We start from the raw sequence: 54,535 nt of genomic DNA, 5'->3' as shown, positions 1-54,535 counted from the left end.
ATGGTTACCGCGGCTCCGGACGGGCGCCGCACCGTGCTGAACGCAGATCCGGTCCATCGGCTACGGGCAGCCGCCGATAAACCTTCGATCGGCTCAATGCGCTGAATGTGCAGGAGCGACCGGCTGCATTCTGAATTCTGGCTGGTATTGAACGCCGTACTGCGTACCAGCCGCACGAGCCGCTTTCGGCGTGTTGCGATCCGTACACCGCAATCCGTACATCTGACCAGTGGTTCACCCGGGCGGGGCCGCACCCGTCGGGCTGTTGATGCGTTGATCGGTCTGTTAGCCCAACTGGGCGACGGAAATCGAAGCCGACGTTACTGTCCGCTGTTCAGTGAAGAGGTACTGCTATGTCGCGCGTTGCCAAGACCGCCCTGCTCACCGCCGTGGCCGGGGCCGCGGTACTCGGCGCTTCCGGTATGGCGTCCGCCACCACCGGCGCGGGCGCGTTCGGCGCCGCCGAGAACTCCCCGGGTGTCGGGTCCGGGAATGTCGTCCAGGTTCCGGTGCACATCCCCGTGAACGCCTGCGGCAACACCGTCACCGTGATCGGCGCGCTCAACCCGGTTTTCGGCAACCCGTGCGTCAACCGCTGACGGGAGTGCTCGCGACCGGCCGGTGAACCGGTCGGCCGGTACACCGGCCGGTGACCGCTTTCCGTAACGGCGCGGTGGTGTGATGCCCTTCGGGGCGTCAGGCCGCCGCGCCGTTGCGCGTTCATTCGAGTGACAGCACGCAACCAAACCCACCGGATCACGTTGACCAGTTCGCTCCGACTACGGGCATTCCGTATTGAGAAGGGTGAATCGTGTTCAAGAAGGTTCTTGCCACGGGTGCCGTGGCGGCGTCCATTGTGGGCATGTCGGCGGCAGCGGCCCCGCAGGCGCTGGCGCTCGGTGACGACGGCGGTGCCACCTCGCTGAGCGGTAACGGCTCCTCGTCGTCCTTCGGTAACCAGACGACGGCCGGCCACATGAGCACCCAGCTCGGTCTGGTCCAGGGCACGCTGAACAAGCCTTGCGTCGGTCTGCCGCTCAAGGCCAACATCGGTTCGCTCATCGGTCTCATCCCGATCACGGTCCAGGACATCAACGTGCTGGCGAACCCGCAGAACCAGCAGTGCACCGACAACTCCGGTCAGAACAAGGGCGACGAGCCCCTGTCGCACATCGTGGACAACATCCCGATCCTGTCGGCGAACGGCACCGACAACGGCTGATCCACCGGCCGCGAAGGCCCGGACCGCCTGTCCTCTCCTCCTGGGCGGTCCGGGCCTTTTCGCGTGCCAAAAAGGCCCGTTGGCGGGCCGCCGGTGGGCTGTCGACGGGCCGCCGACGGGCCGCCGACGGTCGCGCACCGGGTCGCATTCCGTACTGCTGAGGCGACGAGCGGAAATTCCTACAAACATTACTTCGGGCCGAGTCGTTGGGTCATTAGAGGGTGTTCCGAGGAAAATTCCGGCAGTGGGGTTTCGATTCCCCTGGGTGCTCGTTACCAGACACGGCAGCGTTGTTACGGGCGATCGGGATAGCGCTCGTGCGGCACGAAGGTCGTGACCGTTACGAACTCCGCTGCAGAAAGGGCTGAAAGTGAAGTACACGAAGGTCGCCGCGGTCGCCGCTGGAACGCTGATGGCGGCGGGTGCTGCCGCGCCGGCGTTCGCCGACGCGGGTGCCAGCGGTGCCGCCAACAACTCTCCGGGCGTGCTGTCCGGCAATGTCGCCCAGGTTCCGATTCACATTCCGGTGAACGTCTGCGGCAACACCATCGACATCATCGGCCTGCTGAACCCCGCCTTCGGCAACACCTGCGTCAACGACTGACGTTCGCGACGCACGCAGTTGCGAGTTCGACCCGGACGGCCTCGGGACGCATGCCATGCGCCCCGGGGCCGCCTTGTAGTTACGGGCGTACGGGCAGCAGCCCTTACGCGACGGCAAGCGAAGACAGGAAGACCAATGCGACAGGTCCTGGCAAAGGGTCTCCTCGCCGCCGCGGCCACCACGGGTGTGCTCGGGGTGACCGGAGGCACCGCGTTCGCGGACGCGGGAGCGAGCGGTGAGAGCGCGAACTCCCCGGGAGTGCTCTCCGGGAACAACGTCCAAGCACCGGTGGAGGTCCCCGCGAACATCTGCGGGAACAGCGCGGACGTCGTCGGGGCGCTCAACCCGTCCTTCGGCAACGGCTGTGCCAGCGACGGCGGAGGCGCCGGCCACCAGGCGTCGGGCGGGCACCAAGCGCCGGGCGGGCAGCAGGCGCAGGGCGGGCATCAGCAGCGCTCCGCCGAGGGCGGCGGGCAGCACGGCGGGCAGGACGACGCCGGGGAGGGCGCGGGCGCGGCCGGCTCGGCACAGAACTCGCCGGGCGTGGGCGCGGGCAACGACGCCAAGGCCCCCGTCGACGTCCCGGTGAACGCCTGCGGCAACTCCCTGGACATCGTCGGCCTGCTGAACCCCGTCTTCGGCAACCACTGCGCCGGGTCGTCCAGCGAGCAGAAGCACGCCGACGACTCCGTACCGCACCACGTGACGCCCGACGCGCCGCGGCCGGCCGGGCCGGGGGACGCGCGCGCCGGCGACGGGACGGGCACGCGCCCCGCCCACCACGAGGCGGCCGAGGACGCCCGGGCGAGCGAGCCGGTGTCCCTGGGGACGCAGCTGGCCCACACCGGTACCCAGCAGATCGGCGTCGCGGCCGGCACCGGCGCCGCGCTGGTGCTCGGCGGGGCGATCCTGTACCGCCGGGCGCGTCCGGCCAGGCGCTGACGCCGGCTGCCCGGTGAGCGGTGCGGCGCCGGGCAGTACGGCGGGGCGGACGCGGGCGGCACGGGGAGGCGAGTGGCGCGGCAGTGCGGGCGGCACAGGCGGCCGGGGAGAAATTCGGATTTCCTTATGGACGGATGTGCGGGCGTCCAGGAAGCGGGCGAACGGCAACGCCGAAAGGGGCGCCGGAATTCCCGTCGTTCGGGTGGAACGGGAAAAAGGAGCGGGCCCGCAGTTTCCGTGTGCGGACCGGGTCGTTACGCATGACGACAGCGGCGGAACGTACGGCACGCCACACTGCCTGCGCGACGCGCAGGGCGTCGTCGTCGCCCTCGCCGCTGCGGAAAGGAACGCTGAAGATGAAGCTCGCGAAGACCGCGGCGATCCTCGCCGGCTCCGTGGTGGCGCTGGCGGCCGGGACCCCCGCGTTCGCCGCCCCCGCCCCCTCGACATCCCCGAGCATGAGCCTGAACGGCGGGCTGAACGACGCGCTCGCCAACGCGGGCAAGGCCGAGGTCGACCCGCTGGTGGACAACGCGCACCGCACCACGCACGCGCTGGCCAGTGGCGATGCCGAGGGGCTGCTGGACGGCGTCACCGGCCTCGCGGGGCACCTTCCGCTGGCCGGACTGCCGCTCGGGAAGTGACGCCGCCGCACCGCCGGGCGGCCGATCCGGCGCAAGGATCAGCCGCCGTGCAGCGGGACGGCGTACGGCCCGTCCGGGCCCGCGACCGCGAGGACGGTTCCAGGTGAAGGGGATCGGAATCGCCCCCGCTGATCGGCCGCTCGATCAACATACCTTGCTCCGGCCCGTTATTCGGCGCACTGCCGAATTTACCGTCGAACGGCGGACGCCGGTCGCCGGCCCGCTTTCGCGGGATTGTGTGCGGGATTCCGCGGGTCGAATGCGCGCACGGCGGTCCGCGTATTCCACCGTACGGCTGTGCCGTCGCGGTGAATTCGATGCGCGGGCGAAGAACCATATGGGTGAAAGTGCAAAACCAAACCCGCTGAAAAGAGTTGGGCAGAGCGCTCCGGATGCGGGCATTCAGTAACAAGAAGGGTGAATCGTGATCAAGAAGTTCATGGCCTCGGCCGCAGTCGCAGCGTCCATCGTCGGTGCCTCGGCCGCCGCCGCTCCGCAGGCGATGGCTGTTGGTGACGACGAAGGTGCCACCGCCATCAACGGCAACGGTGCGTCGCAGTCGTTCGGCAACTCCACCACCCACGGCGACATGAGCCCGCAGATCGGACTGATCCAGGGCTCGCTCAACAAGCCCTGCATCGGCCTGCCGGCCAAGGCGAACATCGGATCGCTCATCGGCCTCATCCCGATCACGGTCCAGGACATCAACGTCCTCTCCTCGCCGCAGAACCAGCAGTGCACCGAGAACTCCACCCAGAACAAGGGTGACGAGGCGCTGTCGCACCTGCTCGACGACATCCCGATCCTGTCCGCGAACGGCGTCGGCAACGAGTAAGTGCCCCGAGGGCCCGGGCCGTTCACCCTCCGCGTGGACGGCCCGGGCTTCTTGCTGCCCGAGGCCCGGGCCGGGGCGCCGGAGAACGGGCGGAGGGGCCGGTGCGGGCACGGCTGTGGCCCCGGCCGCCGCGGGTGTGGGCGGCGGACCGGGGCGGGTGTGGCGTACGGCCGGAGCCGGAGCTACCGGAGGCCGTACGGGTCAGAGTTCGTACGGCTCAGAGTTCGTACGGCCGTTGGCGGGGTGGTCTGCGTGGCGGGTCGGGTACGCGCGGTGGCCGCAGCGGCGGGATGCGCGGGCCGGTCTGCGGCTCGGCGTCGTCGGGGCGTTCGCGGCGGGGCGGGTACGGGCCCCGCGCGTGCCACTCGGCCAGCAGCCGGTCGTAGATCGGCGTCGGCTCCTCCCGCACCCAGCGGCCGGGCCGTGGCACGCGCGGAGGCTGCCGGTCCGCGTGCTCGTCGTCGTCCTTCATGTCCACGTCCACGTACAACCGCCCGCCCCGGCCGCGGGTTATGCCGGGTGTGGGCCGAAGGAGTTATGCCCGTGGAGCCGGGCGGGGGAGCGGGCCGTCAGTAATCCACGTCCGGAGTCTGCGCGGACGGCGTCTGTGCGGCCGGTGCCTGTGCGGCCGGTGCCTGCGCGGACGGCGGGCGCTGCTGGAGGCCGGAGGTGCCGGGGGCCTGCCCCCAGGTGTGCTGCGGGCTGTTGAGAATGGTCTTGGCCAGGTCGCCGGCGGCGGTGACGGTCTGCTGGGCGGCGGTCACGACATCGGCCCGGTCGCGCGCGCCGAGGGCCTGCACCAGCGCTTCGATCTTCGCCTGGAGATCGCCGATGGCCCGGGCCCGCGGCCCGGCGGCGGCCGCCGCCCGGGTGCTGGTCGTCTCCGGGTTCCTGGCGGCATCCGCGCCGGTGGGGTCGGTGGGGGCGTACGGAGCGGCGGCGTACGGGGTGTCACCGGCGTACGGGTCGGCCTGGGCGTACGGGTCGGCCTGGGCGTACACGTCGGAGGACGCGTCCGTACCGGTCAGCCCGTACTGGTCCGTCGAGTAGCCCGGAGCCGGCCTCGCGTCGCGGCCCTGCAGTTTGGCGAGTTCGGCGGCGATGGCCTGGGCCTCGGTCTTGGTGTGCGCGGTGGAGCCGCTGTCGTCCTTCTTCAGCGCGTCGCCGACCACGTGGAGCACGTCGCTGAGGGCGCCCAGCAGGCCGCCGGACTCGTTGCTGCTCTGCGGGGTGTCGGCGCCGGGCGCCATGACGGCGGCGTCGGGCGGCGCGGCGTTCCGTTCGGCGACGGCCGCGGCGGCCGGGCCGGCCGTGCCGAGGACGAGGGCGCCGCAGGCGGCGGAGGTGACGACGAGTCCGGGCTTCCGGAGCATGCGCATGGTGGTCCTTTCGGGTGACCGGGAGGAGCGGCCGGTGGTCGGCGCGGCGGTGCCGTCGAGCGGTACCGCCGAGCGGTGCGTCGGGGGAACGCCGAGATACCGTCACGGTGCAAAGGCCCGTCACGACGCGCAATTCATCGGCAACGCGCCGTCAGTAGCCGCCGGTTGCGGTCGCATTGTCTGACCTGCTCTTTCGCCCTGAGCAGCGAGGATGGGGGTGCTGCGGCCGTTGTGGGCGGTGTGGACGCGTGTTCGGGTGGCCCGGGTGGGTGTGGTGGTGTGGCGTCCGCCCCCCGCCGGGGCGCACGGCCGGGTGGCACCGGGCCCGGAGTCATTACCTCCCGGCCCGCGGCGGCGTTGCACTGGGTGTGGCGGAACGTGTCACTGGCCGTGATGCGTGGGCCTTCGCGGGGCGGTGCCGTCCTTCACCCTCCGGCACCGTCCCGCCTCCCGTTTCGGAGGCGCGCTCGTACGGCTGAGGGAACGTATCTTCACACCGTCCCCGGTGCAGGCGTATTCCGTACCCGGTACGGGTGCGAGCCGCAACCCGGGGCCATGGGTCCGAGTTGAATCCCGGCGTGGAGCTCTTTCTCGACAGACAGCGCCCGGGAGTCGTGCCGCGCCCCGCGATGGAGCCGACCCCGATCTATGACCGGCTGCTGGCCGAATGGCGGGCGGGCACCGTCCGGCGGCCCGCCGCCCTGTGGCCGCACGACGAGACGGTGTGCGGCACCGGCCAGGGGCCCGGCGGTCCGGGCCCCGGCCCGGGAGGCCCCGGCCGCCCCGGTGGCCCGTCCGGCGGGCGGCTGCCCGCCGTGGTGCCGCCCTCGATGGTGCGCAGGGGCAGGGTGCCCGTCGCGCCGCGTCCGGTGTCCGCCTCGCACCCGCTGTGAGGGCGGCGCCGGGCGGCGCTCAGCGGGTGGCGCTCAGCGAGCGGCGTTCGTGCGGTCCGGCGGGCAGTCGCGCGGCCGCGGGATGGCCGGTCCGAAGGCGAGCGCCTGCCGCACGACCTCCTGGGCGGTGGGCGGCACGTCGGGCCAGAAGATCAAGTCGCTGACGTAACGGCATCGCAGGGCCTGCTCCAGCCAGTCCAGATGGGCGTAGAGCTCGGTCTCGCCGTCGTACGCGCCGTCCAGGATGCGCTGGACGAGGGCGACGGCCCGCCGCCGTACGGCCTCGTCCGCGGCGCCGTCGCGGGCGCCCCCACGCCCGCCGTCACCGCACTCCCCGTCGCGGCCGGCGTCGCCGCGCCCCTCGTCGCCGCCGCTGCCGCTCTGGTCGCTCTCCAAGCGTGGCTCCCTGTCGTCCCTGACCGGTCCCCCAGAGCCTGTCACTCTTCGGCGGCCACCAAAACCTCAGGGCCCCTGGACGGCCGACAGCGGTACGTGGCTCCGGATCCGGCTCGGCGGTTGCGCTCCCCCGACGGGCGGTGTGCGCGCCGGCGCACCGACGGGCCGGATCCGATGTGACGATCTCATCGGACCGGTCCAACGGCTGACTAACATGTGCCCAACCATGTGGCCAACGGGTCGGCCTGTACGGAGGAGCAACATGCGGTTCGGCCTGTTGGGCCCGCTGACGGTGCACGACGGCGCGGGCGGGGCCCGCCCCCTCAGCAGCGCGAAGGGACAGGCGCTGCTGGCCGCCCTGCTGTTGCGCGCGAACCGCGTCGTACCGGTCGACGTACTCAAGGAAGCGCTCTGGGGCGGGCACGCGCCCGCCTCGGCCAACGCCTCGCTCTACAACCACGTCACGCGGCTGCGCCGGACGCTCGGCGCGGACGGCGACGGCCGGATCGGCTCGGTGGCCCCCGGCTATCTGCTGCGGGTCGGGGCGGGGGAGCTGGACAGCACCGAATTCACCGCCGCCGTACGGCGTGCCCGGGAGGCCTACGCCCGTGCGGACTGGGCCGCGGTGCTCGGTGAGGCCGCCACGGCGTCCGCACTGTGGCGCGGCCGCCCACTGGACGGGCTGCCGGTCGAGGTGTCCGACGCGCTGGCCGCCCAGCCGTTCGTCCAGCAACTGGAGGAGGAACGGCTCCAGTTGCTGGAGTGGCGGTACGACGCCGAGCTGCGGCTCGGGCGGCCCGGTGGGCTGGCCCCCGAGCTGTACCGGCTCACCGCCGAGCACCCGTTGCGCGAGGGCTTCCACCGGCAACTGATGCTGGTACTGCGCAGGACGGGCCGGCAGGCGGAGGCGCTCGCGGCCTTCCAGGCGCTGCGCCGGCGGCTGGTGGACGACCTCGGCGTCGAGCCGGGCGCGGCGGTCCAGGAGGCGCTCCAGGAGGTGCTGCGGGAGGACCCGGAGCCGACCGGGAGGAACACGCCCGAGGGCACCGCCGAGAACACCGCCGAGGGCGTCCCCGAAGGCGTCACCCGAGGCGCTCCCGTAGGGGCCGCCACCCGGACCGAACCGCAGCCCGCCACCCCGACAGAACCGGCGCCCGCCACCCCTACGGACCCAGAGACCACCACCGCCACGGAACCCAGCCCCGCCCACCGTCCCGCCCAACTCCCGCCCCCGCCCGCCCCCTTCCTCGGGCGCGACGAGCAGGTCGCCGCGCTGTACGACGCGTTGGCGCCGCGTGGCGGCCGGGCCGCGACCGCCGTGCTCAGCGGCATGGCGGGCGTCGGGAAGAGCGCGCTGGCCGTGCACGTCGCCCATGGGCTGCGCGAGCAGTACCCGGACGGACAGCTCTTCCTCAATCTGCACGGCGCCAACCCCGGCGTCGCGCCCATGAGCGCGCTCCAGGCGCTGGAGGTGCTGCTGCGCGACCTCGGGGTGCCGAGCGGGCGGGTACCGGACGAGGTGGACGCCGCCTCGGCGCTGCTCCGCTCGACCCTCGCCGGGGCCCGTACCCTCCTCGTCCTCGACGACGCGGCCGGCGCGGCCCAGGTGCGGCCGCTGCTCCCGGCGGGCCCCGGCTGCGCGGTGCTGGTCACCAGCCGGTCGCCGCTGGCCGCGCTGGACGGCGCGGTGCACCTCCCGCTGGCCAGGCTCGCCGAGCGGGACAGCGTGGACCTGATCAGCCGGGTGTCGGGGCACGGCCGGGTGCCGGCGGGCAGCCCGGCGGCGCGTCGGCTTGCGGAGCTGTGCGGGCAGCTGCCGCTGGCGCTGCGGGTGGTCGCGGCCCGGCTCGCGGCCCGCCGCGCGCTGACCGTGGAGGCGCTGGTGGAGCTGCTGGACGGGCAGGACGGGCGCCTCGATCACCTGGAGTACGACGACCTGAGCGTGCGGCGCTCGCTGGCCGTCGCGTACGACGCGCTGGTGGCGTCGGAGCGGCCGGCCGACCGGGACGCGGCGCTGGCGCTGCGCCGGATGGGCGCGCTGGACCTGCCCGAGTACGAGACGGAGCTGGCGGCCCGGCTGATGGACGCGGGCACCCGGCGGGCCGGCGCCGCGCTGGACCGGCTGGTGGACGTGGCGCTGCTGGAGGAGGTGGCGTTCGGCCGGTACGCGCCGCACGACCTGGTGCGGGACTTCGCGCGGGAGCTGGCGGCGCGGCACGAGGGCGCGGCGGAGCGGGAGGCGGCGGCGCGGCGCGGCGTGGAGTGGTTCGCCGCCCGCGCCGCGCAGTCCGTACGGGTCTTCCTGCCGCCGTCGCCCTTCCAGGCGCTGCGGCTGGCGGGCGAGCCGAAGGAGGCGGCGGCGCCGTTCGCGGACACGGAGGAGGCGTTCGGCTGGGGCGACCGCGAACTGGCCGTCATGAGCGGTCTGGTGGCGCGGCACGTGCGTACCGCGTACGGCAGGGACGCGGCGGTGACGCTGGTACGGATGCTCGTGCCCTATCTGCAACGGCGCGGGCGCACACAGGAATTGGCCGATCTGAGCGACCTGGCGCGGGCCGGGGCGCGCGAGTCCGGGGACGCGGCCGCCGAGGTGGTCGCGATGAGCGACCTGGCCAGCGCGTACTACATGTCGGGGCGCTACGAGAAGGCGCTCGTGCTGATCGACGACGCGATCGCCAGGTGGCGGCTGCTGGGCGACGACGAGTGGCTGCAGCGGGTGCTCAGCAACCGGGGGCTGCTCCTGTACGTACTGGGGCGGGCCGAGGAGTCGGCGGCGGCGCAGGAGGAGGCGCTGGCGTACGCGCACCGGCTGGGCGACGACCACGCGGTGGCGATCTGCCTGAGCCACCTGGGCAACCTCTACGAGCTGACGGACGCGCGCAAGGCCATCGAGTACCACCGGCGCAGCCTGGAGGCGGGCGTGCGGCTGGAGAGCGCACGGTTGCAGCAGACGGCGCGCTGCAACATCGGGTGCGCCTATCTCACGCTCGGCGAACCGGAGGCCGCGGTCGGCCAGTTCGAGGAGGCGCTGCGCTCCCTGGAGGACTCCACCGACTGGCACACCGTCTCCGAGAGCCGCCTCGGGCTGATCCGCGCGCTGCGCACGCTGGCGCGGGCGGAGCGGGCCGCGCGGGAGTGCGCGACGCTGCTGGACCTGGCCGAGCTGCGCGGTGACGCGTACACCGCGGGCAAGGCGCGGTACGAGTACGGACACGTTCTGCGCACCCTCGGGCGCGCGGCGGAGTCGGACGAGCAGTGGCGGCTGTCGCTGGCGGCGCTGGACGGCACGGACGCCGATGTGCTGGCGGAGTTGCGCACTCTCGTGTGACGTGGTGGGCCCTGTGGTGGCCCTGCGCGGTAAATCCATGGCCAGTGAATTACCCCTCGTATTCCTCCCTTGTCGCGCCGCCCGTGGCCTGATTGCACCGGGTCCGCTTAGCCCGCCTGGCGCACACGAATAGGAAAACGGATAAACTGGTGCAATTGTGGTGGGAGTTGTCATGGGCTCCGGTACCTGGCAGGGGTGGGCGGTCTGCTCCGGTCGGCACACGGGGCCCGCCGCCAGCGTCCAGGAGGTCCCATGCTCCGAAGCGCCGTCCGCAGCGCCGCAGCCGGTCTCGTCCTTCTTTTCGCGGCGGTGCTCGCCGCCGACGCGGGTGTCCCGGGCGGTGGTGTCGCGGCCCCGCCGGCCCCGGTCCGGCTGGTCTCCGCCCAGAAGGGGCTGCCGCTCGACGGCCCCACGGTCATCGCGCACCGGGGCGCCGCCAAGTACGCCCCGGAGAACACCCTCGCCGCGGTCGACGAGGCCGACCGGCGCGACGTCGAGTGGGTCGAGAACGACGTGCAGCGCACCAAGGACGGCAAGTTGGTCGTCATCCACGACGCCACGCTCAAGCGCACCACCAACGTCGAGAAGGTCTATCCCGACCGGGCGCCGTGGCGGGTGGGGGACTTCACCGCGGCCGAGATCGCCAAGCTGGACGCGGGGAGCTGGTTCGGCAAGAAGTTCGCGGGGGAGCGGGTGCCCACCCTCGCCGCGTACTTGAACCGGGTGGACCGCAACGACCAGCACCTCCTGCTGGAGATCAAGAACCCGGAGAAGTACCCGGGCATCGAGAAGCAGATCCTCGCCCAGTTGCGGTCGTCCGGGTGGCTGGACGCGACGCACGTGTTGGACGGGCTCGTCGTCCAGAGCTTCGGCGTCGCCGCCGTCCGCCGCGTGCACGCCCTGCAGCCGGACGTCCGTACAGCGGTGCTCGGCACGCCGAGCCGCGCGCGGCTTCCGGAGTACGCCCGGTTCGCCGACTGGATCAATCCGCCGTACAAGGACCTGAGTTCGGCCTATGTGTCCGCTGTGCAGAGCCTGTGGGGACCGCACGCCGACCGCATGGAGGTGCACACTTGGGGCGTCTCGGTCGGTCAGGCCAAGCGGGCGTTCTCGGCCTACAGCGTCGACGGCGTGATCCTCTGACCTGGGCCTTCGTGCTCACCTTCGCCGCACCGGTTGCCGTGTGACGTACCTGGCATGTGAAGCATGTGAGGAGACGATTTACGGGATTCGGTGTGCCGGGCTAGGGTGCCTCTGATGTTCTCAGCTGCCTCGCTCCCCGCAATTCCGGTAAGACGGAGAATGCTCTCCCTGGGTTGCCTGGGGGAGGGGACATGAACAATCTCGCGCAGCCGCACAGTGAGCGGCGCACCCCTCTCCCGCCCACGCGGACCGCACCGCAGCCGGCGGCCCCGGACGCCGCGGCAACGGGCGGAGCGCGGCAGGCCGGCCGGAAGCGCGCCGAGGCGCCGAAGAACGGCAAGCAGCGGGACGCCTTCTTCGACAACGCCAAGTACCTGGCGATCGTGCTGGTGGCCATGGGTCACTCGTGGGAACCGCTGCGGGACGGCAGCCGGTCGGCGGCGGCGCTGTACATCACGGTGTACGCCTTCCACATGCCGGCCTTCATCATCATCTCCGGCTACTTCTCGCGCAGTTTCGACATGCGCAAGGACCGGCTGCAGCGGCTGATCACCGGCGTCGCCGTGCCGTACATCCTCTTCGAGACGGCGTACACGCTGTTCAAGCGGGTGGCGGACGACGACCCCGGCTACCCCATCAGCCTGCTGGACCCCTGGTACCTGACATGGTTCCTGGTCGCGCTCTTCATCTGGCGGCTCACCACGCCGCTGTGGAAGATCGTGCGCTGGCCCGTGCCGCTCGCGCTCGCCATCGCCGTACTGGCGTCCGTCTCGCCGGACATCGGCGACGACCTGGACCTCCAGCGGGTGCTGCAGTTCCTGCCGTTCTTCGTCATCGGCCTGTGCCTGAAGCCCGAGCACTTCCTGCTGGTGCGCAACAAGCGGGCGCGCATCCTGGCCGTGCCGGTCTTCGCGAGCGCGCTGGTCTTCGCGTACTGGGCGGCGCCCCGGATGAACGCCGCGTGGTTCTACCACCGCGACAGCGCCCAGGAGATGGCGGCGCCGTGGTGGTCCGGCGCGGTCATGACGCTGGCGATGTTCGGCTGCTCGCTCGTCCTGGTGGCGTGCTTCTTCGCCTGGGTCCCGGGCCGTCACATGTGGTTCACCGCACTCGGCGCCGGCACCCTGTACGGCTACCTGCTGCACGGCTTCCTGGCCAAGGGGTCGCGCTTCTGGGACTGGTACGACGCCCACTGGATGCACACCCCGCTCGGCGCGATCGCGCTGACGCTGATCGCGGGCACGATCATCACGCTGCTCTGCACGCCACCCGTGCAACGGATCTTCCGGTTCGCGATGGAGCCCAAGATGGCCTGGGCGTTCAAGAAGGACGCCGCGGAGGTGGCCCGCCACCGGAAGTGACGCGCTGAGCGCACAGAACGTCTGTGCGATCCTGGAGGGGCCCGGTCCGTACAGCGGACCGGGCCTCTCTCTTGCGTACGGAGGCGGCGGCATGTCGGATTCGGGCTGGTCCGGGGAACAGCTGGACCTGGACGGCTACCTGCGGCGCATCGGGTACGCGGGGGACCGCACGCCGACGCTCGCCACGCTGCGTGCCCTCCAGGCCGGCCACACGGCGGCCATCGGCTTCGAGAACATCGACGTGCTGCTGGGCCGCGGCCTCCCGCTGGACCTGCCGAGCCTCCAGGACAAGCTCGTCGTACGCGGCCGCGGCGGCTACTGCTACGAGCAGAACCTCCTCTTCGCCGCCGCCCTGGAGCGGCTCGGCTTCGCCGTCTCCGGGCTCGGCGCCCGCATCCGGATGGGCGAGGACAAGCTCCGCCCGACCACGCACGCGCTGCTGAAGGTGCGGCTGGACGGCGAAGACTGGATCACCGACGTCGGCTTCGGCGGCGAGGGCCTGCTCGCGCCGCTGCCGCTGCGCGCGGGGCACGAGGAGCGGCAGGGCGGCTGGACCTTCGGAGTGGTACGGGAGGAGACGGGCCCGGTCGGCACCTGGGTGCTGCGCTCGCTGCACCCGGAGGGCTGGTTCGACCTGTACTCCTTCACCGAGGAGCCGCGTTGTCCGGCCGACTACGCCGTCTTCCACCACTACATCGCCACGCACCCGCACTCGCCGTTCGTGCGGCGCCTGGTGCTCCAGCGGCCAGGGCCCGACCTGCGGCGCACGCTCATCGGCAGCGAGCTGACGCTGACCGGGCCGGACTTCTCGTCGGAGAAGCGGCAGGTGACGGCGGCCGAACTGCCGGACGTGGCGGCGGAGCACTTCCGCATACGGCTCAGCGAGGAGGACGTGAAGGCACTGGCGGAGATCTACGGGGAGTAGCCGGGCGCCGGCCGCTCGGGCGCTGTCGCCCGGCCGCCCTTCAGGACACCACCGCGATACCCTCGATCTCGACGAGCGCGGCCTCGTCCCACAGCCGCGTCGCGCCGATCACGGCCATCGCCGGATAGTCGCCGCCGGCCAGCCGCTTCCAGACCCGGCCGATGGCGGCGGCGTTGCGGCGGTAGTCGGCCACGTCCACCGCGTACACCGTCAGCTTGGCCAGGTCGGCGGGGCCCGCGCCGGCCGCCTCGGCGGCGGCCAGCAGATTCGTCAGCGCCTGCTCGAACTGCTCGACGACGCCCGTGCCGACGATCCGTCCTGCGCCGTCCAGCGCGGTCTGCCCGGCGAGCAGGACGAGCGTGCCCGAGGCGGCCCGCACGGCGTGACTGAAGCCGGTCGGCGGGGACAACTGCGGTGGGTTGATCCGCTCCAGCTCGCTCATGCTCACGCCTCCGCCTCAGCCGCCGGTCGTCGCCACCAATTCGTAGCGCACACCCAGCGATTGAAGCGCCTCCTGCTCCTCCTGCGGAAGATCCTGGTCGGAGATGACGAGATCGAAGTCGGCCAGCGGAGCCAGCTCGTACAGCGCCTGGCGGCTGAACTTGGAGTGGTCCACGAGCAGCACCTTGCGCCGGGCCGCCGCCATCAGGGCCCGCTTGACCAGGACGTTCTCCTGGGCCTGGTGGTAGCAGTGGCCGTTGTCGACGGCGGAGGTGGACAGGAAGGCGACATCGGCGCGGAAGCTGCGCGCGATGTCGGCGGTGGACATGCCGAGGAAGGCGTTGAACGCGGCGTGGTACTCGCCGCCCAGCGCGATCACCCGGATGTCGGGCTCGTCCGCCAGCTCGTTGATCACCTGCAGGGAGTTGGTGATCACGGTGTACGCGCCGCGTCCGGAGAGCGACCGGGCCAGCGGCAGCGCCGTACTGGAGTCGTCGATGATCACCGCCTGGCCGGGCTCCGCTATGGCCAGCGCCGCGGCGCAGATGGCTTCCTTCGCCGCGACGTGTTCGCTGCCGCGCCAGCGCGCGTTGGACTCGAAGAGGGCGTTGGGCGCGGCCGTGGCGCCGCCGCGGACCTTACGGAGCCAGCCCTGGTGTTCGAGGGTGTCCAGGTCGCGGTGGATGGTCATCTGGCTGACGGCCAGCTCCTGGACCAGGTCCTCGATGCTGACCTGGCCCTCGGCGAGCACCCGGTCCGCGATCCGCTTCCGGCGGTCCTTGGGGCCGAGCTTGGCCGGGGAGGCGGCGTCGCCGGACGGGGGCGCGGCGTCGTCGGCCGGGGGCGCGGCGTCGTCGGCCGGGGGCGCGGCGTCAGGGGTCCCCTCGGCAGTGCCGTCGGCTGTCCCTTCGGTACCGGTCAACGCTCGTCCTCTCCCGGATGGCGGTCATCCACGTCCTCACGGCCCGGCCGACCGCACCGGGGCCTCCTCGGAGTTTAGAGCCTGTACGGGCGTCTTCCCCTGGTCCGGGCTGCCCGTACGACCGGTCCGGGCGTGCGCGTACGACTGGTCCGGGCGTGCTTGTACGACGCCGTACGACAACTCGCCGCGGCTCAGCTCACTTCGCGTCCGCGTAGCACTCCACCACCGCCGTGGTGAAGGGGAAGCGGACCGGGGTGGGGCCGAAGGCGAGGCGGCCCGCCAGGTCGGCGGCCGCGGCGATGGCCTGCGCCACCGCGGGCGCCTCCTCCTCGGGGCAGTGCACGATCACCTCGTCGTGCTGGAAGAAGACCAGCTCGGCGCGCATCCCGGCTTCGTGCAGCGATTGGCGGAGCGCGGCCAGTACGAGCAGCGCCCAGTCGGCGGCGCTGCCCTGCACGACGAAGTTGCGCGTGAAGCGGCCGCGGGCCCGGGTGCCCGCCGTGCTGCCGTACGAGGGCGGGGCCTCCTCCTGAGGCAGGCCCGCCTCGTCGGGCGGAACCACCGAGGCGGGCGGGCTGGTCCGGCCCAGCCACGTGCGCACGAGGCGGCCCTCCTCGCCCGCCCGCGCCGCGTCGTCCACGTACGCCACCGCGGCCGGATACCGGCGGCGCAGGTCCGCCATGTGCTTGAGCGCGTCGCCCGAGGTCTGGCCGTAGATCGCGCCGAGCAACGCGAGCTTGGCCTGCGCGCGGTCGCCGCCGAAGGCGCGGGCCGCCAGGTCGGCGTACAGGTCCCGGCCGCTGCCCGCGACCTCCATCAGGCCGCGGTCCCGGGAGACGGCCGCCAGCACCCGCGGCTCCATCTGGTCGGCGTCCGCGACCACCAGCCGCCAGCCGGGGTCCGCGACCACTGCCCGCCGGATCACCTTGGGGACCTGCAGCGCGCCGCCGCCGTTGGTGGTCCAGCGCCCGGAGACCGTGCCGCCGGGAAGATACTCCGGGCGGAACCGGCCCTCGTGCACCCACTGCTGGAGCCAGGACCAGCCGTGCGCAGTGTGCAGGCGGTAGAGCCGCTTGTACTCCAGGAGCGGGGCGACGGCCGGGTGGTCGATGCGGAGCAGCTCCCACTTGCGGGTGGAGGCCAGCTTGATGCCGGCCCGGTCGAAGGCCCGGATGATGTCGGCCGGCAGGTCGGGACGGACCCGCACGCCCTCCCCGAACGCGCGGGACACCTCGTCCGCCAGCTCGGCCAGCCGCTGCGGCTCCAGGCCGCGCCCATAGCGCTCGCCGAGCAGCCCGTCCAGCAGCGCGCGGTGCACGTCCGCGCGCCAGGGCACCCCCGCCCGGTGCATCTCGGCGGCGACCAGCATCCCGGCCGACTCCGACGCGAGCAGCAGCCGCGTCCGCTCCGGCCGCTCGGTCTTCTCCGTACGCGCCAGCTGGCCCGCGTACACCTCCCGCAGCGCCGTGAACTCGTCCGTGCCCGGCGGCAGCGGGGCCGGGCCCGGCTCGAAGAGCGAGGGCTGCGTCTCCGCGGTACGCACGGGCGGGTCGTCCGGCACCGGCAGACCGTGCAGCCGCGCCCAGGCCGCCGCGAGCGACCGCGGCTGGCCCGACTGGCCCTCCTCGTGCCCGATCAGCAGCGCCTCGGCGGCCTCGACGTCGTAACACCGCTCGACCCGCACCCCGGCCGCGAGCAGCTTGCGGTACGACTCCGCCGTGGACCGCCACACCCAGCGCTCCACGTCCGGCCGCGCCCGCACCGCCGTGATCAGATCCGGCTCCTCGGCGACCGCACCGACAGCCGCTCCCGCCCCGTCCACCGCACACAGCCGCACACCCCCGCTCGCCGATCCGCCCACCACCCACCGCATGGTTCGAGTTTCGCACCGGGGTACGACATTCCGGCCGTGGCGGCGCCTCGTCCGGCCCCCGTCGTCCCCCCGCCGTCAGATCTCCTGTATCGATATCGGGCGGTCGTGGCCCGTGCAGCGGGCCAGGTGGGCCGCCTCGGCCGCCAGGCCCTCGTCCGGCACCGGGCCGTGCTCCGCCACGTGGTCCTTGAAGAGACTGACCTGTACGGCCGTGTCCGTGAAGGCCCAGACGCCCGCGACCCGGCCGCCGTGCACGACGACGGGGGAGATCCACCCGGCCGCACGGCTCACGGCCTTCCTGTGGTGGGCCGGGACCAGGCGGCTGTCGGCGGTGCCAGGCCCCAGGACGTACTGGTCGAAGCCGGCCAGCAGCCGCACCTCGCGGGAGGGCCGCGCGGCCGCCAGCGCGTCGGCGTCCTCGCTGCGGACGTACGCACCGGGCTCGCCGTCCACCTCGACCGGCGTGAGCGCGTCACCGAGCGCCGCGAACCAGCCGCGCAGCGTCGCCCTGCGGGTCGCGCCGCGCAGCAGCCACGTGTCGAAGGCGGTGGGCGTCGCCGGGCCGTGCGCCCCCAGGTACGCGGAGATCACCGCCCCGGACGCCTCCTCGGGATCCGGTATGCCGCCCCAGTCCGGCACCCAGGAGCGCGGCGCGGCGAACGTGATGTTCCGCCCCCGGGGCGTGCCGTGGCACAGCCGGCCGCCCCACGCCAGCGGCTTGAGGAGCGCGCTCCAGCCCGAGGACAGCTGCTCGCTGAGGCCGCCGAGCTCCTTGCGGGAGCACACGGCCGCCACCAGCTCCTCGCGCGTCAGCTGCCGCCCGTCCAGCGTCTCGTCGACCGCCTCGCCCAGCGCCGCCAGCTGCTGCGGGCTCATCCCGAACGCCTTCTGCCAGGACGGCTTCTCCCACGTCCGCGCCGCGCCGAGCAGGGAGAGATACGCACCGGCCTGCGGCGCGGGCAGCACGTGGAGCGTGCCGCGCATGGCCCAGGTCTTGATCACCGAGCGGTCCGCGAGCGCGGCGTCGACGGCGCCCGGCACCGGGGCGCTCCGGCGGGTGGCGACCGCCAGCTCGGCGGACGAGGCGACCTGGGCCTGCACCCCGGCCAGCCGCCCGGCGAGCTCCGCGACGGACGCGGCACCGCGCGGCACGAGGCTCTGCTGCCGCAGCCGCCAGGCCAGCACCTGGTCGTGACGCACTCTGAGAGTTCGGTTCATGCGCCCATTGCACCGCACGCCACTGACAATCGTCCGGCACCGCAAGTCACGGCGGTGGCAATGATGTTCGCCGTGTCCCGCCTCTGTTCCCACACCTCCGGACGGCGGGACCATACGCTCACGAGGCCCGGGGGGCCGGACACCGAAGAGGGAGCCGCCGCATGACCGGATCCGAGCAGACCGTCGCCCACCGCCTCATCGGCTCCGGGCCGCGCCATGTGATCGTGCTGCACGACTGGTTCGCCACCTGCGCGGGCTGGGGCGCGATCCTGGACTACCTGGACACCGAGGACTTCACGTACGCGTTCCTGGACTACCGCGGTTACGGCGACCGCAAGGACGTCCCCGGCCGCTACGACCTCCCCGAGATCGCCGACGACGTGCTGGCCCTCGCCGACCAGCTCGGCTGGGACCGCTTCGCGCTGGTCGGGCACTCCATGGGCGGCAAGGCGATCCAGCAGGTGCTGGTGCGTGCGCCGGAGCGGGTCAGCCGCCTGCTCGGCCTAGCGCCCGTACCGGCGGCGCCGTACCCGATGGACGAGCCCACGCAGGCCCTCTTCTACGGGGCGTCCGAGGACCCCGAGAAGCGCCGGGCCATCCTCGACCTGGTGACCGGCCACCGTACGGGGCGGGTCTGGCAACAGCGGATGATCAGCCACTCGATGGCGGCCTCCCGCAAAGAGGCGCACGCCGGCTACCTCGCCAGCTGGCACACCCTGGACCTCTCGGACGCGGTACGCGGCAACCCCGTCCCCGTACGCGTCGTCGTCGGCGAACACGACCTCGCCCTCACCGCCGACGTCATGCGCGCGACATGGCAGACCTGGTACCCGAACGCCGACCTCATCACCCTCCCGGCCACGGGCCACTACCCGATGCACGAAACCCCGGTGACCTTGGCCACCGTGATGGAGGACTTCCTCCGGGGGTGACAACCTCCCGGAGGTGCTCGTTCATCAGGTCATCCCCGACCTCGTCGTCGCCCCGAAGGGCAGCTTCGACAGCGAGGCGCTCTGGCACGATCCCGGTCCGGTCCTGCTGGTCGACGAGCTCACCTCGAACTCGACACCAGCGAGTTCTGAGCCCGGCGCGTCACTCCTGGCCGACGGTCCGCGACTGTTCCGGTGTGGGCTGGGGGCGGTCCTGGGCGTCGGACTTCAGGGCCTTTGTCTCGGACTTCAGGATGCGCATCGACTTGCCGAGGCCGCGGGCCATGTCGGGGAGCTTCTTCGAGCCGAAGAGCAGGACGAGGACCGCGAGGATCAGCACCAGGTGCCAGGGCTCGAGGGCATTGCGGAACATGGGGGCTCGCTCTCGTTGGGGTGCGTTCCCGTGGGGGCGCGGCCGCGCGCCCGTACGCGCGGTACGGATTCGGACGTTCCGCTCAGTATGACCCGTACAGGGGTACGGGGAGGAAACCGGGGCCGGGGGGCGCGTGAACGGCGGTCCCCGGCCCCGGTGCCGTCGGGCGGTCTACCAGCTCGACTTCGTGACGCCCGGCAGGTAGCCCGCGTGGGCCTGTTCGCGCAGGCGGACGCGGGAGAGGCCGAAGGCGCGGAAGTAGCCGCGCGGGCGGCCGTCGACGCTGTCGCGGTTGCGGACGCGGGTGGCGCTGGCGTCGCGCGGCTGGCGGGCCAGTTCGCGCTGGGCGCCCAGCCGTTCCTCGTCCGGCGTCTTCGGGTCGCGGACGATCGCCTTCAGTGCGGCCCGGCGGGCCGCGTAACGGGCGACGACGACCCGGCGCTTCTCGTTCTTCGCGATCTTGCTCTTCTTCGCCATGTCAGACGCGCTCCCCTCGGGCCCGGATACGGGCGACGGCGGCTTCGACGCCGATGGTGTCGACGGTCTTGATCGCCTTCGTGCTGAGCCGCAGGCGCACGAAGCGGTTCTCGCTGGGCAGCCAGTACCGCTTGCGCTGGATGTTCGGGTCGAAGCGGCGCGGTGTGCGCCGGTGCGAGTGGGAGATCGTGTTGCCGAAGGCCGGCGCGCGGCCGGTCAGCTGGCAGTGGGCGGACAAGTGAGCTACCTCCTACTGAGTCCTTAATGAAAATGACTGTCGTTTCTGTATAGTAGCCCGTATGGCCCGCAACGAACTACGTCCCGTGATCAAGCTCCGGTCCACCGCCGGCACGGGCTACACGTACGTCACCCGCAAGAACCGCCGTAACGACCCCGACCGGCTGGTGCTGAAGAAGTACGACCCGGTCGCCGGCCGGCACGTCGACTTCCGAGAGGAGCGCTGAGCAGCGTCATGAAGCCTGGAATCCACCCCGCGTACGGGCCCGTCGTCTTCCGCGACCGGGCCGCCGACTTCGCCTTCCTCACCCGGTCGACCGCCACCAGCGAGAAGACGGTCGAGTGGGAGGACGGGCACACGTACCCGGTGATCGACGTGGAGATCTCGTCGGCGAGCCACCCCTTCTACACGGGCACGGCGCGCGTACTGGACACCGCGGGGCGCGTGGAGCGCTTCGAGCGCCGGTTCGGCACGCGGACGGTCGGCGGCCGGCGCGCGGCCGACGGTGAGCGCGGGGACCGCTGATGGACCGCGACCGGCTCTCCGTGGTGATCGTCGGCGGGCTGCACGCGGAGGCCCGCGGGGCCGCCGTCGAGCAGCTGCTGCGGACCGTCCCCGGCAGCGTCGCCCTCCACCACGACCTCGCCACCGCCGCCGACGGCGTCGTGCAGCGCACCGTGCGGGACGGCACCGGCCTGCTGGACAGCGGCGAGGCGCCGCTGGTCAACGACTGCGCGTGCTGCGCGCTGCGCGAGGACCTGGTGCCCGAGCTGGAGCGGCTGGCGGACGGCCGGACGTGCCGGCTGGCCGTCGTGGAGCTGTGGGACTCCGTGGAGCCCAAGGCGATGGCCGAGGTGATCGACGCCTGCGGCGGCGAGTCGCTCGCGCTGACCGGCGTCATGACGGCCGTCGATCCGGCCCTGCTGCTGCCTTACTTGGGCTGCGGCGACGACCTCGCCGAGGCGGGTCTCGCGGCCGCCGCCTCCGACCAGCGGACCGTCGCGGACACCTGGGCGCGCCAGCTGGAGTACCCGCCGGTGCTGGTCGTCGCGCCCGGCGAGGAGCCGGGGGACGAGGCGGACCTCGCCCTGCTGAACCAGCTGCACCCCACGGCGCGGCGCATCGCGGTGGAGTCGCCCGAGCTGGCGGCCGCCGCCGTGGCGGGCTTCGACGTCGCGGCGGCCGCGGCGCGCCAGCACCCGGCCTGCGCGCTGCTGCCGCAGGAGGCCGAGGAGGCGGACGTCGCGACCCTGGTGTGGCACCGCACGCGGCCGTTCCACCCCGGCCGGCTGCACGCCGCGCTGGAGGACCTGTGCTGTGCCGCCGCGCGCAGCCGGGGCCGCTTCTGGCTGGCCGACCGCCCGGACACACTGCTGTCCTGGGACGCGGCGGGCGGCGCGCTGTGCGTGGAGAACACCGGGCCGTGGCTGGCCTCGCTGCCGGACGCCGCCTGGGAGATGGTGCCGCCGATGCGCCGGGCCGCCGCCGCGCTGGACTGGGATCCCGAGCACGGCGACCGGGCGCAGCATCTGGTGTTCACCTCGCCCGGCCTGGACCGGGAGGGGCTGACGGCGCTGCTGGAGTCCTGCCTGCTCACCGACGCGGAGTACGCGCGCGGCCGGGAGTACTGGCGGCGACTGTCCACCGCGTTCGACGAACTGCTCGACCCGGTGCCGTAGGCGGCGTCCGCCGACCGCGCTACGCGTGTGTCATGCATCTACATCAATTCTCGGTCGTCTTCGACGGCCTGATTTCGTGAGGAAACCCCTGCCATGCCCCGTCGTCCCGACCCGCGCAAGAAGAGCGCGCCGCGCCCCAACCCGCTCGACGCGGCGGGGATCACGTACGTCGACTACAAGGACACCGACCTGCTGCGGAAGTTCCTCTCCGACCGCGGGAAGATCCGCAGCCGCCGCATCACCAGGGTTTCTGCCCAGCAGCAGCGGCAGATCGCCGCGGCGATCAAGAACGCCCGGGAGATGGCGCTGCTGCCGTACGCCTCCCGCTGACCGTACGCCGCAGGGCATGGGGAAGGGGGCGGTGGGGAAGGCGCTCGACGGGCGGGGCACGGCCCGACGAGCTGTGACGGGCTGGCCACAGGCTGTCGTGCACGTGCATCTGCCCGAGCATCGGCACATGAACAGAGTTATGATCCCGGGCAGTTGACACCATTTCTCACCGGGAGAGACCAGTGCCCCACGCGTACAACGGCATGGCCGCTTCGGATCTCGACGGAGTGGTGTGGCAGAAGAGCCGGCACAGCAACTCCAACGGTACGTGCGTGGAGTTCGCGAAGCTGCCCGGCGGCGACGTGGCGGTGCGCAACTCCCGCTTCCCCGACAGCCCCGCGCTCGTCTATACGCCGGCCGAGATCGAGGCCATGCTGCTCGGCGTCAAGGACGGGGAGTTCGACCACCTCGTACGGGACTGAACCGCGAGGCGTGGGTCGCAGGTGCGTCGGCGGGCCGACCCCTCGGGCGTATCGCACACGCATACGAATATGCACGTGCATGTGAGCTGTACTGGAGCGGGGTCAGCTCGCCTGTGCCCGGGAGGCCGAAGCCGTGGCCTGGGCCGGTACCTGCGGCAGCTGGAAGAGCGCCCAGACGACCTTGCCGTGCGCGGCGTCCTCCAGGCGGTGCCAGCCCCAGCTGTCGCTGAAGGAATCCACCAGGTAGAGCCCGCGCCCGGACTCCGCGGAGAAGTCCGCCTCGCCCTCGACCGGTGAGGCGTCGCTGCCGTCCCGTACCGCGCAGACCAGCCGGCCCGCCCAGCGGATCAGGTGGAGTCTCGGTGAGGTGTCGTCGGCGGCCCCGTAGGCGCGCCCGTCCGCCACGTCGTCCAGCTCGGGCCCCGCGTGCCGCAGCGCGTTGGTGACGAGCTCGGACACGACGAGCGCGACGCTGTCGAAGAGCTCGTCCATGTTCCAGCGCTGCAGCGTCTCGCGGGTGAACTGCCGGGCGCCGCGCACCGATTCGTACTGCGGTCGCAGGGTCCAGGTGACGGAGCCGGAGATGGCTGCGGGGTCGACTGGCGGAAGCCCCTGCCATAACGGCGCGAGCATGGTCGAAACCTTGGTCCCCATGCGAGGCACTCCTGGCGTTCGCGGACGTCACGATCCAGACGGGTGTGCCCAGATCTCGCGGGTCTTTCACGAGCGTGCATGTGTGCGAGCTCCATGGTTCCGAATGCGTACGGCAGATGCAAGGGCAGATGCACGTGCAGACGTCCACTTTGTGTACGGCCGTAGGCGTAGGGGCGTAATTCTTCCTACGCACTCTTGCGCCCGGCTTTGCCGAAGGCGCGAGAACAGGCCCATATCCGTAACCGGTTGAGCACGCAACGGAGCCCGAACGTGGCAGACTGCCGCTCATTGTTGGACGGGGTGGGTCACGGGAGGGTCGAAGTTGTGACCGCAAGTGAGTCGAGCGGATCTGTGGTGCGGCGCATCCTGCTGGGGTCGCAGCTGCGGAGGCTGCGAGAGTCCCGCGGGATAACACGTGAGGCGGCCGGCTACTCGATCCGCGCGTCGGAATCGAAGATCAGCCGTATGGAACTGGGGCGGGTGAGCTTTAAGGCGCGGGACGTGGCGGACCTGCTGACCCTCTACGGCGTCGGGGACGAGGCCGAGCGCGACTCCCTCCTCGGGCTGGCCCGTGAGGCCAACGTGGCGGGCTGGTGGCACAGTTACGGCGATGTCCTTCCCGGCTGGTTCCAGACATATGTGGGACTGGAGGGAGCCGCCTCGCACATCCGCACCTACGAGGTGCAGTTCGTGCACGGGCTCCTGCAGACGGAGGGGTACGCGCACGCCGTCGTGAGCCGCGGCATGCGCGGCGCCCCCCTCGCCGAGATCGACCGCCGCGTCGCACTGCGCCAGGAACGCCAGAAGCTGCTGATCGCGGAACGGGCGCCGCAGTTCGACTGCGTACTGGACGAGGCCGCGCTGCGCCGCCCGTACGGCGACCGCGCCGTCATGCGCGGCCAGCTCCAGCACCTCATCGACATCTCGGAGCGTCCGAACGTGCGGCTGCAGGTCGTGCCCTTCAACTTCGGCGGGCACGCGGGCGAGAGCGGCGCCTTCACGATGCTGCGCTTCCCCGAGTCCGACCTCTCGGACATCGTCTATCTGGAGCAGCTCACCAGCGCGCTGTATCTGGACAAGGCCGAGGAGGTCGGGCAGTACGAGCGGGTGATGAGCAGCCTCCAGGAGGAGAGCCTGGATCCGACCCGCACCCGGGATCTTCTTCGGGGCCTGCTCCAACTGACGTGACTCGTCAGTAGAATGACGCCGGATCAGCCATCCCCACAGGCGCCCGCACAGAGTAGGAACGACCATGTCCTTCTTCTCAGACCTGGCCTACCAGTACATCGACGGTGAGTGGCGGGTCGGCAGCGGCTCGTGGGACATCATCGATTTCAACCCGTACGACCAGGAGAAGCTCGCGTCGGTCACGGTCGCGGGCGTGGACCAGGTCGACGAGGCGTACCGGGCTGCCGAGCGGGCGCAGCGCGCGTGGGCGCGCACCAATCCGTACAGCCGCCGGCTGATCATCGAGAACGCGCTGCGCATCGTCCAGGAGCGCGAGGACGAGATCATCGAGGCGATCGTCGTCGAGCTCGGCGGCACGCGCGTCAAGGCGGCCTACGAAGTGCGCACGGCGCAGGAGTTCCTGCGCGAGGCCGTACAGCTCGCGCTCCGCACGGAGGGGCGCATCGTGCCGTCCCCGGTGGAGGGCAAGGAGAACCGCGTCTACCGGCTCCCGGTCGGTGTCATCGGCGTGATCAGCCCGTACAACTTCCCGTTCCTGGTCACCCTGAAGTCGGTGGCGCTCGCGCTGGCCCTGGGCAACGCCGTCGTCGTCAAGCCCAACCAGAACACCCCGGTGGTCGGCGGTGGCCTGATAGCCAAGATCTTCGAGGACGCGGGCCTGCCGGCCGGGCTGCTGAACGTCCTCGTCACGGACATCGCCGAGATCGGCGACGCGCTGATAGAGCACCCGGTGCCCCGGGTCATCTCCTTCACCGGCTCGGACAAGGTCGGCCGGCACGTCGCCGCGGTCACCGCGGGCCACTTCAAGCGCGCCATCCTCGAACTGAGCGGCAACAGCGCGCTGATCGTCCTGGACGACGCGGACGTCGACTACGCGGTGGACGCCGCGGTCTTCAGCCGCTTCGTGTACCAGGGCCAGGTCTGCATGGCCGCCAACCGCGTCCTGGTGGACCGCAAGGTCGAGGCGGAGTTCACCGAGAAGTTCGTGGCCCGGGTCAGGAAGCTGAAGACCGGCGACCCGCGCGACCCGGAAACCCACATCGGGCCGCTGATCAACAGCTTCCAGGCCGAGGCACTGACCGCGCTGGTGGAACGGGCGGTCGCCGAGGGCGCCACGCCCCTGGTGCGCGGCCGTACGCAGGGCAACCTGGTCGAGCCGACGGTGCTGTCCGGCCTGCCTGCCGACTCCGCGCTGTACGGGCAGGAGATCTTCGGGCCCGTGGTGCTGCTCGCCGCGTTCGACGGCGAGGAGGAGGCGGTGCGGCTCGCCAACGACTCGCCGTACGGGCTGAGCGGCGCGGTGCACACCGGCAACGTGGAGCGCGGCGCGCGGGTGGCCCGGGAGATCGAGACAGGCATGATCCACATCAACGACAGCACGGTCCACGATGAGCCGCTGGTGGCCTTCGGCGGCGAGAAGGCGTCCGGGGTCGGGCGGCTGAACGGCGAGTCGACGGTGGAGGCGTTCACGACCCAGAAGTGGGTCTCGATCCAGCACGAGCGGACGGTCTTCCCGTTCTGAGGACTGCCGGCTCCGACGATTTCCGGCCAGGTCCTGCCTTGAGGACAGGACCTGACCGCAAGGGTCCGTAGCTTCATCGGTGTCGGGGAACACCCCGGCACCGATGAAGCGACGAAAGGCGGCTCTCATGCCCACTCACGTGCCTGCCGAGGACAAGGGTGACGAGCGCGGCGCGCTGCTGGCCTTCCTGGAAGCGCAGCGCGGCGGAATCCGCCGCGCGCTGCTCGGCCTGACCGACGAAGCCGCCGCGCGCCGCCCCAGCGCCAGCGAGCTGTCCCTGTCCGGACTGCTCAAGCACGTCGCGCAGACCGAGCTGGGCTGGCTGGAGATCGCGCAGGAGCTGCCGCCCTCCATCCACCGCGACCAGAGCACCTGGCACCTCAGCTTCCAGCTGGAGGAGGGCGAGTCGGTCGCGGGCATGCTCGCCTACTGGGACGGGGTGGCGAAGCGCACGGAGGAGTTCGTCCGCTCGGTGCCCAGCCTGGACGACACCTTCCCGCTGCCCGAAGCGCCGTGGTACCCGCCGGAGGCCCGGCAGTCCATGCGCTGGCTGGTGCTGCACCTGATCGAGGAGACCGCCCGGCACGCGGGCCACGCCGACATCGTCCGCGAGTCCCTGGACGGGAAGACGGCCTTCGTCCTGGTCGACGAGGAGCGGGAGCTGCTGCGCCAGGAGGGTGGCGCCGGGCAGTAGCGTGCTGACCCGCAAGGTCACCTCCGGGCGATGAGGAGAGCGCGGGCGATGTCGGCGATCCGGCTGCTGGTACTGGGAGCCGTGCGGCAGCACGGCCGGACGCACGGCTACCAGGTGCGCAGCGATCTGGAGTACTGGGGCGCCCACGAGTGGTCGAACGCCAAGCCCGGCTCGATCTACCACGCGCTGAAGCAGCTGGCGAAGCAGGGACTGCTGCGCGCGCACGAGACCGCGCCGAGCACGGCCGGCGGGCCGCCGCGCACGGAGTACGAGATGACGGACGCCGGAGAGGCGGAGTACTTCGCGCTGCTGCGTGCCGCGCTCTCCCAGCACGGCCAGAAGGTCGACGTGCTGAGCGCCGGCATCGGCTTCATGGTCGACCTGCCGCGCCAGGAGGCGGTGGCCCTGCTGAAGGAGCGGGTACGGGCCCTGGAGGCGTGGCGCGCCGAGGTCACCGGCCACTACGTCCCCGAGGACGGCCCGGAGCAGCTCGGCCACATCGGCGAGATCATGAACATGTGGGTGCACGCCGCGGACACCGGGGCGGAGTGGGCCCGCTCCCTGATCGCCCGCATCGAAGGGGGCGCCTACGTCTTCGCGGGCGAGGGCGCGCCCTTCGTGGGCGTACTGCCGGAGGGCACGGCGAACCCGTTCGCGGACAAGCCGCCGTTCCCCGGCGGCGCCTGAAGGAGGCCGGTCCGGTGCGTCAGCCCGTACCGGCCATCGACAGCTTCGCCGCGAAGCCCAGGAAGGCGGCCCCGGCGCCCGCGGTCAGGCCCGCGGTGAGGCGGCGCCGCTTGCGGAAGGTCGCGGCCAGATACGTACCGCTGAAGATCAGGATCGACAGGTACGTGAAGCTGAACAACTGGGCCCACGCGCCGAGCGCCAAGAAGGACAGCGTCTGGTGCGCGTAGTGCGGGTCGACGAACTGCACGAAGAAGGAGATGAAGAACAGGATCGCCTTCGGGTTGAGCAGGCTGACCACGAGGGCGCGGCGGTACGGCCGCTCGGTCTCCTCCTTGGGCCGCGCGGGCGAGGCGCCCTCCCCGTCCTTCTCGGCCCTGCGGGCCTCCCGGCCGCGCCACAGTGCCACCGCGCCGCGCAGCATCCCGATGGCCAGCCAGGTCAGATAGCCCGCGCCGACGAACTTCACGATCCCGAAGGCCAGCGGACTGGCCTGCAGCAGGGAGGCCACGCCGCCCGCCGAGAGCGTCATCAGTACCGCGTCGCCGCACAGCACGCCGGCCGCCGCACGGTAGGCCACCTTCGGGCCGCGCCGCGCCGCGACCGAGACGACGTACAGCGAGTTCGGGCCCGGCAGCAGGATGATCAGCGCGAGACCCGCGAGATACGTCGAAAGATCCGTTATCCCCAGCATGGCCGCAGGATGCCATTGGATGTATCCGCCCTTCACCTGCTTTCCGGCATACGGACTTGCACCTCACGCGACGTGAGGACGCACCGTGAAGGCGTACCGAGAAGGGAGCGGAGATGACGTACTCCGTGGGACAGGTCGCCGGGTTCGCCGGCGTCACGGTGCGCACCCTGCACCACTACGACGAGATCGGACTGCTCTCGCCGAGCGCGCGCAGCCACGCGGGCCACCGGCGCTACGACGACGCCGACCTCGACCGGCTGCAGCGCGTCCTGTTCTACCGGGAGCTCGGCTTTCCGCTCGACGAGGTCGCGGCCCTCCTGGACGATCCGGACGCCGATCCGCAGGAGCACCTGCGGCGCCAGCACGTACTGCTGACCGACCGGATCGCCCGGCTCCAGGAGATGGCCGCGGCCGTGAAGACAGCGATGGAGGCACGCAGGATGGGCATCAATCTCACCCCCGAGGAGAAGTTCGAGGTCTTCGGCGACCACGACCCCGACCAGTACGCGGAGGAGGTCGAGCGCCGTTGGGGCGACACGGAGGCGTACAAGGAGTCGCAGCGCCGCGCCGCCACGTACACCAAGGAGGACTGGAAGCGGCTGACGGCGGACTTCGACGCGCTCCACCACCGGATGGGCGAGCTGCTGGCGCAGGGCGTGCCGGCCGACTCCGAGGCGGCGACGGACGTCGCGGAGGAGCACCGCCGCTTCATCTCGCGGCACCACTACGAGTGCTCGTACGAGATGCACTCCTGCATCGGCGAGATGTACGTCGCGGACGAGCGGTTCACCGCCACGTACGAGGCGATCAGGCCCGGGCTCGCGGTCTACATGCGGGACGCGATGCTGGCGAACGCGGTCCGTCGCTCCTGAGGGACTCCGGGGCGCTGCCTGGGGCGCTGTCCCGCCCGGCGCCCCGGGGGCGACGGCGCCGGGCGGGACAGCTGGAACCAAGGGGCGTCACAAGGCGTTGATAGCTTTGGGCCGCATACTGCGCCTGTACCCCGCTTTCCGCGTACCGACCGATCCGGCGCCCTCGACCCAGGAGCCCTGCCCACCGTGAACACTCTCGCGCTCGGCCCCCAGTGGCTGGACCCGGACTATCTGATCAGCACCTTCGGCCTGATCGGCGTTCTGGTCATCGTTTTCGCGGAGTCCGGTCTGCTGATCGGCTTCTTCCTGCCCGGCGACTCCCTGCTCTTCACGACCGGCCTGCTGGTCACGGCAGGGAAGCTGGACAAGCCGCTGTGGCTGGTGTGTCTGCTGGTCGTGCTCGCGGCGGTGCTGGGCGACCAGGCGGGCTATCTCTTCGGCCGGAAGGTCGGGCCCTCGCTGTTCAAGCGCCCCGACTCCAAGCTGTTCAAGCAGGAGAACGTCGAGAAGGCGCACGAGTTCTTCGAGAAGCACGGCCCGAAGTCGCTGATCCTGGCCCGCTTCGTGCCGATCGTGCGGACGTTCACGCCGATCATCGCGGGCGTGAGCCGGATGAACTACCGCTCGTTCCTCGTCTTCAACGTGATCGGCGGCGCCCTGTGGGGCGCGGGCGTGACGCTGCTCGGCGCCGCGCTGGGCGGCATCGAGTTCGTGCACAAGAACATCGAGGCCATCCTCGTCCTGATCGTGCTGATCTCCGTCGTCCCGATCGCCATCGAGTACCTCCGCGGCCGCAAGAAGGCCAAGAAGGCGGCCGCCGAGGGCGCTGCGGGCGTTGCGGGCGCCGCGGGCCAGGACGCGCCGCCGCCGGCCGGTCCGGTCGCCGGCGGCCCGGCGGACGCCACTCAGCCGATGCCGCGCGTCCCGCACGAGGGCGAGGAGCGCGCCCCGTATGGCCGCGGCCAGGGCGGTCACGAGCCGTCTCCGTACGGCGCGCAGCAGGACCGGTCGCAGTACGGCCGGCAGCAGTCCCCGTACGGCCAGGAGCAGGCCCCGTACGGTCAGGGACAGCCTCCGTACGGCCAGGGGCAGGCTCCCTACAGTCAGGGGCAGGCTCCCTACAGCCAGGGGCAGCCGTCGCCGTACGGGCGGCAGGATCAGGCCCCCTATGGCGGGCAGCAGGACCCGTACGGTGGGCAGCAGGCATCCTCCTACGGTGAGCAGCAGGCGCCTCGGGCGCAGCAGTCCCCGTACGGCCGGCAGGACGCTCCGCAGGCCCCGCAGGCGCCTTACGGACAGCAGCCGCAGCAGCACCGGCAGCCCTCGTACGGCGGGCAGTCCGGGCCCGCTCCGTACGGCCGTCCCGCGCAGCAGCCCGGCGGGCCGGAGCAGTATGATGCGCAGTCGCAGCACCCTCAGCAGGGGTCGCAGCAGCCGCACCCCCAGGATCAGCAGCAGCCTCCGGGCGAGGGCCGCCGCGGCCGCCACGCCAAGCGCTGACCGGCTGCGCAGCACATCCCCCCGTACCGCACCGCCCTTGGGCGCCCCTTCCGTTCCGCGTCGCCGCGGAGCGGTCCAGGGGCGCCTTCGCGGCGTCCAGGGCGGGTTTTCCCCACCCCATTCACCACCATGCGAACCCCCCGTCCCGCGCGCCAGGGGCGGCGATCAGGCATGGTGGCTTTGACGACGGACGCAGCAGGCGCACGAGGAGCGAGAAGCAGTGGCGTCGGACCCGGAGACTCCCGAGGACCGCAAACCCCAATCGGACGAAGCGCGGAGCGCGTTCACCTCGCCGCTCGGCGTGCCCCAGCCCCCACTGCCCGAGGACGAGCACCCCACCTCGGAATTCGCTCTCCCGGAGGGAATGCGGGCCGAGGCGCCCGCCGAGCCGGAGGGGTCCGCCTTCGCGCCCCCGGGCAGCTCGCCGGACGGCACCAACGGCTCCACCACGGGCACCCACCAGCTGCCCACCACGCCGGCCGGCTGGCCCGCGTTCACCCCGCCGCACGGCATACCGGTCGTCAGCCTGACCAAGGACGTCCCCTGGCAGGACCGGATGCGCACGATGCTGCGGATGCCGGTCACCGAGCGCCCGGCTCCGGAGCGGATCGAACGCGCCGACGAGTCGGGGCCCGCCGTGCCGCGCGTGCTCGACCTCACGCTCCGTATCGGCGAGATCCTGCTCGCCGGCGGTGAGGGGGCCGAGGACGTCGAGGCGGCCATGTTCGGCGTCGCCCACGCGTACGGCCTGGAACGGGTCGAGCCCACGGTCACGTTCACGCTGCTGTCGATCTCGTACCAGCCCTCGCTGGTGGACGACCCGGTGACGGCCAGCCGCACGGTCCGCCGGCGCGGCGTGGACTACACCCGGCTCTCCGCGGTCTTCCAGCTGGTCGACGACATCACCTCCGACGGCATCACCCTGGAGGAGGCGTACCGCGGCCTCGCCGAGATCCGGCGCAATCGCCACCCGTACCCCAGCTGGGCGCTCACCGTGGCGTCCGGCCTGCTGTCCGGCGCCGCGAGCATGCTGGTCGGCGGTGGCCTGACGGTCTTCGTCGCGGCCGCCATAGGGTCCATGCTCGGCGACCGGCTGGCGTGGCTGGCCTCCGGGCGCGGGCTGCCGGAGTTCTACCAGTTCGTGGCCGCGGCGATGCCGCCCGCCGCGATGGGCGTGACGCTGAGCATGACGCACACCGGAGTGCAGGCGTCGGCGGTCATCACCGGTGGCCTCTTCGCGCTGATCCCGGGGCGGGCGCTGGTGGCGGGCGTGCAGGACGGCCTGACGGGTTACTACATCACCGCCGCCGCACGTCTGCTGGAGGTCGGCTACCTCATCGTCGGCATCGTCATCGGGGTGCTCGGCGTCCTGTACATCGGCGTCCAGCTGAGCGCGCACACGCTGAACCCGGAGGAGGCGCTGGGGTCGTTCGACGAGCCGGTGGTCCAGATCATCGCCTCGCTGCTGCTGGCGCTGGCCTTCTGTGTCCTGCTCCAGCAGGAACGTCACACCGTGCTGTTCGCGACCTTCAACGGCGGCGTGGCCTGGGTGATATACGGCGCGCTCTCGCACGCCCGCGTCCACCCGGTGGTCGCCACCACGATCGCGGCCGGCCTGGTCGGCCTCTTCGGCCAGCTGCTGTCCCGCTACCGCTACGCGTCCGCGCTGCCGTACGTCACGGCGGCCATCGGCCCGCTGCTCCCCGGTAGCGCGACGTACTTCGCGCTGCTCAACTTCGCCCAGGGCAACCTGGACGCCGGCGTCTCCTCGCTGATCAAGGCCATCTCGCTGGCCCTGGCCATCGCGGTCGGCGTGAACCTCGGTGGCGAGGTGGCCCGCCTCTTCATCAAGGCCCCGAGCACGGAGGACGGCACCAGCCGCCGCGCGGCGAAGCGGACGCGGGGCTTCTGATGCATGCACGTCGGGCGGGGCACCAGGTGCCCCGCCCGACGTGTGTACGGCCTACGAAGCCGTCAGGCTCAGTGCTTGCCGCCCTGCGCCTCCAGGCGCTTGAACGAGGCCTCGATCTCGGCCTCGGCCTCGGTGCGGCCGACCCAGTTCGCGCCCTCGACCGACTTGCCCGGCTCCAGGTCCTTGTAGACCTCGAAGAAGTGCTGGATCTCCAGGCGGTCGAACTCCGACACGTGGTGGATGTCGCGCAGGTGCTCCACGCGCGGGTCCGAGGCCGGGACGCACAGCAGCTTGTCGTCGCCGCCGGCCTCGTCGGTCATGCGGAACATGCCGATGGCGCGGCACTTGATGAGGCAACCCGGGAAGGTCGGCTCGTCCAGGATGACCAGCGCGTCCAGCGGGTCGCCGTCCTCGCCGAGGGTGTTCTCGACGAAGCCGTAGTCGGCCGGGTAGCTGGTCGAGGTGAAGAGTCGACGGTCCAGGCGGATCCGACCGGTCTCGTGGTCCACCTCGTACTTGTTCCGCGAACCCTTCGGGATCTCGATGGTGACGTCGAACTCCACGGGTGGCTCCTCCATGATCAACACATACGTCTGGTGATTAAGTGTCCCCCACGCAGGTGTGTGGTGGCGAAAGGGGCTGGTCCAAAGTGCCGGAGACCAGGTCGTGGCAGGTCAGGTGGGGCGGCTGGGGCCGGTCCTGCATACGGACGGCGGCCGGCGCGGGGCGGAGCACCGCGCAGTTCGCCGCCGACGAGTGGTTCTTCGCCCGCCAGTGGTGGCGGCGGACCCCGCCCCAGCGGAAACGGACGTGGCAGGTGACGGCCGGCTCCGCCGTCGCCGGTCTCGCGGTCGCGGCCGGTGCGGTGGCGGCGGCCGGTCCGTGGGACTCCGGTCAGCGTACGGCCGAACGGGCCCGCGCGGCCCGCTGGGACGGGCGAGGTGGTGAGCGTCACGACGGCGGCCCCGCGGCTCCCGGCGCGGCGCCCGTCCTGGCGGCCCTGGGCGCCCCCGTGAAGGGCGGCGGCGACGGCGCCCCGCCCCCGACCGGCAGCGGCCTCGCGGACGCCCTGGCGCCCCTGCTGAAGGCGCCCGAGCTGGGTCCCGTACGGACCGCCTCGGTCGTGGATGTGGCCACCGGCCGCGAGGTCTTCGCCAGCCACCCGGGCCGGACCGCGACCCCCGCCTCCACGATCAAGCTCGGTACCGCCGTGGCCGCCCTCACCGCCCTCGGCCCCGAGCACCGCTTCACCACGAAGGCCGTGCAGGACGGCCGGGCGAAGGACGGCACCCCCCGGGTCGTACTGGTCGGCGGCGGCGATCCGACCCTCACCGCCCGTACGCCCAGGGCCGGCACTCCGGCCGCGCAGCGCCCCGCGGCCCTCGGCGACCTCGCCGCCGACACCGCGCGCGCCCTCAAGAAGCGCGGCACGAAGAAGGTCACCCTCGGTTACGACGACTCGCTCTACAGGGGATCGCCGCAGCACCCGATCGGCCCCAACGAAAACCTCGCCCCCGTCACCGCGCTCACCGCCGACGAGGCCCGCCTGGACACCAGCGGCCACGGCACCGCGCCCCGCGCCGCCGACCCCTCCGCCGAGGCCGCCCGCGCCTTCGCCGCCGACCTGCGCGCCCACGGCATCGCGGTCACCGGGACCCCCCGGGACGCCGCGGCCCGCCGCACGGCCACCCGGCTCGCGGCGGCCCCCTCCCTCCCGCTCTCGGTCATCGTCGAGCGGATGCTCACGCACAGCGACAACGACATCGCCGAGCAGCTGGCCCGCCAGACGGCCGTGGCCACGGGAGCGCCGACGACCTTCAAGGGTGCGGGCCACGCCGTACAGCGCACACTCGAACAGCTCCGCCTCCCTGTGGCGCGGACCGTCTTCCACGACGGCAGCGGCCTGGACCGCGACGACCGGGTCTCCGCGGGCCTGCTGTCCCACGTGCTGCTGCTCGCCGCTGCCCCCGACCACCCGGAGCTGCGCCCGATCCTCACCGGCCTCCCCGTCGCCGGCTTCACCGGCACCCTGGAGGCCCGGTACGCCGACGAGCGGGCGGGCGCCGGTGCCGTACGCGCCAAGACCGGCACCCTCACCGGCGTGAACACCCTCGCCGGCACGGTCGTCGACGCCGACGGCCGGCTGCTGACGTTCGCCTTCATGACCAACGGCACGAGCGACGCGTACGGGGCGCAGCGGTCCCTCGACCGCCTCGCCTCGGCGGTGGCCAACTGCGGCTGCCGGTGATGCGTGCGCGCCCCCGTATGCGGCGCCGGCCACCGTCGAGCGCCGCGAATCGGCTATCCCCGGGCCGAGCGCACCCGTACCGTGAAGTCATGACGAGCATCGGTGGTGCCGAGATGGTCGACTGGAATCTCGCGGTGACGACCGCGTCCCGCTTCGTACGGCCGGGCCCAGAGGTGAGCCGCGACGAGGCCCGCGCGGTCGTCGCCGAGCTGCGCAGGCACGCGAAGGCCGCCGAGGAGCACGTGCGCGCGTTCACCCGCATGACCCCACCGGGGAGCGAGGGCGGCGCGGCGGGCCACGACACCCCCGTCCTGGTGGTCGACCGGCCCGGCTGGATCCGCGCCAACGTCGCCGGCTTCCGCGCCGTACTGAAGCCGCTGCTGGAGAAGATGCAGGAGCGCCGCTCCTCGCTCCCCGGCGGCGCGGTGATAGGCGCGGTCGGCGGCAAGGTGACCGGCGTCGAGCTGGGCATGCTGCTGTCCTTCCTGGCCTCCCGCGTGCTCGGCCAGTACGAGACCTTCGCGCCGCCCACCAAGGACCTGCCAGCGGGCGCCCGCGGCGGCCGGCTGCTGCTCGTCGCGCCGAACATCGTCCACGTCGAGCGCGAGCTGGAGGTGGACCCGCACGACTTCCGGCTGTGGGTCTGCCTGCACGAAGAGACGCACCGCACGCAGTTCACCGCGGTGCCCTGGCTGCGCGACCACATCGAGGGCGAGGTGCAGTCGTTCCTCGGCGAGACCGAGATCGACCCCGGCACGCTCCTCGAACGGCTGCGGGAGGCCGCCCAGTCGCTGACCGGGGCCAAGCCCGAGGGCGAGGCCGGCGAGGACGACGGCGGCCGCAGCCTGGTCGACCTCGTGCAGACCAAGGCGCAGCGCGAGATCCTCGGCCGGCTGACCGCCGTGATGTCCCTGCTGGAGGGGCACGCCGACTACGTCATGGACGGCGTGGGCCCGCAGGTCGTGCCCTCGGTGACGGAGATCCGGGAGAAGTTCCAGCAGCGCCGGGCGAGCGGCGCAGGGCGCCTGGACCAGGCGCTGCGCAAGCTTCTGGGCCTGGACGCCAAGCTGCGCCAGTACCGGGACGGCGAGCGCTTCGTACGGGCCGTCGTCGACGAGGTCGGCATGGACGGCTTCAACCGCGTGTGGACCTCGCCGAACACGCTCCCGACCAAACAGGAGATCGCCAAACCGGCGGACTGGGTCGCGCGGGTGCACCGCAAGGCGGACGGTGCGCCGTAGGAAGGCAGGGCGCCGTGGGCGCGCCGTAGGACAGAAGAACGCCCCCTCAATCACCCTTCTGAGGGACCGTGGCCCGGGGAGAGGCGTGCAATGCTCGGGTAACAGCTCATCTCTGTCACCATCGAGACACTCTGAGTGACCGCCCCGGGGATCGCCCGGCGATCCCCCCGGCGCTCGCCCCCGAGATGCTCCCTGGTGGGCCGGACGGCAGCCGCCGTCCGGCCCGAGGCTCCCCCAGCTGAACGATTGGAAACGGACATGGGTCCCCATCCAGCGGTCGCCGCAATACGCTTGGCGGTCCGCCGCGTACTCCACGACGTCCTCACGTCCCACACCCGGCGGTCCGGCCCCGACGCCCCGCCGCCCCTGGTGCTCGCCGCCTGCTCCGGCGGCGCCGACTCCATGGCGCTCGCCTCGGCCCTCGCCTTCGAAGCCCCGCGCCTCGGCGTCCGCGCCGGCGGCGTCACCGTCGACCACGGCCTCCAGGATGGCTCCGACACCCGGGCCGCCGAGGTCGTCCTCCGTATGCGGTCGCTCCATCTGGACCCGGCAGAGGCCGTCACCGTCTGCGTCGGCAGGGACGGCGGCCCCGAAGCGGCCGCCCGCGAGGCCCGGTACGCCGCGCTGGACGACGCCGCCCGGCGGCACGGCGCGAGCGCGGTCCTCCTCGGCCACACCCGCGACGACCAGGCCGAGACCGTGCTCCTCGGCCTCGCCCGCGGCTCCGGCACCCGCTCGCTGTCCGGCATGGCCGCCGTCTCCGGCGCCGACGGCCGCTACCGCCGCCCCTTCCTGGAGATCGACCGGCAGACCGCCCGCAAGGCATGCCTGATCCAGTCGCTGCCCGTGTGGGACGACCCGCACAACACCGACCCCTCCTACACCCGCTCCCGGCTCCGCCACGAGGGCCTGCCCGCCTTGGAGAAGGCGCTCGGCAAGGGCGTCGTCGAGGCCCTCGCCCGTACGGCGCAGCTCTCCCGCGACGACGCCGACGCGCTGGACTCCTGGGCCGTCGAGGCCGAGCGCGGTGTGGCCGATGCCACCGGTGCGCTGGACGTGACCGCGCTGTACGCGCTCCCTCCCGCGGTACGCCGCCGAGTGCTCCGCCGGGCCCTGCTGCGTGCGGGCTCACCTGCGGGTTCGCTCTTCGCCCGGCACATCGAGGAGGTCGACCGGCTGATCACCGCCTGGCGCGGCCAGGGGGCCATCGACCTCCCCGGGCTGGTGGGTGTGCGACGGCAGGGTGGCAAACTGGTCATCCGGCAGGGCTGAGCCGCGCGGGACCGCCCGGCCGGACGAGTCGCAAGACAGCCTTCCTGAGGCTTCATGCTTCCTGAGGCTTCATGACACCGAACCGAGCGAAAGTGGCACGGGTGGACGACAAGGACATGGGTTCCGACCTTCAGTCGGTGCTCATCACCAAAGAAGAGATCGATGCGAAGCTGGCCGAGCTGGCCGCGAAGATCGACGCGGAGTACGCGGGCAAGGAGCTGCTCATCGTCGGCGTCCTGAAGGGCGCCGTGATGGTGATGGCGGACCTGGCACGTGCGCTGTCCACCCCCGTCACGATGGACTGGATGGCCGTGTCGTCGTACGGCGCGGGCACCCAGTCCTCCGGCGTGGTCCGCATCCTCAAGGACCTGGACACCGACATCAAGGGCAAGCACGTCCTGATCGTCGAGGACATCATCGACTCCGGCCTGACGCTGTCCTGGCTGCTGTCGAACCTGGGCTCGCGGGAGCCGGCCTCGCTCGAGGTCTGCACGCTGCTGCGCAAGCCGGAAGCGGCAAAGGTCGACATCGACGTGAAGTGGATCGGCTTCGACATCCCCAACGAATTCGTCGTGGGATACGGCCTGGACTTCGCCGAGAAGTACCGCAACCTGCCGTTCGTCGGCACGCTCGCGCCGCACGTCTACGGCGGCTGACGCCCCGTCGGCGGTGCCGGACAGGGCCTGGAAAGCACCTCGTGCCGGACGGCGGGAACCCTCAGCGGTCTCCCGCCGTTGGAGCAGGGAGGGCGGAATCCAAGTCGCATTGTTCACCACGGGCAGCGGCGTCGGGTGACAATGCTGGGGTACCGTCCGAAGGTCAGTCTTTTTCGGGCCAGTAATACACCGTACGCACGACCAGACCTCCCCGAGGGCTGGAGTGCCTCACTGTGGCAGGAGGGACGGGGCCTTTGGGCTCCGTATGGATGGACGTGAAGCGATACTTCCGTGGGCCGGTCATGTGGATCGTGCTGGCCGTCCTCGCCGTGGTCGTGTTGATGCAGGTCGTCAGTTCGTCCGGCGGCTACAAGACGGTGGACACCGGTCAGGTCGTCAAGGCGATCACGGACAACAAGGTGAAGTCCGCCGAGCTGACGACCGGCGACGAGATGAAGATCAAGGTCGAGCTCTCCGGCGGCAACAAGGTCGAGGGTTCCGACAAGATCCAGTCGAGTTACATCGGCGACCAGGGCGTGGACCTGGCAAAGACCCTGCAGTCCAAGTACCAGACGGGCGACATCAAGGACGGTTACACCGTCTCGCCGGAGAAGCAGAGCCCCTTCGTGGGCATGCTGCTCTCGCTGCTGCCGTTCGTCCTGATCGTCGTCGTGTTCCTGTTTCTGATGAATCAGATGCAGGGCGGCGGCTCCCGGGTCATGAACTTCGGCAAGTCCAAGGCCAAGCTCATCACCAAGGACACCCCCAAGACGACGTTCTCGGACGTCGCCGGGTCGGACGAGGCGGTGGAGGAGCTCCATGAGATCAAGGAGTTCCTGCAGGAGCCGGCCAAGTTCCAGGCCGTGGGCGCCAAGATTCCCAAGGGCGTACTGCTGTACGGCCCGCCCGGTACGGGCAAGACGCTCCTCGCGCGCGCCGTCGCGGGCGAGGCGGGCGTGCCCTTCTACTCGATCTCCGGCTCCGACTTCGTCGAGATGTTCGTGGGTGTCGGCGCCTCGCGTGTCCGTGACCTCTTCGAGCAGGCCAAGGCGAACGCCCCGGCGATCGTCTTCGTCGACGAGATCGACGCCGTCGGCCGGCACCGCGGTGCGGGCCTGGGCGGCGGTCACGACGAGCGCGAGCAGACGCTGAACCAGCTCCTGGTCGAGATGGACGGCTTCGACGTGAAGGGCGGCGTCATCCTGATCGCCGCCACGAACCGGCCGGACATCCTGGACCCGGCGCTGCTGCGCCCGGGCCGCTTCGACCGGCAGATCGCGGTCGACCGCCCCGACATGCAGGGCCGTCTGGAGATCCTCAAGGTTCACCAGAAGGGCAAGCCGGTCGCCCCGGACGTCGACCTCAGCGCGGTGGCCCGGCGTACGCCCGGCTTCACCGGCGCGGACCTGAGCAACGTCCTCAACGAGGCCGCGCTGCTCACCGCCCGCAGCGACAAGAAGCTGATCGACAACCACTTCCTGGACGAGGCGATCGACCGGGTCGTGGCCGGTCCGCAGAAGCGGACCCGGATCATGTCGGACAAGGAAAAGAAGATCACCGCGTACCACGAGGGCGGACACGCCCTGGTCGCGGCGGCCTCGCCGAACTCCGACCCGGTCCACAAGATCACGATCTTGTCCCGCGGCCGCGCGCTCGGCTACACGATGGTGCTCCCGGACGAGGACAAGTACTCCACCACGCGCAACGAAATGCTCGACCAGCTGGCATACATGCTGGGCGGCCGCGCGGCGGAGGAGCTGGTCTTCCACGACCCGACGACGGGCGCCGCGAACGACATCGAGAAGGCGACCGCCACGGCCCGCGCGATGGTCACGCAGTACGGCATGACCGAGCGGCTCGGCGCGATCAAGTTCGGTTCGGACCAGTCCGAGCCGTTCCTGGGCCGCGAGATGTCCCACCAGCGCGACTACTCGGAAGAGGTCGCGGCGCTGGTGGACGAGGAGGTCAAGAAGCTGATCGAGACCGCGCACAACGAGGCGTGGGAGATCCTCGTCGAGAACCGCGACGTTCTCGACAACCTGGTCCTGGCCCTCCTGGAGAAGGAGACCCTGGGCAAGGAGGAGATCGCCGAGGTCTTCAAGCACATCGTGAAGCGCCCGGCCCGCCCCGCGTGGACCGGCTCCTCACGGCGTACGCCCTCCACCCGCCCGCCGGTGCTCTCTCCCAAGGAGCTGGCCCCGGCCAACGGCGCGGTCACCGCGACGCCCACCGTCTCCACGGAGAAGGTGGACCTCCCGGAGGACTCCGGCAGCAGCGAGGCGTGACCGGTCGGCCGCTCGCCACAGCGGCCCCGGAATGAATGCCGCGTCCCCCAGGTTCTAGCCTGGGGGACGCGGCATTCCGCGTTCGCAGCGGGGTGAAAGACGGAACGAGGCACGAGATGACCGACCCGGTGGCGCTGGACGGCGAAGGCAAGATCGGTGAGTTCGACGAGAAGCGGGCCGCGGACGCCGTCCGCGAACTCCTGATCGCGGTCGGCGAGGACCCGGACCGCGAAGGCCTCCTGGAAACGCCGGCGCGGGTGGCGCGGGCGTACAAGGAGATATTCGCGGGGCTGTGGCAGAAGCCCGAGGACGTCCTCACGACGACTTTCGACCTCGGCCACGACGAGATGGTGCTGGTCAAGGACATCGAGGTGATGTCGAGCTGCGAGCACCACCTGGTGCCGTTCGTCGGTGTCGCGCACGTCGGCTACATCCCGTCCACCGACGGCAAGATCACGGGGCTGTCCAAGCTGGCCCGGCTGGTGGACGTCTTCGCCCGCCGCCCGCAGGTCCAGGAGCGGCTGACCACGCAGATCGCCGACTCCCTCATGGAGATCCTGGAGCCGCGCGGCGTGATCGTCGTGGTCGAGTGCGAGCACATGTGCATGACCATGCGCGGCGTGCGGAAGCCGGGTGCGAAGACCACCACGTCCGCGGTGCGCGGACAGCTGCGGGACGCGGCTACGCGCGCCGAGGCGATGAGCCTGATCCTGGCTCGCTGAGCCCGCTCGGCGGCCGCACGCCGCCGGGCGCGGCGTGCGGCTGTGCGCTGCCGGCTATGCGCTGAGGCGGCCTGCCAGCCACGCCAGTGCGGCGGGGATTTCCCGGCGCCAGGTGTTGAAGTTGTGGCCGCCGCTGTCCAGGACTATCGAGGAGACGCGGGTGGGCTCCTTGGTCTGCCGGATGAAGCGCATGGTGTCGGCGTAGTTGGCCTCGCCCTGTCTGCTGGTCGTGACCAGCAGGTTCACCGAAGGCGCCGGCAGGTGGCGCTGCCGCCACATGAGGTCGTTCTCGCGTCGGAGCTGCGGATCGCCGGCGAAGAGGTCGCCGGTGGTCGGGTCGAGCGGGGCCTTGTAGTAGCCGGAGAGGGCGACGCCCGTCGAGTACGCCTCCGGGTGGCGCATGGTCATCTTCAGGGCGCAGTAGCCGCCCGTGGAGTCGCCCATCAGGCCCCAGCTGCGGGCGGCCGTACCGGTGCGGTAGTGCGCCGCGATGTCCGCGCGCAGCTCCTTGGTGAAGAACGTCTCGGTCTGCGGGCCGCCCGGTATGTCCATGCACTCCGTGTCGCGCGGCGGGGCGACCGTCGGCCGCATCATCACCAGGATCGTCGGCCGCATCCTGCCCTGCCCGACGAGCCGGCGCTCGGTCTGCGGGTAGTGCAGCTTGGTGTACAGCGCCTCGGCGGTGCCCGGATAGCCGGTGAGCACGACGGCCGCGGGGAAGCGCTGATGGGCGTACCTGGGCTGGAAGTACTCCGGCGGCAGGTAGACGTACGCCGGGCTGGTGATGCCGGTCGACTCGCCCCGTACGAGCACCCTGTCCAGCCGGCCGGCGACGTCGGCGCGCCGCTTGTCGTGCGGCAGGCCGGTCCGCTCTATGCCCTGCCGTTTCAGGTCGGTGCCGCCCGGGCCGGTCGTGTGGTCGACCACGACACCGGTCTGGTGCTCCTGGCCGAAGAGGTCGGCCCAGGACGCGTAGAACCCGAAAGCGCCGTTGACCACCAGCCCGACCGAGGCGAAGAGGGTCAGCTGGGTCGCCAGCAGCAGCCCGATCCGGCCCGTCACGGCGCGCCAGGTGCGGCCTGCGAGGCGCGGCCACAGCAGCACGGTCCAGACGAAGAGAGCCACCGCGACCAGCACGGTGAGCGCCAGCACGGTCTTACTGGTGAGTTCCATGTCCACTTCCTGCCGGGCGGCCGGACGGCCCGATCGCCTGATGGAACCCCGAGCCCTGAAGCGCCGTCCTACAGGACGCAAATTGTCCACGTAGTGGCGACTGATGCTCCGCGTTCTGAAGACCAGGCGGCTTGAGGAGCGGGCGACGGGAAAGTGATGTCTGACAGGCTAGATGGCGAAAAGTCCGGAGTGGTTGCGTGGCGTCGCGCACGCTGGGTGCGGGGACCGCGCCCGGAAGCGGTGCCCACGGCCGTCGGTACGGCCTGCACGCTGATCGGTCTGCTGAACGTGGCGGCCGGTGTCTTCCCGCGCTTCCGGCACAGCCGCATGCACGCGCTGGCGGAGGTGCTGCCCGGCGCGGTGAGCCCGCTGGCCGCGGCCGCTTCGATCGTGGTGGGCCTGCTGCTCCTGCTGCTGGCGCACGGCCTGAAGCGGCGCAAGCGGCGGGTGTGGGTCGCCGCGGTGACGCTGCTCCCGGTGGGCGCGGCGGCGCAGTTCGCGTACCGCCACTCCGTCGTCGGCGCGGTGCTGTCCCTGGCGCTGCTGGCCTACCTCGTCCGGCACCGGAGCGAGTTCGCCGCGCTGCCGGACCCGCGCAGCCGCTGGAAGGCGCTGCTGAACTTCGTCGTGCTGGGCGGCGTGAGCGTCGCCCTCGGCATGGTGATCGTCAACTCCCACCCGCACCGCACCGTCGGCGACCCGACGGTCTGGGAGGAGCTGCAGCACGTCCTGTGGGGCCTGTTCGGCTTCGAGGGCCCCGTGGCGTACACCCACCACGTCGACTACACGGTCGGTTACTCGCTCGGCGCGCTCGGCCTGCTGACCCTGGCGACCACCGCGTACCTCGCCTTCCGGCCCGAGCAGCCCGCCGCCCGGCTCACGGCGGAGGACGAGGACCGGCTGCGGGACCTGCTGGCCCGGCACGGCAGCCGGGACTCCCTCGGCCACTTCGCGCTCCGCCGCGACAAGGGCGCGGTCTTCTCGCCCAGCGGCAAGGCGGCGGTCTGCTACCGCGTGATCTCCGGGGTGATGCTGGCCAGCGGCGACCCCATCGGGGACGTCGAGGCGTGGCCCGGTGCGATCGAGCGCTTCATGGAGGAGGCGCGGGCGCACTCCTGGACGCCCGCGGTGATGGGCTGCTCCGAGACCGGCGGCGAGGTGTGGACCCGCGAGACGGGCCTGGACGCGCTGGAGCTGGGCGACGAGGCCATCGTGGACGTGGCGGACTTCACGCTCTCCGGGCGCGCGATGCGCAACGTACGGCAGATGGTCAAGCGCATCGAGCGCAACGGCTACGAGACCAGGGTGCGCCGCGTGGAGGAGCTGACCCCCGAGGAGATCGCGGCGGTCCAGCGGGCCGCCGACGACTGGCGGGGCACCGACACCGAGCGCGGCTTCTCGATGGCGCTGGGCCGGATCGGCGACCCGCGGGACGGGGACGCGGTCATAGCCACCGCGCACCGCGCCCCCGAAGAGGGCGAGGCGCCGGGCCCGTACGGCGACCTGAAGGCGGTACTGCACTTCGTGCCGTGGGGCGCGGACGGCATGTCGCTGGACCTGATGCGGCGCGACCGCAGCGCCGACCCGGGGATGAACGAGCTGCTGATCGTGGCAGCGCTGCAGGCGGCGCCGAAGCTGGACGTGGCCAAGGTCTCCCTGAACTTCGCGATGTTCCGCTCGGCGCTGGCCCGCGGCGAGAAGCTGGGCGCGGGGCCGGTGCTGCGCACCTGGCGGGGCCTGCTGGTGTTCCTCTCGCGCTGGTTCCAGATCGAATCGCTGTACAAGTTCAACGCCAAGTTCCAGCCCCGCTGGGAGCCGCGCTTCGTGGTCTTCCGGGCCACCCGTGACCTGCCGCGGATCGGCTTCGCGGCGATGCAGGCCGAAGGGTTCGTGCAGCTGGGGCTGCCGCGGCTGCTGCGCCGCCGGCGTCCGGAGCCCGTGGCGCGCCCGTGTGCGCACCGCTCTCGGGGGCTGCGCGGCACGTCGGTCGAGCGGGCCGCCTGAGAGCCCGAGGGGCGGGCGCGGTGGCGGCCGGGGCCGGCGGGGGAGGCGGCGAACGGGTACGTACGGGGACGTACAGGTGTTCCCGTACGTCCGCGTTCGCCCAGGAACGCGCCGTGCGTGGGGCGAGCCGCCCGGCCACAGCGCCTAGGCTGGATGTATGAGTACCTTGCGTGGCCGGGTGGCCGGTCTTCCCGAGTGGGACCGGTGCGCGGTCATGGGCGTGGTCAACGTGACCCCCGACTCGTTCTCCGACGGTGGCGACTGGTTCGACACCGAGCTCGCGGTCAAGCACGGCCTGGACCTGGTGGCCCAGGGGGCCGACCTGGTGGACGTGGGCGGCGAGTCGACCCGGCCCGGCGCCGCGCGCGTGGACGAGGCCGAGGAGCTGCGCCGCGTCATCCCGGTCGTACGGGAGCTGGCGGCGGCCGGCGTGGTGATCTCCGTGGACACGATGCGGGCCTCCGTGGCCGAGCAGTCTCTGGAGGCGGGCGCGCGGCTGGTCAACGACGTCAGCGCGGGCGCCGCCGATCCGGCGATGATCCCGGTGGTGGCCGCGGCGAACGCGCCGTTCGTGGTGATGCACTGGCGTGGCCAGTCCGTCGACATGAACGAGCGGGCGGTCTACCGCGACGTCGTCGGCGAGGTCGTGGCCGAGCTGCGCGTGTCGATGGACCGTGCGGTCGCCGGAGGCATCGACCCGGAGCGCGTCGTGATCGACCCGGGGCTGGGCTTCGCCAAGCGGGCCGACCACGACCTGGAGCTGATCGCGGGCCTGGAGCGGCTGCGCGAGCTGGGCCGGCCGCTGCTGGTGGCCGCCTCGCGGAAGCGGTTCCTGGGCCGGGTGCTGGCCGGTGCCGGCGCTTCCGCCTCCGTGCCGCCGGCCCGGGAGCGGGACGCGGCGACGGCCGCGGTCACCGCCCTGTCGGCGCGCGAGGGCGCCTGGGCGGTTCGCGTGCATGAAGTGCGGGCGAGCGCCGACGCGGTACGGGTCGCGCGCGCCGTGGAGGCGGCCGGTTCCGCGGCCCGGCGCACGGCGTAGAACGGGGCCCGGCAGGGCACAGGGCAGCCAGGCGGCGCGCGGGTGCCCGGGTGGCGGGGGCGCGGGGCACGCATGCGTGCACGTACCTGTGCACGCCCATAAGGACGCGAAGTACGCACGAGGATCATGACGGGAGCGGTGTGAGCGGTTTGAGCCCACGTACGGACATCGAGCTGGTGGAGCAGGCCAATACCGCGTTCTACGAGGCCATCGAGCGCGGCGATCACGAGGCGATGTCCGAGCTGTGGCTGGACGGCCAGGTGAGCGTGGTGCACCCTGGCTGGCCGGTGCTGCGCGGCCGCAGCGAGGTGCTGCGCTCGTATGCGCTGATCATGGCGAACACCGAGTACATCCAGTTCTTCCTCACCGATGTGGAGATCGACGTGGTGGCCGACACCGCGCTGGTGACCTGCACGGAGAACATCCTCAGCGGCGGCCCGGCCGAGGAGGACGGCTCGGTGGGCCCGCTGATCGGCCAGCTGGTCGTGGCGACCAACGTCTTCCGGCGTACGGAGGACGGCTGGCGGGTGTGGTCGCACCACGGGTCGCCGGTGCTCGCCGACCGGGACGACGAGGACGACGAGGACGGGCCCGAGGACGAGGACGACGGCGTGGGCGGGCTGCCCGGCGGCCTGTGAGACGCGTCTCGGCGGGCTCCGTGCCGGGCGCCGACCGGGCGCGTGCACGGCGCTGACGTCGGCGGATACCGTGTCCGGGGGTCAGCGGCCGGGGTCAGCGGGGTGACCGAGGGAGCACTCGTTCGAGCCAAGTCGTGTCGGGGTAGGGGTGGAGCGAGGGGCCGCGGGGTAAATGGCCGCGCGGACGGGGACTCGGCTGTGCGGCAGCTGTGCGGGGTGCCGTCCATGGCCCCCGTGGGCGAGCGCTGTCAGTGCTCGCAGGTAAATTCGATGACCGGGTGGTGTTCCGGACGGTGTCCGGTGCGTGCCCGGTAATCCGACGATCAGTGGTACCAGTGGGAGTGATTCGCGTGGACCGTGTCGCGCTGCGCGGGCTGAAGGCCCGAGGACACCACGGTGTGTTCGCCCAGGAACGCGAGGCGGGCCAGGCGTTCGTCGTGGACCTGGTGCTCGGCCTGGACACCCGGCCGGCGGCGGCGACCGACGACCTCGCGAAGACCGTGCACTACGGAGTCGTGGCGGAGGAGGTCGTGGCGATCGTCGAGGGCGAGCCGGTCGACCTCATCGAGACGCTCGCGGAGCGGATCGCCGCCCAATGCCTGAAGCACGAGGGGGTGGAGGAGGTCGAGGTCGTCGTTCACAAGCCCGATGCCCCGATCACGGTCCCCTTTGACGACGTGACCATCACCATCACCCGGAGCCGAGTATGACCAGCAGTGACCCGACCGTACAGCCGGTGCCCGCCTCCGTGGTGGAGCAGGTGGACGCGGCGGACGTGACGCTCACCAACCCCAAACGCGCGGTGATCTCCCTGGGGAGCAATCTGGGCAACCGCCTGGAGACGCTGCAGGGCGCCATCGACGCGCTGGAGGACACCCCCGGCGTGCGCGTGAAGGCCGTCTCGCCGGTGTACGAGACCGAGCCGTGGGGCGTGGAGCCGGGCTCCCAGCCGACGTACTTCAACGCCGTCGTCCTCCTGAAGACCACGCTGCCGCCCTCCTCGCTCCTGGAGCGCGGCCACGCCATCGAGGAGGCGTTCGAGCGGGTCCGCGACGAGCGCTGGGGTCCGCGCACGATCGACGTCGACATCGTCGCGTACCAGGACGTCGTCTCCGAGGACCCGGTGCTGACCCTGCCGCACCCGCGCGCCCACGAGCGCGCCTTCGTCCTCGTGCCGTGGCACGACGTCGACCCCGAGGCCCTGGTCCCCGGGCGCGGCCCGGTGGCCGAGCTGCTGGAGGAGCTGGGCCGGGGCGGCGTCGCGCCGCGCGCCGACCTGGAACTGCGACTGCCGGAGTGATCGTTGTCCCTACGGCCCCCGGGCCGGTGCAGGGATCATGATGGTGTCCGGTGGACATGACGGCCGGCGCGCCCGCGTGGGGCGTGCGGCCAGGACGGTGTGAGGGGCGAAGAGCTCGGTGAAGCAGCTACGGATCAAGGTGCTGGTCGGGCTGTTCGTGGTGGCAGGCGTACTGGCCTGGGCCGGCGCCCGGCTGTGGGACGCGCTCGGCAGCCTGCCCAGCGTGCCGCTGGCGGCCCCGATCGTGTTGGCGCTGATCGCGGCCGTGCTGGCGGCGACGGCCCTGTCGCTGCGCAGCCGGCTGAAGGCCCAGCGCGAGCGGGTGCCCGGCGCGAAGGGCGTCGAGCCGATGATGGCCGCGCGGGCGGTGCTTTTCGGTCAGGCGAGCGCGCTGGTCGCCGCGGTCGTGAGCGGCCTGTACGGCGGCGTCGCGGTCTTCCTGCTGACCTCGGGCTCGGCGGCCCAGGGCCGCGGGGACCAGACGGTGTACGCGGGCCTGGCGGTCCTCGCCGGCCTGGCGGTGGTGGCCGCCGCCGTCTTCCTGGAGCGCGTCTGCAAGCTCCCGGACGATGACGACGAGGCGGGCGCGGCGGCTGCGTGACGCGCGAGTGCGGGGGCTGCGTGACGCGCGGGCGCGGGGGCTCTTTCGGGTGCACTCGGGACTGCTCGGGTGCGGCGGCACTCGTCCTTGGGTAACCCCCGGGGTGGGGGACCCGGAAGCTGCGCCCGTAGGCGCAGCCGGCCGGTCGCCCCTCACGCGTCCAGTACGGACTCCAGGTCCACCTCGGTGCGGGGGATGTTCGCCGCGTCCGCCGTGGTCGAGCGGCGCAGCGCCTCGTGGAGGCGGCCCGGCGTGAGGACGCCGAGGAAGCGGTCGCCGTCCAGTACGGCGATCCAGCCCGCGTCGTGCTGCAGCATCGTGCTGAACGCCTGCTTCAGGGGCGCCCCGACCGGCAGCCACGCCTCCATGCGCCGCGCGTGCTCGCGGACCGTGCCCTCCTTCGCGAGCGCGAGGGTGTCCGCCGCGACCCAGCCGTGCAGCCGGTCCTCGTGGTCCAGCACGACCGCCCAGCGGGCGCCGTCCGCCGTCATCCCGGCCAGCGCGCGCCCCACGGGGTCGTCGAGGTGGATGACCGGCGGCTGTTCGAGGTCGCCGGTCTCGATGGGGGTGACGGACAGCCGCTTCAGCCCCCGGTCGGCGCCGACGAACTCCGCTACGTACGGCGTCGCGGGCGCGCCCAGCACCGTCGCCGGAGTGTCGAACTGTTCGATGCGCCCGGCCCCGTAGACGGCGATGCGGTCGCCGAGCCGTACGGCTTCTTCGATGTCGTGCGTCACGAAGAGCACCGTCTTGTGGAGCGAGGACTGCAGGCGCAGGAACTCCGTCTGCAGGTGCTCGCGGACGACCGGGTCCACGGCACCGAACGGCTCGTCCATGAGCAGCACGGGCGGATCGGCGGCGAGCGCGCGGGCCACGCCGACGCGCTGGCGCTGACCGCCGGAGAGCTGTTCCGGGTACCGGTCGCCGTACACGGACGGGTCCAGGCCGACCAGGTCGAGGAGTTCGGCGGCCCGGGCGCGGGCCTGCTTCCGGGGCCGGCCGAGCAGGTGCGGGACCGTGGCGGTGTTGTCCAGCACGGTCTTGTGCGGGAACAGTCCGATCTGCTGGATGACGTACCCGATGCGCCGGCGCAGTTCGACCGGGTCGACGGTGGCGATGTCCGCGCCGTCGAGGAAGATGCGGCCGTCGCTGGGCTCGATGAGGCGGTTGACCATCTTCATGGTCGTGGTCTTGCCGCAGCCGGACGGGCCGACGAGCGTGACGAGCTCGCCCTCCGCGACCTCGAAGGAGAGGTCGTCGACGGCGGTGGTGCCGTCCGCGTAACGCTTGGTGACGTGCTCGAAACGGATCATGCTCATGCTTCCCCATTGTCGTCGGTCCGCCCGGGGCGGGATGAACGGGATGTTGCGAGTGAATGGCGGTCCGGGCCGATTGTCAGTGGCGGGGGATAGGGTCGCAGACAGTCACCGGATTTGTGAGCGAGTGGACGGGGGAGGTGACGTGGCGTGAGCACGCCCATGAGCACGATCGCGAGTACGTACGTGAGCGCGGCCGTGAGCCCGCGCAGCTGCCTGCAGGCCAACGACTGGATCTGCGGCGAGTACGTCCGCAGCCGGAGCCAGGAGCTGGTGGACGCGACCGTCCAGCACGTGTGGATCACCGTCCTCTCCGTGGCCGTCGGCCTGTTGGTGGCCTTCCCGCTGGCGCTGCTCGCCCGGCAGCGGCGCGGCGCGGCCGGGCCGGTCCTCGGCCTGACGACGATTCTGTACACGGTCCCGTCGCTGGCCATGTTCGCGCTGCTGACCCCGGTGTTCGGGGTCTCGGCCGCCGTGGTCGTGACGGGCCTGGTGCTCTATTCCCTCACGATCCTGGTGCGGAACATCCTCGCGGGCCTGCAGGCGGTCCCCGCGGAGGTGCGCGAGGCGGCCCGCGGGATGGGATACGGCCCGCTGCGGCTGCTCTTCCAGGTCGAACTGCCGCTGGCGCTGCCCGCGGTGATGGCGGGGCTGCGGATCGCCACGGTCTCGACGGTGGCGATGACGACGATCGGCGCGGTCGTCGGCTTCGGCGGCCTGGGCAATCTCATCGACAGCGGGATGCAGGGCTTCTTCAAGGCGGAGGTCCTCACGGCCTCCGTGCTGTGCGTGCTGCTGGCGCTGGTCGCCGACCTGCTGCTGGTGGGCCTGCAGCGGGCGTTGACGCCGTGGACCCGGGCCGGACGGGCCCGGCGTGGCCGGACCGGGGCCGGGGGAGCGGGACCTGAGCGGACGCGGCGGTTCGGGCGCGAGCGGAAGGCGGTGGCCTGAGCGATGGATGCGATCACGGGTGCGTGGGACTGGCTGGGCTCCGCGGCCAACTGGGCGGGGGAGAACGGCGTATGGCACCGCCTGGGCCAGCACGTGCAGCTCAGCGTGGTGTGCCTGGTCATCTCCTGTGTGCTGGCGCTGCCGGTGGCGCTGTATCTGGGCCACATCGGCAAGGGCGGGGCGCTGGCGGTCAATCTCGCCAACGTCGGCCGGGCGGTGCCGACCTTCGCGGTACTGGTGCTGCTGACGCTCAGCCCGCTGGGCAGGGCGGGGGACTGGCCGACGATCGTGGCGCTGGTGCTGTTCGCCGTGCCGCCGCTGCTGACCAACGCGTACATCGGGATGCGGGAGGCCGATCGCGATGTGGTGGAGGCGGCCCGGGGGATGGGCATGTCCGGCTCGCAGCTGCTGCTCCGGGTCGAGCTGCCGCTCGCGTACCCCTTGATCATGACGGGGCTGCGGTCGGCGTCGGTGCAGGTCGTGGCGACGGTGACGCTGGCGGCGCTGGCGGGCGGCGGCGGTCTCGGCCGGATCATCACGGCGGGCTTCGGCAATTACGACACCCCGCAGGTGGTGGCGGGCGCGGTGCTGGTCGCGGGGCTGGCGCTGCTCGTCGAGGCGGTGCTGGTGGCGGTGGAGCGGCTGTGCGACCCGATGCGCGGCAAGCGCCCGGCGCGCACGGGCCGCCGCGGCATACGGGCGGCCCGCAAGGACGCGCCGGCTTTCTGACACGGGCTTGCCGACAACGGTGACCTGTACCCCGTTGGGTACAGACGTCCGGCCGCGCCTCTGCTGTACTCGCTCACCTCTGCTGTACCCCTTGCTCGATCTCAACGACTGGATGGTGAAACCGATGAACAGCACGTCGCGTACCGCGCGGACGGCCCTCGTCGCGGGGACGGTGCTGGCGCTGGCCGCGGGGCTCTCCGCGTGCGGCGGCCAGAGCCTGGAGGAAAAGGGCGGCAAGAGCACGGGCGGCAAGGGCTCGATCGTCGTCGGTTCGGCGGGATTCACCGAGTCCACGGTGCTCGCCGAGCTCTATTCCAAGATCATTTCCAATGCCGGGTACAAGACCTCCGTCCAGACCCTGAAGAATCGCGAGCTCTACGAACCGGCCCTGGAGAAGGGCGAGGTCGATGTCGTTCCGGAATACGCCTCCACGCTCGCCGATTTCCTCAACGCCAAGGAGAACGGCGCCAAGGCGAAGTCCGTCGCGTCCAACGACGCGGACGAGACCGTAGCGGCACTGAAGAAGCTCGCCGCACCGCGCGGGCTGAAGGTTCTTCCGCAGGGCGAGGCGACGGACCAGAACGCCTTCGCGGTCACCAAGGAATTCGCCGCGAAGCACAAGCTGAAGACGCTCTCGGACCTCGGCGCTTCGAAGGAGAAGGTGAAGCTCGCGGCGGGCGAGGAGTGCGAGACCCGGCCGTACTGCCTGCCGGGTCTGAAGAAGACGTACGGCATAGATGTCACGGGCATCGACCCCAAGGGCGTGGGCACGGTGCAGGCCAAGCAGGCGGTCAAGGACGGCACGGACCAGCTGGTGCTGACCACGACGACGGACGCCACGCTCGGCAGCTTCGGGCTGGTGCTCCTCAAGGACGACAAGCACCTGCAGAACGCCGAGAATGTGCTGCCGGTGGTGAATGCGAAGAGCGCCGGGGACAGCGCCATCGCGAGTGCGCTCGGCAAGCTCACGAAGGTGCTCACGACGAAGGACTTGATCGAGCTGAACCGCCAGGTCGATGCCGACCGGCGCAAGCCGGCGGATGTCGCGACGGCCTATCTGAAGGAGAAGAACCTGCTCAACAAGTAACCAGCGGGAAACGGATTGCAGGGCGGGGCCCCACCAGCCTCGTACGCACGGTAAATTTCAGGCCATGCCACGAGGACGCCATCGCCATTCCCCACCCCTGCACCGGCTTCTTCCCCCTTCGACGGTCGCCGGTGCGTCAATTGCCTGCGCCGCCGGTGCCTGGCTGGTCGGCGATGCGCTGGTGCTCCGGGTCCTGGTCGCCGCCGCGGCCGCCGCCGCGGTCGGCGGCGCCGTGCTGGCCCGCACCTGGGACCGTGCGGCCGGCAAGCGGGTCGCCGAACTCACCCGCGCCCGGGTGCGCGACGAGTGGCGGACCGAGGAGCGCGTGGCCGAACTGGAGACGGACGTGGAGGAGGCCCGGGAGATCCGGGCCGCGCTGGAGACCAAACTCCGCGCCAAGCGCGCCGAGCTGGCCCGGCTGCGCAACGAACACGCCGCGCTGCTGCGCCGGTACGCCACGGCCGAGACCGAGCGGGCCAGCGCCCTGGAGGGCCGCCGCCGGCTCGCGATCGAGGCCACGGCCCCGGCCCGGGAGCTGACCGCGGGCGGCGCCGTGCCGGTACCGGGCCTGACGGCCGTTCGGCCCGCGGCCGTCGGCCCTGTCGCCGACGGCACGACGGTGGCCGCCATCACGCCCGGCACGCCGGCCGCCGCGCGCGGCCGCGCCGCCGCCCGCCCGGCCACTGGCGCCGCCGCCGCGTCGGCCCCCGCCGCCGGCCGCGACGCCTCCCAGGCCCCCGGTGCCGCTGAGCGCGACGCCTCTCCGGCCCCCACCGCACGCGACTTCCGCAAGGCGGACGAGGCGCTGCTGCGGCTGAACGAGAGCGCCGTACGGCAGGAGGCCGCCCGCCGCGACGCCGCCCACCGTGCGGAGCGGGAGCGCGCGGAGCGGCAGCGCGCCGCCGAACAGGCCCGTGCCGCCGCACGGGTCCGTGCGACGGCCGAGAGCGCCCCCGCGCTGCGCCCGGTGCCGGCCGCCGCGGTCGCGCCGCTCGGCGCGCAGCGCCGGCCCGCCTCGCGGGCGACCGGCGGCTTCGACTTCTTCGGTACGGGCGCGGGCGCCGTGCCCACGGAGGCCCCGGCGGCGCCGCTGGAGGAGGACCTCGCGGACGTGGTGGGCGACGAGGCGGTGGCCGAACAGTCGGCCCGCGCCGCGGCCCGCCAGGCCACGCAGCAGCCCGTACAGGCCGCAGCACCGGCCCCCGTACAGCCGCGCGAGGACAGCGCCACGGCCACGCCGGAGCCCGCCGCGGAAACGGCCGCTGAGGCGGAGCCTCGGCCGGAGTCCGAGTCCGAGTCCGAGTCCGAGGCCGAGTCCGAGTCCGAGGCCGAGTCCGAGTCCGAGTCCGGTGAGCCCGCCGCCGGTGAGGTCATCGACCTGACCGCGCACGACGAGACCGAACAGATCGACGTCGTCGAGCTCCGCAGCGCGGCCGCGCAGTAAGCCGCGAACAGGCAAGAGAAACGCCCGCACCGGTCACTGACCGGTGCGGGCGTTCTGCTGTGCAACACAGGCGTGAAAGTTATCCACACCCTGTGGACGACCCTGTTGGTGTTGGCCCGGGCGCTACCCCGCGTACAGCGGGCCACGCCCCGTCCGTCACTTGTCGATGTCGCCCACCACGAAGAACAGCGAGCCCAGGATGGCGACCATGTCGGCGACCAGGGTGCCGGGGAGCAGCTCCGTCAGGGCCTGGATGTTGTTGAACGAGGCGGAGCGGAGCTTGAGGCGGTACGGGGTCTTCTCGCCCTTGGAGACGAGGTAGTAGCCGTTGATGCCGAGCGGGTTCTCGGTCCAGGCGTACGTCGCGCCCTCGGGGGCCTTGAGCACCTTCGGGAGCCGCTGGTTGATCGGCCCGGGGGCCAGCTCCGCCATCCGGTCCAGACAGGCGTCCGCCAGGTCCAGCGCGTTGTGCGTCTGCTCCAGCAGCACCTCGAAGCGGGCCAGGCAGTCGCCCTCGGAGCGGGTGACGACCTTCAGGGTGTCCTGCAGCTCCCCGTAGGCCAGGTACGGCTCGTCGCGGCGCAGGTCGAAGTCGACGCCCGAGGCGCGGCCGATGGGCCCGGAGACGCCGTACGAGTGCACCGCCTCCGGGGTCAGCACGCCGACGCCGCGGGTCCGGCCGCGGAAGATCTCGTTGCCCAGTACCAGCCGGTCGAAGACGTCCATACGGGAGCGGACCGCGGCCACCGCGTCCCGGGCCCGGCCGAGCCAGCCGGCCGGCAGGTCCTCCTTGAGGCCGCCGACGCGGTTGAACATGTAGTGCATCCGGCCGCCGGAGATCTCCTCCATGACGTTCTGCAGCTCTTCGCGCTCGCGGAAGGCGTGGAAGACCGGGGTGATCCCGCCCAGCTCCAGGGGGTAGGAGCCGAGGAACATCAGGTGGTTCAGTACGCGGTTCAGCTCGGCCAGGAGCGTGCGCGTCCACACCGCCCGCTCCGGGACCTCCATGCCGAGCATCCGTTCGACGGCCATCACGACGCCGAGCTCGTTGGAGAACGCCGACAGCCAGTCGTGGCGGTTGGCGAGCACGATGATCTGGCGGTAGTCGCGCGCCTCGAAGAGCTTCTCCGCGCCCCGGTGCATGTAACCGATCACCGGTTCGGCGTGGCTGATGCGCTCGCCGTCCAGTACCAGGCGCAGCCGCAGCACACCGTGCGTGGAGGGGTGCTGGGGCCCGATGTTGAGCACCATGTCCGTGCTCTCCGCCGCACCGCCAATGCCGACCATCGTCTCCGTCATGGGGACAGTCTGACAGCTCCGGCCGGCAGGCCGACCGGCTGGACCAGCCAGTGGAAGGCCCCCAGGCCGCCCGGGTCGGTCAGCTCGGCGGCCTCGCCGGCGCCGCCGAGGGCCCGCAGGTAGGCGGCCGGATCGGTGGTCGCGAGGGCCAGCGGCGGCCGGCTGCCGTCGACGCCCAGGGAGCGCAGCGCGGCCCGCTGGGTGAGCAGCAGCGCCCCGGTGCCGCCGGCCGCCGC

Annotated in this window: 57 protein-coding genes (1 of these 57 cut by a window edge); 40 read left to right on the top strand and 17 right to left on the bottom strand. The window is 71.9% G+C overall.

Annotated features, from left to right (window positions below):
- Nucleotides 1-353: 353 nt before the first annotated feature.
- The 6 genes from ACZ4MH_RS28555 (at nt 354) to ACZ4MH_RS28530 (ending at nt 4,247) form a co-directional block, all read left to right on the top strand.
- Nucleotides 354-599 (top strand): chaplin, encoded by a 246-nt coding sequence (locus ACZ4MH_RS28555; RefSeq protein WP_351598932.1) that lies wholly within the window; start codon nt 354-356, stop codon nt 597-599.
- A 212-nt stretch (nt 600-811) separates the two neighbouring features.
- Nucleotides 812-1,222 carry a rodlin gene (locus ACZ4MH_RS28550; protein ID WP_351598930.1) on the top strand — a complete coding sequence of 137 codons (411 nt, stop codon included), beginning with the start codon at nt 812-814 and terminating at the stop codon, nt 1,220-1,222.
- A gap of 370 nt (nt 1,223-1,592) precedes the next feature.
- Nucleotides 1,593-1,826 (top strand): chaplin, encoded by a 234-nt coding sequence (locus ACZ4MH_RS28545; RefSeq protein ID WP_351598928.1) that lies wholly within the window; start codon nt 1,593-1,595, stop codon nt 1,824-1,826.
- Between the two features lie 135 nt (nt 1,827-1,961).
- Nucleotides 1,962-2,768, top strand: a complete 807-nt coding sequence (locus ACZ4MH_RS28540) for a chaplin (protein WP_467754747.1) — start codon at nt 1,962-1,964, stop codon at nt 2,766-2,768.
- Between the two features lie 356 nt (nt 2,769-3,124).
- Complete coding sequence (locus ACZ4MH_RS28535) at nt 3,125-3,412, top strand: hypothetical protein (RefSeq protein WP_351592635.1); 288 nt, start codon at nt 3,125-3,127, stop codon at nt 3,410-3,412.
- Between the two features lie 424 nt (nt 3,413-3,836).
- Nucleotides 3,837-4,247 carry a rodlin gene (locus ACZ4MH_RS28530; protein ID WP_351592637.1) on the top strand — a complete coding sequence of 137 codons (411 nt, stop codon included), beginning with the start codon at nt 3,837-3,839 and terminating at the stop codon, nt 4,245-4,247.
- Between the two features lie 217 nt (nt 4,248-4,464).
- On the opposite strand, the gene ACZ4MH_RS28525 is transcribed toward ACZ4MH_RS28530, so the two are convergent.
- On the bottom strand, nt 4,465-4,719 hold the full coding sequence (locus tag ACZ4MH_RS28525) for a hypothetical protein (RefSeq protein WP_351592639.1): 255 nt from the start codon (nt 4,717-4,719) through the stop codon (nt 4,465-4,467).
- A 97-nt stretch (nt 4,720-4,816) separates the two neighbouring features.
- Nucleotides 4,817-5,620: a hypothetical protein gene (locus ACZ4MH_RS28520; RefSeq protein ID WP_467754746.1), complete on the bottom strand. Its 804-nt coding sequence runs from the start codon at nt 5,618-5,620 to the stop codon at nt 4,817-4,819.
- A gap of 584 nt (nt 5,621-6,204) precedes the next feature.
- Here ACZ4MH_RS28520 and ACZ4MH_RS28515 point away from each other — a divergent pair.
- Nucleotides 6,205-6,519 carry a hypothetical protein gene (locus ACZ4MH_RS28515; RefSeq protein WP_351592643.1) on the top strand — a complete coding sequence of 105 codons (315 nt, stop codon included), beginning with the start codon at nt 6,205-6,207 and terminating at the stop codon, nt 6,517-6,519.
- Between the two features lie 33 nt (nt 6,520-6,552).
- Here ACZ4MH_RS28515 and ACZ4MH_RS28510 read toward each other — a convergent pair whose 3' ends face one another.
- Entirely contained in the window at nt 6,553-6,915 is a 363-nt protein-coding gene (locus ACZ4MH_RS28510) for a hypothetical protein (protein ID WP_351592646.1), read from the bottom strand.
- Nucleotides 6,916-7,177: 262 nt separating this feature from the next.
- On the opposite strand from ACZ4MH_RS28510, the gene ACZ4MH_RS28505 reads away from it, so the two are divergent.
- From ACZ4MH_RS28505 to ACZ4MH_RS28490, 4 genes are all read left to right on the top strand, one after another.
- A complete protein-coding gene (locus ACZ4MH_RS28505; protein WP_351592649.1) occupies nt 7,178-10,243 on the top strand; it encodes an AfsR/SARP family transcriptional regulator in 3,066 nt (1,021 codons plus the stop codon).
- A 252-nt stretch (nt 10,244-10,495) separates the two neighbouring features.
- On the top strand, nt 10,496-11,386 hold the full coding sequence (locus ACZ4MH_RS28500; protein WP_351592652.1) for a glycerophosphodiester phosphodiesterase: 891 nt from the start codon (nt 10,496-10,498) through the stop codon (nt 11,384-11,386).
- 191 nt (nt 11,387-11,577) lie between these two features.
- Nucleotides 11,578-12,747 (top strand): acyltransferase family protein, encoded by a 1,170-nt coding sequence (locus ACZ4MH_RS28495; RefSeq protein ID WP_351592655.1) that lies wholly within the window; start codon nt 11,578-11,580, stop codon nt 12,745-12,747.
- 91 nt (nt 12,748-12,838) lie between these two features.
- Nucleotides 12,839-13,672 carry an arylamine N-acetyltransferase family protein gene (locus ACZ4MH_RS28490; RefSeq protein ID WP_351592658.1) on the top strand — a complete coding sequence of 278 codons (834 nt, stop codon included), beginning with the start codon at nt 12,839-12,841 and terminating at the stop codon, nt 13,670-13,672.
- Between the two features lie 40 nt (nt 13,673-13,712).
- Here ACZ4MH_RS28490 and ACZ4MH_RS28485 read toward each other — a convergent pair whose 3' ends face one another.
- The 4 genes from ACZ4MH_RS28485 to ACZ4MH_RS28470 form a co-directional block, all read right to left on the bottom strand.
- A complete protein-coding gene (locus ACZ4MH_RS28485; RefSeq protein ID WP_351592661.1) occupies nt 13,713-14,114 on the bottom strand; it encodes a RidA family protein in 402 nt (133 codons plus the stop codon).
- 15 nt (nt 14,115-14,129) lie between these two features.
- Entirely contained in the window at nt 14,130-15,035 is a 906-nt protein-coding gene (locus tag ACZ4MH_RS28480; protein WP_351592664.1) for a DeoR/GlpR family DNA-binding transcription regulator, read from the bottom strand.
- 196 nt (nt 15,036-15,231) lie between these two features.
- Nucleotides 15,232-16,908: a bifunctional 3'-5' exonuclease/DNA polymerase gene (locus tag ACZ4MH_RS28475; protein WP_351592667.1), complete on the bottom strand. Its 1,677-nt coding sequence runs from the start codon at nt 16,906-16,908 to the stop codon at nt 15,232-15,234.
- 75 nt (nt 16,909-16,983) lie between these two features.
- Nucleotides 16,984-18,126, bottom strand: a complete 1,143-nt coding sequence (locus tag ACZ4MH_RS28470; RefSeq protein WP_351592670.1) for a winged helix DNA-binding domain-containing protein — start codon at nt 18,124-18,126, stop codon at nt 16,984-16,986.
- A 161-nt stretch (nt 18,127-18,287) separates the two neighbouring features.
- Here ACZ4MH_RS28470 and ACZ4MH_RS28465 point away from each other — a divergent pair, with 161 nt between their 5' ends.
- Complete coding sequence (locus tag ACZ4MH_RS28465; protein ID WP_351592673.1) at nt 18,288-19,058, top strand: alpha/beta fold hydrolase; 771 nt, start codon at nt 18,288-18,290, stop codon at nt 19,056-19,058.
- 160 nt (nt 19,059-19,218) lie between these two features.
- On the opposite strand, the gene tatA is transcribed toward ACZ4MH_RS28465, so the two are convergent.
- The 3 genes from tatA to rpmB all read right to left on the bottom strand — a co-directional run bounded on the left by tatA (nt 19,219) and on the right by rpmB (nt 20,143).
- A complete protein-coding gene (gene tatA / locus ACZ4MH_RS28460) occupies nt 19,219-19,428 on the bottom strand; it encodes a Sec-independent protein translocase subunit TatA (RefSeq protein WP_351592676.1) in 210 nt (69 codons plus the stop codon).
- 171 nt (nt 19,429-19,599) lie between these two features.
- Nucleotides 19,600-19,905: a 30S ribosomal protein S14 gene (gene rpsN, locus ACZ4MH_RS28455; RefSeq protein WP_351592679.1), complete on the bottom strand. Its 306-nt coding sequence runs from the start codon at nt 19,903-19,905 to the stop codon at nt 19,600-19,602.
- Between the two features lies 1 nt (nt 19,906).
- Nucleotides 19,907-20,143 carry a 50S ribosomal protein L28 gene (rpmB, locus tag ACZ4MH_RS28450; protein ID WP_351592682.1) on the bottom strand — a complete coding sequence of 79 codons (237 nt, stop codon included), beginning with the start codon at nt 20,141-20,143 and terminating at the stop codon, nt 19,907-19,909.
- Between the two features lie 61 nt (nt 20,144-20,204).
- Here rpmB and rpmG point away from each other — a divergent pair, with 61 nt between their 5' ends.
- The 5 genes from rpmG (at nt 20,205) to ACZ4MH_RS28425 (ending at nt 22,574) form a co-directional block, all read left to right on the top strand.
- Nucleotides 20,205-20,369 (top strand): 50S ribosomal protein L33, encoded by a 165-nt coding sequence (rpmG, locus tag ACZ4MH_RS28445; RefSeq protein ID WP_030019254.1) that lies wholly within the window; start codon nt 20,205-20,207, stop codon nt 20,367-20,369.
- Nucleotides 20,370-20,377: 8 nt separating this feature from the next.
- Entirely contained in the window at nt 20,378-20,668 is a 291-nt protein-coding gene (locus ACZ4MH_RS28440; RefSeq protein WP_351592686.1) for a type B 50S ribosomal protein L31, read from the top strand.
- On the top strand, nt 20,668-21,822 hold the full coding sequence (locus tag ACZ4MH_RS28435) for a GTP-binding protein (RefSeq protein WP_351592689.1): 1,155 nt from the start codon (nt 20,668-20,670) through the stop codon (nt 21,820-21,822). Before ACZ4MH_RS28440 ends, ACZ4MH_RS28435 begins: the two co-directional genes overlap by 1 nt.
- A gap of 93 nt (nt 21,823-21,915) precedes the next feature.
- Nucleotides 21,916-22,152, top strand: a complete 237-nt coding sequence (gene rpsR, locus ACZ4MH_RS28430) for a 30S ribosomal protein S18 (RefSeq protein WP_031058550.1) — start codon at nt 21,916-21,918, stop codon at nt 22,150-22,152.
- 182 nt (nt 22,153-22,334) lie between these two features.
- Nucleotides 22,335-22,574: a DUF397 domain-containing protein gene (locus ACZ4MH_RS28425; protein WP_351592693.1), complete on the top strand. Its 240-nt coding sequence runs from the start codon at nt 22,335-22,337 to the stop codon at nt 22,572-22,574.
- Between the two features lie 102 nt (nt 22,575-22,676).
- On the opposite strand, the gene ACZ4MH_RS28420 is transcribed toward ACZ4MH_RS28425, so the two are convergent.
- On the bottom strand, nt 22,677-23,228 hold the full coding sequence (locus ACZ4MH_RS28420; RefSeq protein WP_351592696.1) for an ATP-binding protein: 552 nt from the start codon (nt 23,226-23,228) through the stop codon (nt 22,677-22,679).
- 324 nt (nt 23,229-23,552) lie between these two features.
- On the opposite strand from ACZ4MH_RS28420, the gene ACZ4MH_RS28415 reads away from it, so the two are divergent.
- The 4 genes from ACZ4MH_RS28415 to ACZ4MH_RS28400 all read left to right on the top strand — a co-directional run bounded on the left by ACZ4MH_RS28415 (nt 23,553) and on the right by ACZ4MH_RS28400 (nt 27,319).
- Nucleotides 23,553-24,416, top strand: a complete 864-nt coding sequence (locus ACZ4MH_RS28415; protein WP_351592699.1) for a helix-turn-helix domain-containing protein — start codon at nt 23,553-23,555, stop codon at nt 24,414-24,416.
- A 64-nt stretch (nt 24,417-24,480) separates the two neighbouring features.
- Complete coding sequence (locus ACZ4MH_RS28410) at nt 24,481-25,938, top strand: aldehyde dehydrogenase family protein (protein WP_351592702.1); 1,458 nt, start codon at nt 24,481-24,483, stop codon at nt 25,936-25,938.
- Between the two features lie 127 nt (nt 25,939-26,065).
- Nucleotides 26,066-26,632, top strand: coding sequence for a DinB family protein (locus ACZ4MH_RS28405; RefSeq protein WP_351592705.1), 567 nt, complete (start codon nt 26,066-26,068; stop codon nt 26,630-26,632).
- A 48-nt stretch (nt 26,633-26,680) separates the two neighbouring features.
- Nucleotides 26,681-27,319, top strand: a complete 639-nt coding sequence (locus ACZ4MH_RS28400; protein WP_351592708.1) for a PadR family transcriptional regulator — start codon at nt 26,681-26,683, stop codon at nt 27,317-27,319.
- Nucleotides 27,320-27,338: 19 nt separating this feature from the next.
- Here the strand turns inward: ACZ4MH_RS28400 and leuE are convergent, their stop codons facing one another.
- The gene (gene leuE / locus ACZ4MH_RS28395; RefSeq protein WP_351592710.1) at nt 27,339-28,010 is read right to left on the bottom strand and encodes a leucine efflux protein LeuE; all 672 of its coding nucleotides are present in this window, start codon (nt 28,008-28,010) and stop codon (nt 27,339-27,341) included.
- A 113-nt stretch (nt 28,011-28,123) separates the two neighbouring features.
- Between leuE and ACZ4MH_RS28390 the strand changes: the two genes are divergently transcribed.
- The 3 genes from ACZ4MH_RS28390 to ACZ4MH_RS28380 all read left to right on the top strand — a co-directional run bounded on the left by ACZ4MH_RS28390 (nt 28,124) and on the right by ACZ4MH_RS28380 (nt 32,294).
- Complete coding sequence (locus tag ACZ4MH_RS28390; RefSeq protein ID WP_351592712.1) at nt 28,124-28,882, top strand: MerR family transcriptional regulator; 759 nt, start codon at nt 28,124-28,126, stop codon at nt 28,880-28,882.
- A 186-nt stretch (nt 28,883-29,068) separates the two neighbouring features.
- Nucleotides 29,069-30,382, top strand: coding sequence for a DedA family protein (locus ACZ4MH_RS28385; protein ID WP_351592714.1), 1,314 nt, complete (start codon nt 29,069-29,071; stop codon nt 30,380-30,382).
- A 220-nt stretch (nt 30,383-30,602) separates the two neighbouring features.
- Complete coding sequence (locus ACZ4MH_RS28380) at nt 30,603-32,294, top strand: threonine/serine exporter family protein (RefSeq protein WP_351592716.1); 1,692 nt, start codon at nt 30,603-30,605, stop codon at nt 32,292-32,294.
- Between the two features lie 68 nt (nt 32,295-32,362).
- Here the strand turns inward: ACZ4MH_RS28380 and ACZ4MH_RS28375 are convergent, their stop codons facing one another.
- Nucleotides 32,363-32,857, bottom strand: a complete 495-nt coding sequence (locus ACZ4MH_RS28375; protein WP_031058529.1) for an inorganic diphosphatase — start codon at nt 32,855-32,857, stop codon at nt 32,363-32,365.
- Between the two features lie 86 nt (nt 32,858-32,943).
- Between ACZ4MH_RS28375 and dacB the strand changes: the two genes are divergently transcribed.
- From dacB to folE, 6 genes are all read left to right on the top strand, one after another.
- Nucleotides 32,944-34,542, top strand: coding sequence for a D-alanyl-D-alanine carboxypeptidase/D-alanyl-D-alanine endopeptidase (dacB, locus tag ACZ4MH_RS28370; RefSeq protein ID WP_351592719.1), 1,599 nt, complete (start codon nt 32,944-32,946; stop codon nt 34,540-34,542).
- A gap of 89 nt (nt 34,543-34,631) precedes the next feature.
- Nucleotides 34,632-35,783 (top strand): zinc-dependent metalloprotease, encoded by a 1,152-nt coding sequence (locus tag ACZ4MH_RS28365; protein ID WP_351592722.1) that lies wholly within the window; start codon nt 34,632-34,634, stop codon nt 35,781-35,783.
- Between the two features lie 258 nt (nt 35,784-36,041).
- Nucleotides 36,042-37,055, top strand: coding sequence for a tRNA lysidine(34) synthetase TilS (tilS, locus tag ACZ4MH_RS28360; RefSeq protein ID WP_351592725.1), 1,014 nt, complete (start codon nt 36,042-36,044; stop codon nt 37,053-37,055).
- A 116-nt stretch (nt 37,056-37,171) separates the two neighbouring features.
- Nucleotides 37,172-37,711 carry a hypoxanthine phosphoribosyltransferase gene (gene hpt, locus ACZ4MH_RS28355; RefSeq protein ID WP_031058519.1) on the top strand — a complete coding sequence of 180 codons (540 nt, stop codon included), beginning with the start codon at nt 37,172-37,174 and terminating at the stop codon, nt 37,709-37,711.
- 269 nt (nt 37,712-37,980) lie between these two features.
- The gene (ftsH, locus tag ACZ4MH_RS28350) at nt 37,981-39,996 is read left to right on the top strand and encodes an ATP-dependent zinc metalloprotease FtsH (protein ID WP_351592728.1); all 2,016 of its coding nucleotides are present in this window, start codon (nt 37,981-37,983) and stop codon (nt 39,994-39,996) included.
- A 116-nt stretch (nt 39,997-40,112) separates the two neighbouring features.
- Entirely contained in the window at nt 40,113-40,718 is a 606-nt protein-coding gene (gene folE / locus ACZ4MH_RS28345) for a GTP cyclohydrolase I FolE (RefSeq protein ID WP_351592731.1), read from the top strand.
- A gap of 54 nt (nt 40,719-40,772) precedes the next feature.
- Here folE and ACZ4MH_RS28340 read toward each other — a convergent pair whose 3' ends face one another.
- Nucleotides 40,773-41,891: an alpha/beta hydrolase gene (locus tag ACZ4MH_RS28340; protein ID WP_351592734.1), complete on the bottom strand. Its 1,119-nt coding sequence runs from the start codon at nt 41,889-41,891 to the stop codon at nt 40,773-40,775.
- A gap of 156 nt (nt 41,892-42,047) precedes the next feature.
- Here ACZ4MH_RS28340 and ACZ4MH_RS28335 point away from each other — a divergent pair, with 156 nt between their 5' ends.
- From ACZ4MH_RS28335 to ACZ4MH_RS28310, 6 genes are all read left to right on the top strand, one after another.
- Nucleotides 42,048-43,895 carry a phosphatidylglycerol lysyltransferase domain-containing protein gene (locus ACZ4MH_RS28335; protein ID WP_351592737.1) on the top strand — a complete coding sequence of 616 codons (1,848 nt, stop codon included), beginning with the start codon at nt 42,048-42,050 and terminating at the stop codon, nt 43,893-43,895.
- A gap of 157 nt (nt 43,896-44,052) precedes the next feature.
- Nucleotides 44,053-44,934 (top strand): dihydropteroate synthase, encoded by an 882-nt coding sequence (folP, locus tag ACZ4MH_RS28330; RefSeq protein ID WP_351592739.1) that lies wholly within the window; start codon nt 44,053-44,055, stop codon nt 44,932-44,934.
- A gap of 149 nt (nt 44,935-45,083) precedes the next feature.
- Entirely contained in the window at nt 45,084-45,572 is a 489-nt protein-coding gene (locus tag ACZ4MH_RS28325) for a nuclear transport factor 2 family protein (protein ID WP_030260354.1), read from the top strand.
- Nucleotides 45,573-45,922: 350 nt separating this feature from the next.
- Nucleotides 45,923-46,282, top strand: a complete 360-nt coding sequence (folB, locus tag ACZ4MH_RS28320; RefSeq protein ID WP_351592742.1) for a dihydroneopterin aldolase — start codon at nt 45,923-45,925, stop codon at nt 46,280-46,282.
- Nucleotides 46,279-46,872 carry a 2-amino-4-hydroxy-6-hydroxymethyldihydropteridine diphosphokinase gene (gene folK / locus ACZ4MH_RS28315; RefSeq protein WP_351592744.1) on the top strand — a complete coding sequence of 198 codons (594 nt, stop codon included), beginning with the start codon at nt 46,279-46,281 and terminating at the stop codon, nt 46,870-46,872. Before folB ends, folK begins: the two co-directional genes overlap by 4 nt.
- 118 nt (nt 46,873-46,990) lie before the next feature.
- The gene (locus ACZ4MH_RS28310; RefSeq protein WP_351592746.1) at nt 46,991-47,473 is read left to right on the top strand and encodes a DUF3180 domain-containing protein; all 483 of its coding nucleotides are present in this window, start codon (nt 46,991-46,993) and stop codon (nt 47,471-47,473) included.
- Between the two features lie 152 nt (nt 47,474-47,625).
- On the opposite strand, the gene ACZ4MH_RS28305 is transcribed toward ACZ4MH_RS28310, so the two are convergent.
- Nucleotides 47,626-48,786 (bottom strand): ABC transporter ATP-binding protein, encoded by a 1,161-nt coding sequence (locus tag ACZ4MH_RS28305; RefSeq protein WP_351592756.1) that lies wholly within the window; start codon nt 48,784-48,786, stop codon nt 47,626-47,628.
- A gap of 165 nt (nt 48,787-48,951) precedes the next feature.
- Here ACZ4MH_RS28305 and ACZ4MH_RS28300 point away from each other — a divergent pair, with 165 nt between their 5' ends.
- From ACZ4MH_RS28300 to ACZ4MH_RS28285, 4 genes are all read left to right on the top strand, one after another.
- Complete coding sequence (locus ACZ4MH_RS28300; protein ID WP_351592759.1) at nt 48,952-49,740, top strand: ABC transporter permease; 789 nt, start codon at nt 48,952-48,954, stop codon at nt 49,738-49,740.
- Nucleotides 49,741-49,743: 3 nt separating this feature from the next.
- Complete coding sequence (locus ACZ4MH_RS28295; protein ID WP_351592749.1) at nt 49,744-50,469, top strand: ABC transporter permease; 726 nt, start codon at nt 49,744-49,746, stop codon at nt 50,467-50,469.
- Nucleotides 50,470-50,593: 124 nt separating this feature from the next.
- A complete protein-coding gene (locus ACZ4MH_RS28290; RefSeq protein ID WP_351592752.1) occupies nt 50,594-51,556 on the top strand; it encodes an ABC transporter substrate-binding protein in 963 nt (320 codons plus the stop codon).
- A gap of 64 nt (nt 51,557-51,620) precedes the next feature.
- Complete coding sequence (locus tag ACZ4MH_RS28285) at nt 51,621-53,000, top strand: cell division protein ZapB (RefSeq protein ID WP_467754745.1); 1,380 nt, start codon at nt 51,621-51,623, stop codon at nt 52,998-53,000.
- 156 nt (nt 53,001-53,156) lie between these two features.
- Here ACZ4MH_RS28285 and ACZ4MH_RS28280 read toward each other — a convergent pair whose 3' ends face one another.
- Both ACZ4MH_RS28280 and ACZ4MH_RS28275 read right to left on the bottom strand, forming a co-directional pair.
- Complete coding sequence (locus tag ACZ4MH_RS28280) at nt 53,157-54,299, bottom strand: NADH-quinone oxidoreductase subunit D (protein WP_351601110.1); 1,143 nt, start codon at nt 54,297-54,299, stop codon at nt 53,157-53,159.
- Nucleotides 54,296-54,535: the end of an SAM-dependent methyltransferase gene (locus ACZ4MH_RS28275; RefSeq protein WP_351601113.1), read on the bottom strand. Its footprint extends 846 nt past the window's final position; 240 of the gene's 1,086 nt are visible here — the last part of the coding sequence; its start codon lies off the right edge, out of view — the gene reads right to left on this strand; its stop codon occupies nt 54,296-54,298. The genes ACZ4MH_RS28280 and ACZ4MH_RS28275 overlap by 4 nt, the downstream gene beginning before the upstream one ends.

The organism is Streptomyces sp. NPDC026301, from assembly GCF_055567935.1.
This window is presented reverse-complemented; position numbering and strand designations above follow the sequence as displayed.

Excerpts from the sequence above, each read along its gene's own strand:
- ACZ4MH_RS28555 (WP_351598932.1), top strand. The coding sequence starts at position 354 with ATGTCGCGCGTTGCCAAGACCGCCCTGCTCACCGCCGTGGCCGGGGCC.
- ACZ4MH_RS28540 (WP_467754747.1), top strand. The coding sequence starts at position 1,962 with ATGCGACAGGTCCTGGCAAAGGGTCTCCTCGCCGCCGCGGCCACCACG.
- ACZ4MH_RS28535 (WP_351592635.1), top strand. The coding sequence starts at position 3,125 with ATGAAGCTCGCGAAGACCGCGGCGATCCTCGCCGGCTCCGTGGTGGCG.
- ACZ4MH_RS28525 (WP_351592639.1), bottom strand. The coding sequence starts at position 4,719 with ATGAAGGACGACGACGAGCACGCGGACCGGCAGCCTCCGCGCGTGCCA.
- ACZ4MH_RS28520 (WP_467754746.1), bottom strand. The coding sequence starts at position 5,620 with ATGCTCCGGAAGCCCGGACTCGTCGTCACCTCCGCCGCCTGCGGCGCC.
- ACZ4MH_RS28505 (WP_351592649.1), top strand. The coding sequence starts at position 7,178 with ATGCGGTTCGGCCTGTTGGGCCCGCTGACGGTGCACGACGGCGCGGGC.
- ACZ4MH_RS28500 (WP_351592652.1), top strand. The coding sequence starts at position 10,496 with ATGCTCCGAAGCGCCGTCCGCAGCGCCGCAGCCGGTCTCGTCCTTCTT.
- ACZ4MH_RS28495 (WP_351592655.1), top strand. The coding sequence starts at position 11,578 with ATGAACAATCTCGCGCAGCCGCACAGTGAGCGGCGCACCCCTCTCCCG.
- ACZ4MH_RS28490 (WP_351592658.1), top strand. The coding sequence starts at position 12,839 with ATGTCGGATTCGGGCTGGTCCGGGGAACAGCTGGACCTGGACGGCTAC.
- ACZ4MH_RS28485 (WP_351592661.1), bottom strand. The coding sequence starts at position 14,114 with ATGAGCGAGCTGGAGCGGATCAACCCACCGCAGTTGTCCCCGCCGACC.
- ACZ4MH_RS28475 (WP_351592667.1), bottom strand. The coding sequence starts at position 16,908 with ATGCGGTGGGTGGTGGGCGGATCGGCGAGCGGGGGTGTGCGGCTGTGT.
- ACZ4MH_RS28470 (WP_351592670.1), bottom strand. The coding sequence starts at position 18,126 with ATGAACCGAACTCTCAGAGTGCGTCACGACCAGGTGCTGGCCTGGCGG.
- ACZ4MH_RS28465 (WP_351592673.1), top strand. The coding sequence starts at position 18,288 with ATGACCGGATCCGAGCAGACCGTCGCCCACCGCCTCATCGGCTCCGGG.
- tatA (WP_351592676.1), bottom strand. The coding sequence starts at position 19,428 with ATGTTCCGCAATGCCCTCGAGCCCTGGCACCTGGTGCTGATCCTCGCG.
- rpsN (WP_351592679.1), bottom strand. The coding sequence starts at position 19,905 with ATGGCGAAGAAGAGCAAGATCGCGAAGAACGAGAAGCGCCGGGTCGTC.
- rpmG (WP_030019254.1), top strand. The coding sequence starts at position 20,205 with ATGGCCCGCAACGAACTACGTCCCGTGATCAAGCTCCGGTCCACCGCC.
- ACZ4MH_RS28440 (WP_351592686.1), top strand. The coding sequence starts at position 20,378 with ATGAAGCCTGGAATCCACCCCGCGTACGGGCCCGTCGTCTTCCGCGAC.
- ACZ4MH_RS28435 (WP_351592689.1), top strand. The coding sequence starts at position 20,668 with ATGGACCGCGACCGGCTCTCCGTGGTGATCGTCGGCGGGCTGCACGCG.
- rpsR (WP_031058550.1), top strand. The coding sequence starts at position 21,916 with ATGCCCCGTCGTCCCGACCCGCGCAAGAAGAGCGCGCCGCGCCCCAAC.
- ACZ4MH_RS28420 (WP_351592696.1), bottom strand. The coding sequence starts at position 23,228 with ATGGGGACCAAGGTTTCGACCATGCTCGCGCCGTTATGGCAGGGGCTT.
- ACZ4MH_RS28410 (WP_351592702.1), top strand. The coding sequence starts at position 24,481 with ATGTCCTTCTTCTCAGACCTGGCCTACCAGTACATCGACGGTGAGTGG.
- ACZ4MH_RS28405 (WP_351592705.1), top strand. The coding sequence starts at position 26,066 with ATGCCCACTCACGTGCCTGCCGAGGACAAGGGTGACGAGCGCGGCGCG.
- ACZ4MH_RS28400 (WP_351592708.1), top strand. The coding sequence starts at position 26,681 with ATGTCGGCGATCCGGCTGCTGGTACTGGGAGCCGTGCGGCAGCACGGC.
- leuE (WP_351592710.1), bottom strand. The coding sequence starts at position 28,010 with ATGCTGGGGATAACGGATCTTTCGACGTATCTCGCGGGTCTCGCGCTG.
- ACZ4MH_RS28390 (WP_351592712.1), top strand. The coding sequence starts at position 28,124 with ATGACGTACTCCGTGGGACAGGTCGCCGGGTTCGCCGGCGTCACGGTG.
- ACZ4MH_RS28365 (WP_351592722.1), top strand. The coding sequence starts at position 34,632 with ATGACGAGCATCGGTGGTGCCGAGATGGTCGACTGGAATCTCGCGGTG.
- tilS (WP_351592725.1), top strand. The coding sequence starts at position 36,042 with ATGGGTCCCCATCCAGCGGTCGCCGCAATACGCTTGGCGGTCCGCCGC.
- hpt (WP_031058519.1), top strand. The coding sequence starts at position 37,172 with ATGGGTTCCGACCTTCAGTCGGTGCTCATCACCAAAGAAGAGATCGAT.
- ftsH (WP_351592728.1), top strand. The coding sequence starts at position 37,981 with ATGGACGTGAAGCGATACTTCCGTGGGCCGGTCATGTGGATCGTGCTG.
- folE (WP_351592731.1), top strand. The coding sequence starts at position 40,113 with ATGACCGACCCGGTGGCGCTGGACGGCGAAGGCAAGATCGGTGAGTTC.
- ACZ4MH_RS28340 (WP_351592734.1), bottom strand. The coding sequence starts at position 41,891 with ATGGAACTCACCAGTAAGACCGTGCTGGCGCTCACCGTGCTGGTCGCG.
- ACZ4MH_RS28335 (WP_351592737.1), top strand. The coding sequence starts at position 42,048 with ATGTCTGACAGGCTAGATGGCGAAAAGTCCGGAGTGGTTGCGTGGCGT.
- folP (WP_351592739.1), top strand. The coding sequence starts at position 44,053 with ATGAGTACCTTGCGTGGCCGGGTGGCCGGTCTTCCCGAGTGGGACCGG.
- folK (WP_351592744.1), top strand. The coding sequence starts at position 46,279 with ATGACCAGCAGTGACCCGACCGTACAGCCGGTGCCCGCCTCCGTGGTG.
- ACZ4MH_RS28305 (WP_351592756.1), bottom strand. The coding sequence starts at position 48,786 with ATGATCCGTTTCGAGCACGTCACCAAGCGTTACGCGGACGGCACCACC.
- ACZ4MH_RS28300 (WP_351592759.1), top strand. The coding sequence starts at position 48,952 with ATGAGCACGATCGCGAGTACGTACGTGAGCGCGGCCGTGAGCCCGCGC.
- ACZ4MH_RS28295 (WP_351592749.1), top strand. The coding sequence starts at position 49,744 with ATGGATGCGATCACGGGTGCGTGGGACTGGCTGGGCTCCGCGGCCAAC.
- ACZ4MH_RS28290 (WP_351592752.1), top strand. The coding sequence starts at position 50,594 with ATGAACAGCACGTCGCGTACCGCGCGGACGGCCCTCGTCGCGGGGACG.
- ACZ4MH_RS28285 (WP_467754745.1), top strand. The coding sequence starts at position 51,621 with ATGCCACGAGGACGCCATCGCCATTCCCCACCCCTGCACCGGCTTCTT.
- ACZ4MH_RS28280 (WP_351601110.1), bottom strand. The coding sequence starts at position 54,299 with ATGACGGAGACGATGGTCGGCATTGGCGGTGCGGCGGAGAGCACGGAC.